The organism is Acidovorax sp. CCYZU-2555 (assembly GCF_018413525.1).
Taxonomy (GTDB): Bacteria; Pseudomonadota; Gammaproteobacteria; order Burkholderiales; family Burkholderiaceae_C; genus Comamonas.
This window is the reverse complement of record NZ_JAHCDD010000019.1, coordinates 1-56,861: the sequence shown is the minus strand read 5'-3', so window position 1 is coordinate 56,861 and position 56,861 is coordinate 1. Positions and strand designations below refer to the sequence as shown.

At 65.3% G+C, this 56,861-nt stretch carries 53 protein-coding genes and 1 riboswitch (1 of these 54 running past the window's edge); of the genes, 29 read left to right on the top strand and 24 right to left on the bottom strand.

Annotation, left to right across the window (positions count from 1 at the left end; all coding sequences use genetic code 11):
* From KHY18_RS09105 to cobA, 4 genes are all read left to right on the top strand, one after another.
* Positions 1-2,816, top strand: the final stretch of a protein-coding gene (locus KHY18_RS09105; protein ID WP_213298321.1) for a two-partner secretion domain-containing protein. The gene continues 5,362 nt to the left of window position 1, outside the view; only the last 2,816 of its 8,178 coding nucleotides appear in the window; its start codon lies beyond the left edge, outside the window; its stop codon occupies positions 2,814-2,816.
* A 9-nt stretch (positions 2,817-2,825) separates the two neighbouring features.
* Positions 2,826-3,029, top strand: coding sequence for a hypothetical protein (locus KHY18_RS09100; protein WP_213298318.1), 204 nt, complete (start codon positions 2,826-2,828; stop codon positions 3,027-3,029).
* Between the two features lie 320 nt (positions 3,030-3,349).
* On the top strand, positions 3,350-4,315 hold the full coding sequence (gene ybiB / locus KHY18_RS09095; RefSeq protein WP_213298315.1) for a DNA-binding protein YbiB: 966 nt from the start codon (positions 3,350-3,352) through the stop codon (positions 4,313-4,315).
* Positions 4,316-4,327: 12 nt separating this feature from the next.
* Complete coding sequence (cobA, locus tag KHY18_RS09090; RefSeq protein WP_213298312.1) at positions 4,328-5,119, top strand: uroporphyrinogen-III C-methyltransferase; 792 nt, start codon at positions 4,328-4,330, stop codon at positions 5,117-5,119.
* 7 nt (positions 5,120-5,126) lie between these two features.
* Here cobA and KHY18_RS09085 read toward each other — a convergent pair whose 3' ends face one another.
* Complete coding sequence (locus KHY18_RS09085; RefSeq protein ID WP_213298309.1) at positions 5,127-5,624, bottom strand: acyl-CoA thioesterase; 498 nt, start codon at positions 5,622-5,624, stop codon at positions 5,127-5,129.
* A 134-nt stretch (positions 5,625-5,758) separates the two neighbouring features.
* Between KHY18_RS09085 and KHY18_RS09080 the strand changes: the two genes are divergently transcribed.
* The 3 genes from KHY18_RS09080 to KHY18_RS09070 all read left to right on the top strand — a co-directional run bounded on the left by KHY18_RS09080 (position 5,759) and on the right by KHY18_RS09070 (position 7,880).
* Entirely contained in the window at positions 5,759-6,991 is a 1,233-nt protein-coding gene (locus KHY18_RS09080; RefSeq protein WP_213298306.1) for a BaiN/RdsA family NAD(P)/FAD-dependent oxidoreductase, read from the top strand.
* Positions 6,992-7,122: 131 nt separating this feature from the next.
* On the top strand, positions 7,123-7,335 hold the full coding sequence (rpsU, locus tag KHY18_RS09075) for a 30S ribosomal protein S21 (RefSeq protein WP_159917519.1): 213 nt from the start codon (positions 7,123-7,125) through the stop codon (positions 7,333-7,335).
* Between the two features lie 98 nt (positions 7,336-7,433).
* Positions 7,434-7,880, top strand: coding sequence for a GatB/YqeY domain-containing protein (locus KHY18_RS09070; RefSeq protein WP_213298304.1), 447 nt, complete (start codon positions 7,434-7,436; stop codon positions 7,878-7,880).
* Between the two features lie 112 nt (positions 7,881-7,992).
* Here the strand turns inward: KHY18_RS09070 and copM are convergent, their stop codons facing one another.
* Together copM and pmbA are read right to left on the bottom strand one after the other, a co-directional pair.
* Positions 7,993-8,373, bottom strand: a complete 381-nt coding sequence (gene copM / locus KHY18_RS09065) for a CopM family metallochaperone (protein WP_213298301.1) — start codon at positions 8,371-8,373, stop codon at positions 7,993-7,995.
* Positions 8,374-8,501: 128 nt separating this feature from the next.
* Entirely contained in the window at positions 8,502-9,911 is a 1,410-nt protein-coding gene (pmbA, locus tag KHY18_RS09060; RefSeq protein ID WP_213298298.1) for a metalloprotease PmbA, read from the bottom strand.
* A 63-nt stretch (positions 9,912-9,974) separates the two neighbouring features.
* Here pmbA and yjgA point away from each other — a divergent pair, with 63 nt between their 5' ends.
* From yjgA to KHY18_RS09040, 4 genes are all read left to right on the top strand, one after another.
* Positions 9,975-10,670, top strand: a complete 696-nt coding sequence (yjgA, locus tag KHY18_RS09055; RefSeq protein ID WP_213298295.1) for a ribosome biogenesis factor YjgA — start codon at positions 9,975-9,977, stop codon at positions 10,668-10,670.
* Entirely contained in the window at positions 10,663-11,271 is a 609-nt protein-coding gene (gene mog / locus KHY18_RS09050) for a molybdopterin adenylyltransferase (RefSeq protein WP_213298292.1), read from the top strand. Before yjgA ends, mog begins: the two co-directional genes overlap by 8 nt.
* Positions 11,272-11,375: 104 nt before the next feature.
* On the top strand, positions 11,376-12,554 hold the full coding sequence (locus tag KHY18_RS09045) for a multidrug effflux MFS transporter (protein WP_213298289.1): 1,179 nt from the start codon (positions 11,376-11,378) through the stop codon (positions 12,552-12,554).
* A 133-nt stretch (positions 12,555-12,687) separates the two neighbouring features.
* The gene (locus tag KHY18_RS09040) at positions 12,688-14,319 is read left to right on the top strand and encodes a methyl-accepting chemotaxis protein (protein WP_213298286.1); all 1,632 of its coding nucleotides are present in this window, start codon (positions 12,688-12,690) and stop codon (positions 14,317-14,319) included.
* An 11-nt stretch (positions 14,320-14,330) separates the two neighbouring features.
* On the opposite strand, the gene thiC is transcribed toward KHY18_RS09040, so the two are convergent.
* On the bottom strand, positions 14,331-16,229 hold the full coding sequence (thiC, locus tag KHY18_RS09035; RefSeq protein WP_213298282.1) for a phosphomethylpyrimidine synthase ThiC: 1,899 nt from the start codon (positions 16,227-16,229) through the stop codon (positions 14,331-14,333).
* 235 nt (positions 16,230-16,464) lie between these two features.
* Positions 16,465-16,587: riboswitch (TPP riboswitch) on the bottom strand.
* 151 nt (positions 16,588-16,738) lie between these two features.
* On the opposite strand from thiC, the gene KHY18_RS09030 reads away from it, so the two are divergent.
* Entirely contained in the window at positions 16,739-17,281 is a 543-nt protein-coding gene (locus KHY18_RS09030) for a DUF2799 domain-containing protein (protein WP_213298279.1), read from the top strand.
* 21 nt (positions 17,282-17,302) lie between these two features.
* On the opposite strand, the gene KHY18_RS09025 is transcribed toward KHY18_RS09030, so the two are convergent.
* From KHY18_RS09025 to KHY18_RS09010, 4 genes are all read right to left on the bottom strand, one after another.
* Positions 17,303-17,962 (bottom strand): nitroreductase, encoded by a 660-nt coding sequence (locus tag KHY18_RS09025; RefSeq protein ID WP_213298276.1) that lies wholly within the window; start codon positions 17,960-17,962, stop codon positions 17,303-17,305.
* Between the two features lie 270 nt (positions 17,963-18,232).
* Complete coding sequence (locus KHY18_RS09020; RefSeq protein ID WP_213298273.1) at positions 18,233-18,985, bottom strand: YoaK family protein; 753 nt, start codon at positions 18,983-18,985, stop codon at positions 18,233-18,235.
* 127 nt (positions 18,986-19,112) lie between these two features.
* Positions 19,113-19,904 carry a serine O-acetyltransferase gene (gene cysE / locus KHY18_RS09015; protein ID WP_213298270.1) on the bottom strand — a complete coding sequence of 264 codons (792 nt, stop codon included), beginning with the start codon at positions 19,902-19,904 and terminating at the stop codon, positions 19,113-19,115.
* A gap of 32 nt (positions 19,905-19,936) precedes the next feature.
* Positions 19,937-20,710, bottom strand: coding sequence for an RNA methyltransferase (locus KHY18_RS09010; protein WP_213298267.1), 774 nt, complete (start codon positions 20,708-20,710; stop codon positions 19,937-19,939).
* Positions 20,711-20,899: 189 nt separating this feature from the next.
* Between KHY18_RS09010 and KHY18_RS09005 the strand changes: the two genes are divergently transcribed.
* Complete coding sequence (locus KHY18_RS09005; protein WP_213298264.1) at positions 20,900-21,799, top strand: inositol monophosphatase family protein; 900 nt, start codon at positions 20,900-20,902, stop codon at positions 21,797-21,799.
* A gap of 64 nt (positions 21,800-21,863) precedes the next feature.
* On the opposite strand, the gene KHY18_RS09000 is transcribed toward KHY18_RS09005, so the two are convergent.
* Complete coding sequence (locus KHY18_RS09000; RefSeq protein ID WP_213298261.1) at positions 21,864-23,300, bottom strand: PAS domain-containing protein; 1,437 nt, start codon at positions 23,298-23,300, stop codon at positions 21,864-21,866.
* Between the two features lie 259 nt (positions 23,301-23,559).
* The gene (locus KHY18_RS08995; protein WP_213298258.1) at positions 23,560-24,117 is read right to left on the bottom strand and encodes a DUF2325 domain-containing protein; all 558 of its coding nucleotides are present in this window, start codon (positions 24,115-24,117) and stop codon (positions 23,560-23,562) included.
* Between the two features lie 547 nt (positions 24,118-24,664).
* On the opposite strand from KHY18_RS08995, the gene mutS reads away from it, so the two are divergent.
* From mutS to KHY18_RS08980, 3 genes are read left to right on the top strand one after another with little or no spacing between them, the layout of a single operon-like run.
* Complete coding sequence (gene mutS, locus KHY18_RS08990) at positions 24,665-27,256, top strand: DNA mismatch repair protein MutS (protein ID WP_213298361.1); 2,592 nt, start codon at positions 24,665-24,667, stop codon at positions 27,254-27,256.
* Positions 27,253-28,269, top strand: a complete 1,017-nt coding sequence (locus KHY18_RS08985; RefSeq protein ID WP_249729005.1) for a proteasome-type protease — start codon at positions 27,253-27,255, stop codon at positions 28,267-28,269. Before mutS ends, KHY18_RS08985 begins: the two co-directional genes overlap by 4 nt.
* 13 nt (positions 28,270-28,282) lie before the next feature.
* Positions 28,283-29,098 (top strand): alpha/beta fold hydrolase, encoded by an 816-nt coding sequence (locus tag KHY18_RS08980; RefSeq protein WP_213298255.1) that lies wholly within the window; start codon positions 28,283-28,285, stop codon positions 29,096-29,098.
* Here the strand turns inward: KHY18_RS08980 and KHY18_RS08975 are convergent.
* Positions 29,095-29,799, bottom strand: coding sequence for an SDR family oxidoreductase (locus KHY18_RS08975; RefSeq protein WP_213298252.1), 705 nt, complete (start codon positions 29,797-29,799; stop codon positions 29,095-29,097). The genes KHY18_RS08980 and KHY18_RS08975 overlap by 4 nt on opposite strands.
* Positions 29,800-29,870: 71 nt before the next feature.
* Positions 29,871-31,052, bottom strand: a complete 1,182-nt coding sequence (locus tag KHY18_RS08970) for an MFS transporter (protein ID WP_213298249.1) — start codon at positions 31,050-31,052, stop codon at positions 29,871-29,873.
* An 84-nt stretch (positions 31,053-31,136) separates the two neighbouring features.
* Between KHY18_RS08970 and KHY18_RS08965 the strand changes: the two genes are divergently transcribed.
* Entirely contained in the window at positions 31,137-31,931 is a 795-nt protein-coding gene (locus KHY18_RS08965) for an AraC family transcriptional regulator (RefSeq protein ID WP_213298246.1), read from the top strand.
* On the opposite strand, the gene KHY18_RS08960 is transcribed toward KHY18_RS08965, so the two are convergent.
* Positions 31,910-32,215, bottom strand: a complete 306-nt coding sequence (locus KHY18_RS08960; RefSeq protein WP_213298243.1) for a hypothetical protein — start codon at positions 32,213-32,215, stop codon at positions 31,910-31,912. The two genes, KHY18_RS08965 and KHY18_RS08960, sit on opposite strands and share 22 nt — an antisense overlap.
* On the bottom strand, positions 32,212-33,039 hold the full coding sequence (locus KHY18_RS08955; protein ID WP_213298240.1) for an undecaprenyl-diphosphate phosphatase: 828 nt from the start codon (positions 33,037-33,039) through the stop codon (positions 32,212-32,214). The genes KHY18_RS08960 and KHY18_RS08955 overlap by 4 nt, the downstream gene beginning before the upstream one ends.
* Before the next feature lie 252 nt (positions 33,040-33,291).
* Here KHY18_RS08955 and KHY18_RS08950 point away from each other — a divergent pair, with 252 nt between their 5' ends.
* From KHY18_RS08950 to KHY18_RS08925, 6 genes are all read left to right on the top strand, one after another.
* The gene (locus KHY18_RS08950) at positions 33,292-33,570 is read left to right on the top strand and encodes a 2TM domain-containing protein (RefSeq protein WP_249729004.1); all 279 of its coding nucleotides are present in this window, start codon (positions 33,292-33,294) and stop codon (positions 33,568-33,570) included.
* A gap of 35 nt (positions 33,571-33,605) precedes the next feature.
* Positions 33,606-34,685, top strand: coding sequence for a sensor histidine kinase (locus KHY18_RS08945; protein WP_249729003.1), 1,080 nt, complete (start codon positions 33,606-33,608; stop codon positions 34,683-34,685).
* Positions 34,682-35,509 (top strand): LytR/AlgR family response regulator transcription factor, encoded by an 828-nt coding sequence (locus KHY18_RS08940; protein WP_213298231.1) that lies wholly within the window; start codon positions 34,682-34,684, stop codon positions 35,507-35,509. The genes KHY18_RS08945 and KHY18_RS08940 overlap by 4 nt, the downstream gene beginning before the upstream one ends.
* Before the next feature lie 36 nt (positions 35,510-35,545).
* Positions 35,546-35,905: a hypothetical protein gene (locus KHY18_RS08935; protein ID WP_213298228.1), complete on the top strand. Its 360-nt coding sequence runs from the start codon at positions 35,546-35,548 to the stop codon at positions 35,903-35,905.
* Positions 35,906-36,135: 230 nt separating this feature from the next.
* A complete protein-coding gene (locus tag KHY18_RS08930; protein ID WP_213298225.1) occupies positions 36,136-36,750 on the top strand; it encodes a TRAP transporter small permease subunit in 615 nt (204 codons plus the stop codon).
* Between the two features lie 18 nt (positions 36,751-36,768).
* Entirely contained in the window at positions 36,769-38,577 is a 1,809-nt protein-coding gene (locus tag KHY18_RS08925; RefSeq protein ID WP_213298222.1) for a TRAP transporter large permease, read from the top strand.
* A gap of 68 nt (positions 38,578-38,645) precedes the next feature.
* Here KHY18_RS08925 and KHY18_RS08920 read toward each other — a convergent pair whose 3' ends face one another.
* From KHY18_RS08920 to xseB, 9 genes are all read right to left on the bottom strand, one after another.
* On the bottom strand, positions 38,646-39,251 hold the full coding sequence (locus KHY18_RS08920) for a GntR family transcriptional regulator (protein WP_249729008.1): 606 nt from the start codon (positions 39,249-39,251) through the stop codon (positions 38,646-38,648).
* Positions 39,252-39,417: 166 nt separating this feature from the next.
* Entirely contained in the window at positions 39,418-40,224 is an 807-nt protein-coding gene (locus KHY18_RS08915; protein WP_213298218.1) for an alpha/beta fold hydrolase, read from the bottom strand.
* Complete coding sequence (locus KHY18_RS08910; protein ID WP_213298216.1) at positions 40,211-40,813, bottom strand: amino acid synthesis family protein; 603 nt, start codon at positions 40,811-40,813, stop codon at positions 40,211-40,213. Before KHY18_RS08910 ends, KHY18_RS08915 begins: the two co-directional genes overlap by 14 nt.
* Before the next feature lie 26 nt (positions 40,814-40,839).
* Positions 40,840-41,844: a Bug family tripartite tricarboxylate transporter substrate binding protein gene (locus tag KHY18_RS08905; RefSeq protein ID WP_213298212.1), complete on the bottom strand. Its 1,005-nt coding sequence runs from the start codon at positions 41,842-41,844 to the stop codon at positions 40,840-40,842.
* Positions 41,845-42,003: 159 nt separating this feature from the next.
* Positions 42,004-43,083 carry a TRAP transporter substrate-binding protein gene (locus KHY18_RS08900; protein WP_213298209.1) on the bottom strand — a complete coding sequence of 360 codons (1,080 nt, stop codon included), beginning with the start codon at positions 43,081-43,083 and terminating at the stop codon, positions 42,004-42,006.
* Between the two features lie 142 nt (positions 43,084-43,225).
* A complete protein-coding gene (locus tag KHY18_RS08895; RefSeq protein WP_213298206.1) occupies positions 43,226-44,308 on the bottom strand; it encodes a TRAP transporter substrate-binding protein in 1,083 nt (360 codons plus the stop codon).
* 243 nt (positions 44,309-44,551) lie between these two features.
* The gene (gene dxs / locus KHY18_RS08890) at positions 44,552-46,435 is read right to left on the bottom strand and encodes a 1-deoxy-D-xylulose-5-phosphate synthase (RefSeq protein ID WP_213298203.1); all 1,884 of its coding nucleotides are present in this window, start codon (positions 46,433-46,435) and stop codon (positions 44,552-44,554) included.
* A 116-nt stretch (positions 46,436-46,551) separates the two neighbouring features.
* Positions 46,552-47,481: a polyprenyl synthetase family protein gene (locus KHY18_RS08885; protein WP_213298200.1), complete on the bottom strand. Its 930-nt coding sequence runs from the start codon at positions 47,479-47,481 to the stop codon at positions 46,552-46,554.
* Positions 47,478-47,720 (bottom strand): exodeoxyribonuclease VII small subunit, encoded by a 243-nt coding sequence (gene xseB, locus KHY18_RS08880; protein WP_159918107.1) that lies wholly within the window; start codon positions 47,718-47,720, stop codon positions 47,478-47,480. The genes KHY18_RS08885 and xseB overlap by 4 nt, the downstream gene beginning before the upstream one ends.
* A 331-nt stretch (positions 47,721-48,051) precedes the next feature.
* Here xseB and KHY18_RS08875 point away from each other — a divergent pair, with 331 nt between their 5' ends.
* The 6 genes from KHY18_RS08875 to KHY18_RS08850 all read left to right on the top strand — a co-directional run bounded on the left by KHY18_RS08875 (position 48,052) and on the right by KHY18_RS08850 (position 55,089).
* A complete protein-coding gene (locus KHY18_RS08875; protein ID WP_213298197.1) occupies positions 48,052-49,191 on the top strand; it encodes an aromatic ring-hydroxylating oxygenase subunit alpha in 1,140 nt (379 codons plus the stop codon).
* 87 nt (positions 49,192-49,278) lie between these two features.
* Positions 49,279-50,163, top strand: a complete 885-nt coding sequence (locus tag KHY18_RS08870; protein WP_213298194.1) for a DMT family transporter — start codon at positions 49,279-49,281, stop codon at positions 50,161-50,163.
* A gap of 112 nt (positions 50,164-50,275) precedes the next feature.
* Positions 50,276-51,184 (top strand): sulfurtransferase, encoded by a 909-nt coding sequence (locus tag KHY18_RS08865; RefSeq protein ID WP_213298192.1) that lies wholly within the window; start codon positions 50,276-50,278, stop codon positions 51,182-51,184.
* A 324-nt stretch (positions 51,185-51,508) separates the two neighbouring features.
* Entirely contained in the window at positions 51,509-51,835 is a 327-nt protein-coding gene (gene flhD, locus KHY18_RS08860) for a flagellar transcriptional regulator FlhD (RefSeq protein WP_159918110.1), read from the top strand.
* A 42-nt stretch (positions 51,836-51,877) separates the two neighbouring features.
* Complete coding sequence (flhC, locus tag KHY18_RS08855) at positions 51,878-52,420, top strand: flagellar transcriptional regulator FlhC (protein WP_213298190.1); 543 nt, start codon at positions 51,878-51,880, stop codon at positions 52,418-52,420.
* A gap of 605 nt (positions 52,421-53,025) precedes the next feature.
* Positions 53,026-55,089, top strand: coding sequence for a TonB-dependent receptor domain-containing protein (locus tag KHY18_RS08850; RefSeq protein WP_249729002.1), 2,064 nt, complete (start codon positions 53,026-53,028; stop codon positions 55,087-55,089).
* Positions 55,090-55,135: 46 nt separating this feature from the next.
* On the opposite strand, the gene yccS is transcribed toward KHY18_RS08850, so the two are convergent.
* Positions 55,136-56,861 (bottom strand): YccS family putative transporter (yccS, locus tag KHY18_RS08845; RefSeq protein WP_213298188.1); only part of this gene is annotated, 1,726 nt, incomplete at its 5' end.

Sequence of the window (56,861 nt, the reverse complement as noted above, 5' to 3'; positions counted from 1 at the left end):
CCAGTCAGCAAAGCCATCACCTGAGCACGCGCAGCGGCGTTTTCGGCAGCGGCGGCATGGGCGTCATGATAGGCAGCCAGCGCCAGAGCACGGATCAGCGCCTGACACGCACGGCCAGCGCCGCCTCCGCCGTTGGCAGCCGCGAGGGCAATGTAGACATCACCGCTGGCAATGCCTATCGCCAGGTCGGCAGCGACCTCTTCGCGCCTGCAGGTGATGTCAACGTGCAGGCCAAGAACATCAAGATCACCGGCAGCCCCGAGACCGAAAAAGGCAGCTCGCGCAGCCAATTCAAGCAAAGCGGCCTGAGCCTCTCGCTGTCATCGCCCGTGATAGGCATTGCGCAAACCGCGTCCAGCCTCGCCGATGCGGCCAGCAAGACCAGCGACGGCCGCATGCAGGCGCTGGCCGCGGCCACGGCCGCGCTCAACATCTATACCCAGCAGGACGTGCTCAAAGGGCTGGCCAACGGCAAGGGTCCTGGCCTGAGCCTCAACCTCACGCTGGGCAGCAGCAAAAGCCAGAGCGAACGCTCGTGGACCAGCAGCTCTTCGCGCCAGAGCCAGGTACTCGCCGGCGGCAATGTCAATCTGAAGGCCACCGGCGCGGGCAAGGAAAGCAATCTACTGATCCAGGACAGCCAGGTCCATGCCGGCAAAAAAGCCACGCTGATTTCCGACAACCGCATCGATTTGCTGACCACGCCCGACACCCGCCGCGAATCGAGCAGCAACAGCAGCCGCAGCGCGGGCTTAGGACTGTCGTTGAGCGCCACCGGCCCCGTCGTGAGCGCCAGCGGCAGCAAGGGCAAGGGCCAGACACTGAGCGAAGAACAGATCCACCGAAAAACCCGGATCTCCGGAGGCGAAGGCGTGGACTTTCATGCCGGCGGCGACATGCTGATGCGCGAGGCCGTCATCAGCGGCCCCAAAGTGCTGGGCCGCGTGGGCGGCAATCTGACCATCGAAAGCCTGCAGGACACCAGCCGTTTCGAAGGCAGACAAAGCAATGCCAGCGGCTCGGTGGCGCTGGGCATGGGCTATGCCGCAGGCAGCGCCGGCTACAGCGCCAGCCGCGCCCGGGGCGATTTCGCCAGCACGGGCACGCCTGCCGGCATTCAAGCCGGAGACGACGGTTTTGACATTGAGGTCAAGGGCAAGACCCACCTCATAGGCGGAGTGATCGCCAGCAACCAGAATGCGATCGACAACCAACGCAACCGCCTGGTCACCGCCACGCTGATTCACAGCGACATAGAGAACCGCAGCGACTTCGAGGCCAGCGGCATCAATTTCTCCGCCGGCATCACAAGGGGCGGCCAGAAACCGGGCCAGTCCACCGGCAGCGACACAGTCACAGACCCCGCCAAATGGTCAGTGAACAACCAGGGCCGGCCAGGCAGCGCCGCCGCCGGCATCAGCCGCGACCGCGGCAGCGAGCGCAGCACCACGCGCAGCGGCGTCAGCCCCGGCCTGCTCGTCATCACCGACGAAGCGGCCCAACTCGCCCAAACAGGCCAGACCGCCGCCGAAGCCGTGGCCAGCATCAACCGCGATGTGCGTACCGAAGATGCCAACCCAGGACTTACCAAGAACTGGGATGGTCACAAGCTGATGACGGAGCAGGAGGCCAATGCAAAAATTGCGGCGGCGTTTGGGCAGCAGGCGGGCAAAGCCGCAAGTATCCATGCCGACCGACAGGCCCTGGCCGCAAGGCAGTCTGCCGACGAGGAAACTGCCGAGAAATGGGAAGAAGGCGGCGAATATAGAAGGGCCTTGCACAGCGCAATTGGGGTACTCTCTGGCGGACTTCAAGGCGCAGCGGGCGCGGCAATCAGCTCTACCTTTCTTCCGGTCATAGGCGAGAAAATTGCCGAACTGAACTTGCCTTCAGGTGTTCGAGACGTATTGAACATTGCGGTCGCCACCGCGCTTGGCTCGGCCGGTCAAGCGAAAGGGGCAGCTGCGGCTTTCACTCAGGCCGCAAACAACTATGTGAGTCATAGTCCGTTCCCAGGTGTCAGACGAACGCTGGCCCAGGAAAATGCGCGTTTGCTCAATGAATGCGGAACGAATTGCTCGCAGGAAGACTTCAGGCGTATCGATCAGCAAGTCGCAAAGCTGGAAATCGCCGTTAATTTGGCAGCAATTAGCGAGAGTAATACGCTGACGCAGCAGCAGGCGGAGCGACTGTCGCAAGCGATGCTTGAGCTTGTGCCGATCTATGGAAGTCTTGAGTCCGTTGCACAGTTGATCACCGGGAAGAGCAGTCTTACCGGGGAGGAAATTAACAGGCTTTGGGCTGCGATTGGAATTATCCCAGCAGGTGGAATAATTAAAAAATCAAAAGAGTCCACAGAGAATTTCGCCAAAAAAATCATTGAAGAAGCAGCAAGCAAAACAAAATCAGATATAAAAAATGAAAAAACTTCGCTGATTTTCATTGAAAAGAATAGCAATTGGGAGAAGTTCAAAAATAACAACAGAGAAATAGAAATTGGAGAAAAAAGCCTTCAGAGAGTCGATGCAATAATTAATGAAACATTGTCTGGAAAGAGAAATTTCACCAGCTCCATAGTTCTAACGAGTGACGAAGCACTATCAGCGGGTCAAAAATACCTAGGCGCCAATTATCGAGAAATAGGCCAGCCCGGTTCTGGTGTATTCCGTAGTGCAGATGGCACAAGAGAGTTTCGCATTGATTTGGGATCACTGCAAGGCACTCACCAACCAGGGATTCCTCATGTACACTTCGCAATCAAAGACCCCGCAAGCGGAAAATACATATCCAACAACCATGTCCCTTACATTGACTAGGATAATCCCATGCCTGTAACCCAAGAAGGATTAATTATTTCCGGAGATTATTGTGGTTGGCAACTCATCATCTACGATGATCGAGAAGGAAGCACTGGCGGATATTATATTTATATAAAAAACAACAACCAAATTTTTGATTATTGGTTTGAAAATAAAGTATACCTTGAAAATCAGCTAAGCGAATTCAACGTAAAGTGGTCAACCCTTTAATTATCAAATCAGATAAAGAATTCATCACTCAGACATCTTTCTAAAGATTCCCCAAAAATTACATCATGTAATTCGGTCGCCGACGAAGCGGACATCAAGCCCGCCAGTAGGCGCCTAAAGTCAAAGCAAGCCGTTGTCGCAGATCGGTAGCGTGCGCCTTTACCCATCTTCCTAGCAACAAACGCACGACCTATCCAGTTGCCCGGTTCATGCGTCAACGAGATTTCTTCCGCTAGGCGATGCAGCGCGCAGCTACATATAACAAAAAGTTCTAAAAAATGCCCGAAAATACCGCTACCAACCAATCCAGGTAGCGATTCATGGGCATCAGCCACTACATCAAAGACATAGGCCGCGGCGCGCGGGGCGCGCGTGCGGTCACGCGCGTGCAGGCGCAGGATCTGCTGGGGCAGGTGCTCGACGGCCAGGTCACCGATCTGGAGATCGGCGCGTTCTGCATTGCCATGCGCATCAAGGGCGAGTCGGCCGACGAGATGGGCGGCTTTCTCGATGCGCTGCATGCGCGCAGCCGCAAGTTCGCCGCGAGCAGCCGCCCTACCGTGGTGCTGCCCAGCTACAACGGCGCGCGCCGGCTGCCCGTGCTCACGCCGCTGCTGGCCTTGCTGCTGGCGCGCGAAGGTCTGCCGGTGCTGCTGCACGGCATGCGCACCGAAGCGCGCCGGGTGCTGGCCAGCGATGTGCTCGAAGCGCTGGGCATTGCCGCCACGCATGCGCCCGAGGATCTGACGGCTGAACTGCCGGCCATTGCGCCTGGCACAGTCGCCCACATTGCCACGGGCGAACTGCAGCCCGGCCTGGCGCGGTTGCTGGCGGTGCGCGAAGTGATAGGCCTGCGCAATCCGGGCCACAGCGCGGCCAAGCTGTATATCCCTTGCGCCGGCCCCAGTGTGCTGATCACCAGCTATACCCATCCCGAATACGCGAGCATGCTGCAGGAATGCCTGCAGGGCCAGGGCGCGAGCGCGCTGCTGTCGCGCGGGCTCGAAGGTGAAGTGGTGGCCGACCCGCGCCGCTCACCGCGCTACGACGGCTTTGTGCACGGCGCGCACCGCGTGCTGCAGGAGCAGCAGCCGGGAACGGCCAGCGAAGTGGCGGGCCTGCCCGAAGCCATCGATGTCGCGACCACGGCCGATTACACTCGCCGCGTACTTGCGGGCGAACTGCCCGTGCCCGAAGCGATCGCTCAACAGGTCGCGTTTATTTTGCAAATCGTGCAGGCGCTGGAAGCCGCGCCCGCACAGACCCCACCGGCGCCCCACGCCTGACGGAGTTCCGCCATGAACCACTCCACTTCTTCCCGGCCCGCAGGCCGTTGCACCCTGGTGGGCGCCGGCCCCGGCGACCCGGAGCTGCTGACCATCAAGGCCTTGAAGGCCATACAGACCGCGAGCGTGCTGCTGGTCGACGACCTTGTCAGCGATGCCATCGTCGCCCATGCCTCGCCCACGGCGCGCATCGTCTATGTGGGCAAGCGCGGCGGCTGCAAGAGCACGCCCCAGGCGTTCATCGAAAAGCTGATGCTGCAGGCCGTGCTGGACGGCGATGACGTGGTGCGACTCAAGGGCGGCGACCCGTTCATTTTTGGCCGTGGCGGCGAAGAGGTCGAGCACCTGCGCGCAGCGGGCATCGAAGTGGAGATCGTCAACGGCATCACCGCCGGTCTGGCCGGCCTGACATCGCTGGGCGCGCCGCTGACCCACCGCGCACATGCGCGCGGCGTGGTCTTCATCACGGGCCATGCCCAGCCCGGCGCCGACGATACTGACTGGGTGCAGCTCGCCGCCACGGCGCGCGACCTGCGCCTGACGCTGGTGATCTACATGGGCATGCGCGGCGCCGCGCATATCCAGCAGGGCCTGCTGCAAGGCCTGCCGCCGCAGACGCCCGTGGCCGTGATCCAGCACGCGACGCTTCCCGGCCAACGCCATGCGGTGACCACGCTGGCGACCCTGCAGGCAACCATAGACGCAGAAAAGCTTGCCAGCCCCAGCGTGATCGTCGTGGGCGATGTGGTGCAAGGCGTTGCCGCCTGGGCAGCCGCGCCTTCGCAGGCAAAGCACGCGGCCTGAATTCAGGTCAGATGGTTTCCGCTGCCGCGGCTTGCCGCACCTGCTCGTAACGTTCGGCCTGCTCCTTGCGGATCTGCTTGCGCAGCACGGCCGCGCCCCAGCGGCGGCGTTCGTCGTAGTTGGCGGGCTTGAGCGGCGGAACGGGCACGGTCTTGCGATCGTCGTCCACGGCCACCATGGTGAAGAAGCAGCTGTTGACATGGCGCACGCTCTGGTTGCGAATGTCTTCGGCCACCACCTTGATGCCGACTTCCATCGACGAGGTACCGGTGTGGTTGACGCTGGCCAGGAAGGTCACCAGCTCGCCCACATGGATGGGCTGCAGGAACATCACCTGGTCCACGCTCAGCGTGACCACATAACGGCCCGCATAGCGGCTGGCGCAGGCGTAGGCGACCTGGTCGAGTTGCTTGAGAATCGCGCCGCCGTGCACGTTCCCGGAGAAGTTGGCCATGTCGGGCGACATCAGCACGGTCATGCTGAGTTGGTGTGCAGGTTGGTTCATGGCGGCGATTGTAAAAAGATGCCGAACCAGCGGCCGTTCGCGGGCTATTCGCGTGCGCTCCGGGGCCGGCGCGCGCGGCTCGGGGACAATGCGCCCACCCGCGCCTTCGGCGCCCCGACCTGCCCTGCCTGCCTGTGACCACCCCTCTTTCCTACGACGCCATCATTCTCGGCGCCGGCGCTGCCGGCCTTTTCTGCGCGGCCCAGGCGGGCCAGCGCGGCCTCAAGGTGCTGCTCATCGACCATGCCGAAAAAGTCGCCGAGAAGATCCGCATTTCGGGCGGCGGGCGCTGCAATTTCACCAACCGCGAACTCGATGTGCGCCAGCCGCACAAGCATTTCGTCGGCCGCAATCCGCAGTTCTGCCGCTCGGCGCTGTCGCGTTTCACGCCCGCGGATTTCATCGCGCTGATGGACCGCCACGGCATTGCCCACCATGAAAAGCACAAGGGCCAGCTGTTTGCCGACCGCTCGGCCGAAGACATCATCGCCATGCTGCTCGCCGAGTGCGCGGCCGGCGGCGTCGAGCGCTGGCAGCCGTGCAAGGTGGGCAATGTCTCGCACGGCGAAGACGGCTACCTGCTGGCCACCGACCGCGGCCCGGTGCGCGCGCCCAACCTGGTGATCGCGACCGGCGGCCTGTCGATTCCAAAGATCGGCGCGACCGACTTCGGCTATCGCCTGGCCCAGCAGTTCGACCTGCCGCTGATCGAGCGCACGCCCGGCCTGGTGCCGCTGACCTTCGACGGCGCGGCCTGGGAGCCCTATGCGCAGTTGTCGGGCCTGGCGCTGCCCGTGGAAATCAGCACCGGCAGCAAGAAGGAACGCATGGCCTTCCATGAAGACCTGCTGTTCACCCATCGCGGCCTGTCGGGCCCGGCCGTGCTGCAGATCTCGAGCTACTGGCAGCCGGGCACGCCGTTGTCGATCAACCTCGCTCCCAATGTGGATTTATCCGCGGCGCTGGCCCAGGCCAAGCTGCGCTCGCGCAAGCTGATCGCCAACGAACTCACGACCTGGCTGCCCAGCCGCCTGGCCGATGCCTGGGTGGCCCAGGACGCCGAACTGCAGCGTCCCATTGCCGAAGCATCCGACAAGGCATTGAACCGCCTCGCCGAGCGCCTGAGCCGCTGGGAAATCACGCCCAACGGCTCCGAAGGCTACAAGAAAGCCGAAGTCACGCTGGGCGGTGTCGATACCCGCGTGCTGTCGCAGCAGACCATGGAATGCAAGACCCAGCCCGGGCTCTTCTGCATTGGCGAAGTGGTCGATATCACGGGCTGGCTGGGCGGCTACAACTTCCAGTGGGCCTGGGCGAGCGCACATGCCTGCGCGAATTCGCTGCAGCCGGCCATAACTGGTCTATAATCCTTGGCTTTGCTGGCAATGCCCCGTCGGCCAATACTAGTTATAGACGGGGAACAACCGCCGCACATGGCGCACAGGCTCGATCTCCCGTGCTCCCGCTGTCGGCAACAAATATTTGGAAACATTAGCTAATGACCACCATCCGCGTAAAAGAAAACGAACCCTATGACGTCGCTCTGCGTCGCTTCAAGCGCACGATCGAAAAGCTCGGCCTGCTGACCGACCTGCGCGCTCGCGAGTTCTACGAGAAGCCCACTTCCGAGCGCAAGCGCAAGAAGGCAGCCGCCGTGAAGCGTCACTACAAGCGCGTTCGCAGCATGCAGCTGCCCAAGAAGCTGTACTAAGCTCAAGCCGGCCTTCAAAAGCCGCAAACCCGCGCTCGGGACGCCAGGCGCGGGTTTTTTGTTTTCCGATTTCCGTTTTCCACTTTCAGGAGCTTGCCATGAGCCTCAAAGACCAAATTACCGAAGACATGAAGACCGCCATGCGCGCCAAGGACAGCGAGCGCCTGGGCACCATTCGCATGCTGATGGCGGCCATGAAGCAAAAGGAAGTCGATGAACGCGTGGTGCTCGACGACGTGGCGATCATCGCCATCGTCGACAAGCTGATCAAGCAACGCAAGGACAGCATCGCCGCATTCGAGACCGCTGACCGCCAGGACCTGGTCGACAAGGAAAAGGCCGAGCTCGAAGTGCTCAAGGTCTACCTGCCCCAGCGCATGTCGGCCGAGGAAGTCACTGCCGCCGTGCAGGCCATCGTCGCCGAACTCGGCGCCAAGGGCCCGGGCGACATGGGCAAGGTGATGGGCGCCGTCAAGACCGCGCTCGCAGGCAAGGCCGACATGGGCCAGGTGTCTGCCGCCGTGAAGGCCGCGCTGGCCGGCTGATACGCCGCGACCACCGCAAGGGAGCGCCTGAGGGCGCTCTTTTTTTGCGCGGCCGGCGAGGCAGGCTCAGGACGAACGGGGATGGAGCCCCGCTTTTTCTATTCAAACCCCTTCAGCGCCGGCCCTTGAGCCAGTCCTGCATCAGCCGGATTTCCTTGTCCTGGGCTGCGATCACTTCCTCGGCAAGCTTGCGCATCGCCGGGTCCTTGCCGTATTGCAGCTGGATGCGCGCCATCGCGACCGCGCCTTCATGGTGGGCCAGCATGCCCTTGGCAAACGCCACATCGGCGTCGCTTTCCGCCGCGCTCTTTTCCATGTCGGCGTGCATTTTCCCCATGGATTGCGCATAGGCGCGCTGCATGGGCGAAGTCTGGGCCGGCGCGCCATGGCCGTGGTGCGCGCTCTGCGCCATGGCGGCGCCCAGCGGCAGCGCCAGCAGCAGGCCGGCTGCGGCCACGCGCAGGCAGGAAAGAGTGGGAGTCATCACGCGCATGAGAAATCCTTGGTGCAAAGAGGGTCTGACACGGCCCCATGGCGCGAGGTTCCCTTGCGCCGCCTGGAAGCACAAAAAAGGCCTGGGCCATCGCTGGCACAGGCCTTGATCGGCAGGAGCTGCGTCGCTTAGCTGCCCGCGACCTTCATGCGGTTGATCAGCACCGAACCGACGGTCTTGGCGCCATAGTTGTAGGTGTCGGCACCGATGGCCTGTATGCCCTTGAACATGGTCTTGAGGTTGCCGGCGATGGTGATTTCGTGCACGGGGAAAGCGATTTCGCCGTTCTCGACCCAGAAGCCGCTCGCGCCGCGCGAATAGTCGCCGGTCACATAGTTCACGCCCTGGCCCATGAGTTCGATCACGAACAGGCCCGTGCCCAGCTTCTTGAGCATCGCATCGAGGTCATCGCCTTCGCGCGTGAGGCGCGAGCTCATGACCAGGTTGTGCGAACCGCCGGAATTGCCCGTGGTCTTCATGCCCAGCTTGCGCGCCGAGTAGCTCGACAGGAAATAGCCTTCCACGCGGCCCGCATCGACGACCTTGCGCGGCTGCACGCGCACGCCTTCCTCGTCGAACGGCGAGCTGCCCTTGCCGCGCAGGATGAACGGATCTTCCAGCACATCGATGTGCTTGGGGAACACCGGCTTGCCCAGGGAGTCGAGCAGGAAGCTGGTCTTGCGGTAGAGCGCACCGCCGCTCACGGCGTGCACGAAGCCCCCCAGCAGGCCCGAGGCCAGCGTGGATTCGAACAGCACGGGGCATTCGGTGGTCGGAATCTTGCGGCTGCCCAGACGGCTGAGCGCGCGCTGCGCGGCGTAGCGGCCGACTTCGGCCGGCGATGCGAGCTCGGAAGCCGCGCGCATCGAGGTGTACCAGGCGTCGCGCTGCATTTCGGCGTTGCGCCCGGGCAGCGAAGCGATGGGCGCGACCGACAGGCTGTGGCGCGAGCTCGCATAGCCGCCGCGAAAGCCGTTCGAATGGGCGCTGAAGAAATGGCTTTGCTGGGCCGAAACGCCCGCGCCTTCGCTGTTGGTGATGCGCTTGTGCGTCTTGAGCGCCGCGGCTTCGCATTCCATGGCGATGGCAGCGGCTTCTTCGCTGGTGATCGCCCAGGGATGAAACAGATCGAGGTCGCGGTGCGTGCCGGGTTCGGCGATGTCGGCGGGATCGGGCAGACCGCCCGTGGGGTCTTCGGCGGTGAAGCGCGCAATGTCGTACGCGGCCTGCACGGTCTGGGCGATCGCGGCGTCCGAGAAGTCGGAGGTGCTGGCATTGCCGCGCCGGTTGCCCAGGTAGACGGTCACGCCCAGCGACTTGTCGCGGTTGCGTTCCACGGTCTCCAGGGCGCCCTTGCGCACGCTCACCGACAGGCCGCAGCCCTCGGAGGCTTCGGCGCCGGCGTCGGTGGCGCCGAGCTTCTTGGCATGCACCAAGGCACGGTCCACAAGGTCTTCAAAGAAGGGGCGGCTGTAGCTGAAGCCGGAATCGGCCTGCAATGCGGCGGTGCTTACGGAGCGGGGGCGGGGTTTTTTCATAGCGACAGCTATGATACTTGCCACTGCGATGCGCCCTGCATTGCCATCCTATTGCCCCCTACCATGTCACGCAAACCAAAAAAAGGCTACTTCGTAAAAGGCCAGTTCGTTGCCGAAGGCAGCGAACTCGACCTTGAACTCAAGGCCGAACTCAAAGGAACCTGGGACTCCAGCCGTACCGATATGAAGCGCGAAAGCGACGCGCTGCAAAAGCTCGGTGAAGACCTGCTGAACCTGCGCAGCGACCTGCTCGCGCGCCTGCAGCTGTCCGACAAGCTGCTCGACGCGCTCGCCGAGGCACGTCGCATCACCAACTTCGAAGGCAAGCGCCGCCAGATGCAATACATCGGCAAGATCATGCGCAAGCTCGAGGAGCCGCTGGTCGCCGCCATCCACGCGGCAATGGAAGAGCAGCGCAGCGGCTCGCCCACCGAAAAGCTCACGGTGCTGCAAGCCGAGCAATGGCGCGACCGCCTGATGGCCGATGACGGCGCCCTGGCCGAATGGCTCGACAGCTTCCCCGAAACCGATTCGCAGCAGATCCGTGCGCTGATCCGCCAGGCGCGCAAGGACGTGCCCGCCGCAGCGCCCGCGCCCGCCGAGCCCGCCGAAGACGGCGCGCCCAGCGCACCGCGCAAGGTCAGCCGCGCCTACCGCGATCTGTTTGCGCTGCTGCGCGAGCAGCTGTCGGGCAGCAACGGCTTTCGCGGCGCAGTGACTCCCGCGGCGCCCGCGGCCGCCGACGACAACGATGACTGAGAACGCCGCAGCCTGCGACGCCGTGCGCATAGGCATCGTGTCGGTCAGCGACCGCGCGAGCAGCGGTGTCTACGTCGACCAGGGCCTGCCCGCGCTGCAAGACTGGCTGGGCCGCGCGCTGCGCAACCCGGTCACCTTCGAGTCGCGGCTGATTCCCGACGAGCAGGACGTGATCAGCCAAGCGCTGGTCGAGCTGGTCGACGCCGGCTGCTGCCTGGTGCTGACCACGGGCGGCACGGGCCCGGCGCTGCGCGATGTGACGCCCGAAGCCACGCTGGCCATCGCCGACAAGGAAATGCCGGGCTTTGGCGAACAGATGCGCCAGATCAGCCTGCGCTTCGTGCCCACGGCCATTCTGTCGCGCCAGGTCGCGGTGATTCGCGGCCAGAGCCTGGTCATCAACCTGCCCGGCCAGCCCAAGGCCATTGCGCAGACGCTCGAAGGCCTCAAGGACGCCGACGGCAAGAGCATCGTGCCCGGCATCTTCGCGGCCGTGCCCTACTGCATCGATCTGCTGGGCGGCCCCTACCTCGAGACACGCAGTGAAGTCTGCGACGCCTTCCGGCCCAAGAACGCCCAGCGCGCGCCGGCCGCCGGCTGAGCTGCACGCACCGCACGCCTCCACGGAGGCGCTTTTTCTTTCTCCCGATTTCCCGCCGGCCCGCCGCCCCTGGCCGCTGCCGTTTCCGGCCTGTTATCCGCTCTATGTCCCAATTGAAACTCACCCTGCTGCTGGCCTTCTTCACGATGCTGGGCCCGCTGGGGATCGACACCTATCTGCCTTCGTTCCACGCCATCGCCCAGGAGTTCGCGGTCGATGCCACGGTGGTGCAGCAGACGCTGAGCGTCTATGTGCTGGGCCTGGCGGTGATGATGCTGGTCTACGGCACGCTGTCGGATGCGATAGGCCGGCGCCGCGTGATGCTGTTCACGGTGACCGGCTTCGGCCTGGTGTCGCTGCTGGCCGCGCTGTCGCCCAGCATAGAGACGCTGATCGCGCTGCGCGCCGCCCAGGGCGTGATGGCGGGCGCGGGCATGGTGGTGTCGCGCGCGATGGTGCAGGACCGCTACCACGGCGCCCAGGCCCAGCGCATGATGGCCATGATCATGGTGGTGTTCGGCCTCGCGCCTGCGCTTGCGCCCATTCTGGGCGGCTGGCTGCAGCTGCATGGCGGCTGGCGCGCCTCGTTCGGCTTCCTGGCGCTGTTCGCCCTGCTGCTGCTGGCCACGGCCTGGCGCGGCCTGCCCGAGACGCTGGCGCAGGAGCAGCGCACGCCGCTGGCCTGGCGGCCGATCGCGCGCAACTACCTCACCGCCATCCGCCACCGGCCGTTTCGCCGCATGCTGCTGGCCATAGGCCTGATGGGCTCGGGCATGGCGGTCTACATCGCTTCGGCCGCGGAGTTCGTCATCACGCTGCTGGGCCAGGACGAAACCGGCTTCGGCTGGCTGTTCATTCCGCTGGTCGGCGGCGGCATGCTTGGCTCGGTCATCAGCACCATCCTGGCGTCGCGGCTGTCGCCGGCGCGCCAGAAGCAGATCGGCTTCGCGCTGATGGGGCTGGCCTGCGTCGTCAACGTGAGCTACAACCTGTTCTTCACGGCCAGCCTGCCCTGGGCCGTGCTGCCGATCGCGCTGTACACGCTGTCCTGGTCGTTGATCAGCCCGCTGGTGGTGCTGCAGGCCGTGGGTTTCTTTCCGACGATGCGCGGCCTGGCGTCGTCGCTGCAGGGCTTTGTGCAGATGATGCTGTTCGCGCTGATCACGTCGGCGCTGGTGCCGCTGCTGTTCCACAGCGCACTGTGGCTGGCGCTGGGTCATGCGGCGCTGATCGTCAGCGGCATGACGCTTTGGGCCTTTTGCGCGCGCGAACATCACGCATAAGACAGCGGCGTCATAAAGCGATGCGAGGCTGTCATATAGCCTACACAGACTGTGAATAGCATGTGACCATCCGCCCGGACAGCAGCCCCCCAGAGGCGTGCCGGGCCTGCTCTCTTCTCAGCCTCGCGCGTTCATGTCTTCCTCTCTTGCCCTTCGACTGCCGGCCCAGGCCCTGCCCGCTCCCACCGAAACTCCCTCCCCTTCCCTGGCGCGCACGCGCATCGCCTGGCACCGCTCGCTGGGCGCGCGGCTGCAGATGATTTTCGCGCTGGCCCTGGCCCTGGGCTGGGGTTCGGCCGGCGTCGGTCTCTGGGCGCTGGACCGCAGCCAGGACGCATTGCACCGCGTGATGGCCGAACGCAGCGCGGCCGAGCGCCAGGTCGCCGACGCGTTCTGGCTGCAGTCGCGCAATATCGAACGCCTCAAGGCCATGGCCCTGAGCTCGGAGCCCGAAGTCGGCGACGTGCTCGGCGCCGAAGTGGCGACCGACGAAGCCGCATATGCCAAGCTGCGCCAGGCCGTGAGCCAGCGCACGCTGGCTGCGCCCGAGCAGACGCTGTGGCAGGGGCTGGACAAACGCCATGCCGATTTTCTCGCCGCGAGCGCGGCCCTGGTCACGGCGCGCGACAGCGGCCTCACGCAGCGCATACGCGAAACCGTGGACCAGCAGTTCCTGCCGTCGGCGCTGGCGCTCACGCAGCAGTTGCAGGCGCTGTCGAACTACCAGCGCCAGGCCATGGACGACGCCGCGCGCGAGGCCGGCGAGAGCGCGGCCACGGCGCGCAGCGTGCTGCTCGCGCTGTGCGCGGCTTCGGTGCTGCTGGGCCTGTGGCTGGGCTGGGCGCTGCGCCGCTGGATCGTTCAGCCGCTGGCCCTGGCGCACAGCGCGGCCCAGCGCGTGGCCGCGCTCGACCTGCGCACCGACCTCGAAAGCCGCGGCCGGGACGAAGCCGGCCAGATGCTGGGCGCGATGGCGCGCATGCAGACCAGCCTGCGCGATCTCGTCGGTCAACTCCAGGGCGCGACGCGCCATGTGGCCCACGCGTCGCAGGACATCGCGCGCGGCAACCACGACCTGTCACAGCGCACCGAACACGGCGCGCTGCAATTGCAGGCGGCGAGCGAGCATCTGGCCATGCTGTCCGAAACCACGACCTTGGCGACCCAGGCTGCCGACCGCGGCCAGCAGGTGGCACAGCAAGCCAGCGTCAGCGCCCAGGCCAGCGGCGCCTCCATCGAAGCGCTGGCCGGCACCATTCACCACATGGCGGCCAGCGCCCAGCGCATTGCAGACATCACGGGCGTGATCGACACGCTGTCCTTCCAGACCAATCTGCTGGCGCTCAACGCCGCTGTCGAAGCCGCGCGCGCCGGCGAGCACGGCCGCGGCTTCAGCGTGGTCGCGGCCGAAGTGCGCGCGCTCGCCAACCGCAGCGCGGCCGCGGCCAAGGAGATCAAGCAATTGGTCCAGGCCTCGGGCGAGCAGGTCGACGAAAGCAGCCGGCTGGCCGTCGAAGCACGCGCGCGCACCGCGCAGATGCTCAAGGCCATAGAGCAGGCCACGCTGAGCATGACCGACATCACCAGCCAGGCCCATGGCCAGCAACAGGACATCGCCGCGCTGCACGAAGCCGTGCATTCGCTCAACGACCACGCCCAGCACAATTCCGCGCTGGTGCAGCAATCGGCGGCCGCGGCGCTGAGCCTGCAGGAACAGGCCGGCGCCTTGTCGCGCATCGCCACGCGATTTGCGCTGCCGGCCTGAGCCGGCCCGCGTCAGTTCACGGGCACGATGGGTACGTAGATCTGCCCGCCCGTGTTCTGGAACTCCTGCGCCTTGGCCTGCATGCCCTGGGCCAGCGCCGCGTCCTCGGTCAGGCCCTTCTGCGCGGCGAACTCACGCACTTCCTGCGTGATCTTCATCGAGCAGAACTTGGGCCCGCACATGGAGCAGAAATGCGCGACCTTGGCCGCGTCCTTGGGCAGAGTCTCGTCGTGGTAGGCCTGGGCCGTGTCCGGGTCCAGCCCCAGATTGAACTGGTCCTGCCAGCGGAAATCGAAGCGCGCCTGCGACAGCGCGTCGTCGCGCGCGCGCGCTCCGGGGTGGCCCTTGGCGACATCGGCCGCATGCGCGGCGATCTTGTACGCCATGATGCCCTGCTTGACGTCGTCGCGGTCGGGCAGGCCCAGATGCTCCTTGGGCGTCACATAGCACAGCATGGCCGTTCCCATCCAGCCGATCATGGCCGCGCCTATGGCGCTGGCGATATGGTCGTAGCCCGGAGCGATGTCTATGGTCAGCGGACCCAGCGTGTAGAACGGCGCTTCATGGCAGTGCTTTAACTGCTCTTCCATGTTCGCCTGGATCAGGTGCATGGGCACATGGCCCGGGCCTTCGATCATGGTCTGCACGTCGTGCTTCCAGGCGATCTGCGTGAGCTCGCCCAGCGTCTGCAGTTCGGCGAACTGGGCTTCGTCGTTGGCATCGCTGGCGCAGCCGGGGCGCAGGCCGTCGCCCAGGCTGAAGCTCACGTCGTACTGCTTCATGATGTCGCAGATGTCCTCGAAATGCTCGTAGAGGAAGCTTTCGCGGTGGTGCGTCATGCACCACTTGGCCATGATCGAGCCGCCGCGCGAGACGATGCCCGTGCGCCGCGCTGCCGTGAGGTGGATGAAGGCCAGGCGCACGCCTGCGTGGATGGTGAAGTAGTCCACGCCCTGCTCCGCCTGCTCGACCAGCGTGTCGCGGAAGATTTCCCAGGTCAGGTCTTCGGCCACGCCACCGACTTTTTCCAGCGCCTGGTAGATGGGCACGGTGCCGATGGGCACGGGCGAGTTGCGCAGGATCCAGTCGCGCGTGGTGTGGATGTTCTTGCCCGTGGACAGGTCCATCACGTTGTCGGCGCCCCAGCGCGTGGCCCAGACCAGCTTCTCGACTTCCTCCTCGATGCTCGACGTGACGGCCGAGTTGCCGATGTTGGCGTTGATCTTGACCTTGAAGTTGCGACCGATGGCCATGGGCTCGATCTCGGGGTGGTTGATGTTGGCCGGAATGATCGCCCGGCCGCGCGCCACCTCGTCACGCACGAACTCGGGCGTGATGATCTTGGGAATGCTGGCGCCCAGCGCGTTGCCCGCAAGGCGCCGCTCGCGCGCCGAGTCCTGCTGGTAGGCGGCGATCCACTCGCGCCGGCCGTTCTCACGCAGCGCCACATACTCCATTTCGGGCGTGATGATGCCGCGGCGCGCGTAGTGCATCTGCGTCACGTTGGCACCGCTTTTGGCGCGTCGCGGCTGGCGCTGCAGGCCAGCGGCCTCGGCGCGCAATTGCTTGAGGCGCTGCGCTTCCTCGCTCTGGCTGCCGTCGTCGAGCGCCATGCGCATGCGGCCCACATACCACTCGGTGTCGCAGCGCGCATCCAGCCAGGGCGCGCGCAGACAGGGCAGGCCCTGGCGGATATCGATCTGCACCGTGGGGTCGGTATAGGGGCCCGATGTGTCGTAGACGCTGACCTGCTCGCCGTTGGTCAGCGCGATATCGCGCACCGGCACGCGCAGGTCGGCGTGCAGCTGGCCGGGCAGATAGCTCTTGCGTGACGCGGGAAACGGCTGGCGCGATTGCGCCAGCAGATCGGCAAAGGACGGGGTCGAAAATTCGGGTGGGCGGGCATTCATCGCGGTCTCCTCGGATGGTGGTTGGATCAACAACGCTCCGAGGAATGCCAGGCCGAGCCTGTCGCCCGCCCATGGCCGCAAGGGCTGTGGACGAACCACCGCCGGCCGGGGGACTTGCCCCGCACGCGCACCCAGGTGCACGAGCAGCCATGGGTGGCGCGGATGGAAAAAAGCGCTCAGCCTTGATCGGTCGCGGGCGTATTGCCCCACCGCTGACTGTTGCCTCCCCCACCCCGCTTCAGGGTCTCGCTCTTCTTCCGCCGGTATGAACCGGATCAAGTTCGTCGGGTTCGCCAGCCAGCCTGTTCACACAGACCGTCTGGCATCTCAGCGCATAAGCACACCCCGGAGCTGTGACGAGTATAGCGGTGCGGGGCGCAGTGCCGCGTTTTGTTGCGCCGAATGGTCAAACCCGGGCGCTGCGCTGCGCAGGGAACGCCGCCAGGTCTTTTGTGACCAAGAATGGCCTGAAGGCCATAACCCAATGAACCCGACAAAGGGGAACCGCAATGCAAGACAAGCTCACATCGATTTTCCCGCGCCTCGTTTTTCCGTTTCTGTTGCTGGGGCTGAGCGGATGCGCCGTGATGGACAAATCGGATTGCATCCAAGCCAATTGGCATGGCCTGGGAAGAATGGATGCCCTGAACGGAGAGTACAGGTTTTCCGCACGCGAAAAGGCCTGCAGCAAGCACGGCCTGGCGGCGGACGAGTCATCCTATGACCGCGGCGTGAAGGAAGGCCTGATCGGTTTTTGCACCGCCGCGTCAGGTCGCCACTACGGACAAAACGGCGGCGTGTACCGGCGGGGATTTTGCCCGGTGCATACCGAGAGTGAATTTCTGTCCGGATACACACCGGCCCAGCAGAAATACAAATTCCAGCAAAAAACCAGCGAGCTGCAATCGAAGATTGCCGCAACGAATGATTTGCTGCGCGAGGCATCCCGCAAGCCATCCAGGGACAGCAATGAAATTGAAAGGCTGACAGCGGAGCTCAAGCGACTCAACGAAGAACTGCGCATGCAAATGTACCTGCGGGTGCTGGACTGACAGCGGCCGCTGCCGGGCCTTTCAGAATCCCTGCAGATCCAGCCATTCTTCGGGATCGGCGCGCGTCGCGCGCAGCCGGTTGATGGGCGCGTCGACGTCTTCCCAGCCGAGCGCAATGCCGAAAGCAACTTCATAGCCTTGGGGCAGGGCCAGCTGCGCGGCCACGGTATCGCCAAAGCGCCGCCAGAAGCCCTGGGCGCAGGTTGCCAGGCCCTGCTCGACGGCCAGCAGCATCAGCGACTGCAGATAGATGCCCAGGTCGGCCCACTGGGCCAGACCCATGCGCGCGTCGACGCTGACAAAAATACCCACGGGCGCGCCGAAGAACTGCGCGTTGCGCGCCAGCTGGTTCAGACGCGCGGGCTTGTCGTCGCGGCTTATGTCCAGCGTGCGGTACAGGTCCTCGCCATTTTCAAAGCGGCGGCTGCGGTACGGCTCCCACAGGCTGGGCGGGTAGGAGGTGCCCGTGGGCCCGTCCTTGGGCTCGGCCTGGGCGACGACGTCCAGCAGTTGCGCCAGCGGCGCGCCGGTCAGCGCGGTCACGCGCCAGGGCTGCAGGTTGCCGCCCGAAGCAGCGCGCGCGGCCGAGTGCAGCATGGAGCGCACCACGGCCGCCTCGGGCACGCGGGGCAGGAAAGCGCGCACCGAGCGGCGCGCATGCAGGGCATCTTGAACGTTCATGAGGTGGGTGGTTTTCCAAGCGGCGGACTCGCCAGTCTAGCCGCTGCCCGGGCCCCATCGTGGAGCGTGACCGGCCTGAACATCGCCGACCGCCAGCCAGCTCGGCGCCTGCGCCCGCGACACCGCAGGTACTGAGAGCGGCTAACACAACCCTTGCTACGTCGTTGCGGCGCCTTGTCGTGCTACTCGCACTGCCTGCGGCTCCGCGCCTAGTAGCAACCGCAAATCTTCGATTTGCTGGGTCGTGTTAGCCGCTCTGAATGCGCGGGCCTAGCGGTGGAAGAATTTGCGAAAACACCTGGACCGCAGCGCATCCCGCAGCAACGGCGGCATGGCCAACACCAGCAGCATGATCGCCAGCGGCAGGATGTAGACGAAGCTCACGTATTCAAAGCCGACGGCGCCGACCATGCCGCCAAACACGAACATGGCAAACAGCCCCGCACAGATGCGCATGCGTTGCCAATCCGGCGGTGTCTGGCGCCGGGGCGTGGCCGGCAAAATGGCATTGCCCAGTTCCATGCCCAGGTCCGTGATGTTGCCGGTCATATGGGTGGTGCGAATACGGCCGCCAGAACTTTTGGAGCTGATGGCGTTTTGCCAGCCCATGATGAAAGAAAGCATCAACAGCGTCACTGGCAGCGCGTAATGCGTATTCCATTTCAGCGTCATGGAACCCACCAGCGCAAACAGCACCAGCAGCAGCGCTTCCTGCAGCAGTGGCAGCGCATAGACGCTTTGCAGGCGATGCTGATGGGCCCAGTTGACCAGAACGATGCAGGTCGCGGCTCCGCTGGTGAATGCCAGGATGGCACCCAGTGCATTGAGCAAAAGCTCGGTGTCGTCAAATGCCCAGCCATCAGCGATCTGCGAGGCAAAGCCGGTCATATGCGAGGTATACATATGCATCGCCAGGATGCCTCCGGCGTTGATGGCGCCAGCGTTGAAGGCCAGCACCATGCCCAGGGTGCTATTGCTGCCGGCCGTACGACGCCGGTTGGCAAGATGGCGAAGTATCCGCATGCAGTCAGTGTCTTTGACTGGTCTGCGGCCGGCTGTAAGCAGCCGTGCTCAGTCTCTATGGGAGAGCAGGTTCCCGCCAAGCCTGAATGGCGCCTCGTCAAGCCAGCCACGGGCCGTGGCCGGCGCTCTACTTGCCCATCAGCTGATCGATCTTGTCCTTTTCGAACTTCTGCGGACGCTCGGACTCGCAGGGCACGCAGTCGTCGGTCTTGGTCTGGGCCGAGAGCTTTTCAATCGCCTGCCACAGCAGCGCGATCTGCTGCTCATGGCCGGCAGCGCCTTCGCTCAGACCGCGCATGGCCTGCGAGATGGGGTCGTCTTCCTGGGTCACGCCATAGGCCGTGAACGCGCGCGGCGCGGCCGCGGGCGCGTCGTGGTCTATGACATCGGCGCTCTGGCCGGCCTTGGACGGCAGGATGCGCGCGGGAATGCCCACGGCGGTGGCGCCGGCCGGCACGGGCTTGATGACCACGGCGTTGCTGCCTATCTTCGCGCCGTCCCCCACCTCGAAGCCGCCCAGCACCTTGGCCCCGGCGCTCACGACGACGTCGCGGCCCAGCGTGGGGTGGCGCTTGACGCCCTTGTAGAGCGAAGTGCCGCCCAGCGTCACGCCGTGGTAGATGGTGCAGCCGTCGCCCACGACAGCGGTTTCGCCTATCACCACGCCCATGCCGTGGTCGATGAACACGCGCTCGCCAATCACCGCGCCGGGATGGATTTCAATGCCCGTGAGCCAACGGCCCATGTGCGAAATGAAACGGCCCAGCCATTGCAGTTCATGCGTCCAGCACCAGTGCGCGGGCCGCTGCAGCCAGATGGCATGCAGACCGGGGTAACAGGTCACCACTTCCCAGGTGCTGCGTGCCGCAGGATCACGGTCGAGAATGCACTGGATATCGGAGCGCAGGCGTGCAAGCATCACGAGGGAAATAGAGTGGGGAGTCGAGCAGTCTAGCGGTTTGGCGGCGTGCTTTGCAGCATGGCTTTGGCGACACCGCGCAGGATGTGGATTTCTTCAGGGCTCAGTTGCGCGCGATTGAACAATTGGTTCAGACGCGGCATGAGCTTCTTGGGCGCTGCAGGATCGAGGAAGCCGATATGCGTGAGCGCCTGCTCCCAATGCGTGAGCATGCCTCCCACCTGGGCGGCATCGGCACGGTCGGGCAGTTGCGCGGGCGCGGCGTTCTCGAGCGCGAAACCGCCCAGCGCCTGGCGCCATTCATAGGCGATCAACTGGATCGCGGCGCCGAGATTGAGCGAGCCGAACTGCGGGTTCGACGGAATCGACAGCGCGACATCGCAGCGGTACACGTCCTCGTTGGCCATGCCGAAGCGCTCGCAGCCGAACAGAAAGGCGACGCCGGTTTCGGGCGCGGCCGGCGTTGCGGGCTCGGCGGACTGCGGCTGCAACTTGCCCTGGACCAGCATTTCGAGATGCTGGCGCGGCGCGCGCGTGGGCGGGCCGAAGTCGCGCTGCGTCATGGCGGTGGCGCACAGGTGGCTCATGCCGTCGAGGGCTTCGTCCAGCGTCTCGACGATGCGTGCCTGGGCCAGCACGTCGAGGGCGCCGCTGGCGCGCTGTATGGTTTCCTCGCGCCGCAGCACGTTCGCCCAGCGCGGCGCGACCAGCACCAGGTCGTCGAAGCCCATGGTCTTCATGGCGCGGGCGGCAGCACCCACATTGCCGGCATGGCTGGTCTGGATCAGGACGAATCGGGTCTTCATGGCATTCACAAAAGCGTTGGCAAAAGGCGGCAGATGCCAAAGGTTGCAGCACAAAGCGCAGCAGAAATCGGGCAGGCCGGGTAAAATCGCCAGCCATTGTCGCCGCCCGCATCGCCGAGGCCGGTCTTTCCTGTTCTTACCCGCGTGTTGCGCTGCCTTTTTGCAGCGCGGCGCCAACGCTCACAATCTATGTCGTCTACCCTGCATCCCATGCTCAACGTGGCTATCAAAGCCGCACGCGCCGCCGGCGCCCTTATCAACCGCGCGGCTCTTGACGTGGAATCCGTGCGCATCGCACAAAAGCAGGTCAACGACTTTGTGACCGAAACCGACCAGGCGGCCGAAAAAGCCATCATCGAAACGTTGCTGACCGCCTACCCCGGCCACGGCATCCTCGCCGAAGAGAGCGGCCAGGAATTCGGCGCCAAGGATTCCGACTTCGTCTGGATCATCGACCCGCTCGACGGCACGACCAACTTCATCCACGGCATGCCCGTGTACTGCGTGAGCATCGCGCTGGCCGTCAAGGGCAAGATCGAGCACGCCGTGGTCTATGACCCTTCGCGCAACAACCTGTTCACCGCCACGCGCGGCCGCGGTGCGTTCCTCAACGACCGCCGCATCCGCGTGAGCAAGCGCGCGCAAATGCGCGACTGCCTGATCGGCACGGGCTTCCCGTTCCGCCAGGGCGACAACTTCAAGGCCTACATGGCCATGGTGACCGATGTCATGCCGCGCGTTGCCGGCGTGCGCCAGTCGGGCTCCGCCGCCCTGGACCTGGCCTACGTGGCCGCCGGTTTCAGCGATGGTTTCTTCCACAACGGCCTGAGCATCTGGGACGTCGCCGCGGGTTCGCTGCTGATCACCGAAGCCGGTGGCCTGGTGGGCAACTACACCGGTGAAGCCGACTTCCTCGAGCAGCGCGAATGCATGGCCGGCAACCCCCGCGTCTATGGCAATCTGGTCACGCTGCTGGGCAAGTACAGCAAGTTTGCCGGCGCAGGCGAGAAGGCCGGCGTGCGCCAGGCCCTGGCCGAAGACGGCGAGCCCGCCGCTGAAGAAGCGGCGCCCGCCGACGACCAGGCCTGATCGCATCAGCGCTCGATGAAGACACCGCCTCTTGAGGCGGTGTTTTTTTGTGTGCCGTACCGGCTTACGGTGCGGACAAGGCGGGCGGCGCTGTCGCAACACTGCCCAGCCGCTGGTGCCAGCCGACGATGGCGATGCGCCGGCCGCAGCGGTCGAACACCGGCATGATCTGCACCAGCTCCTCGTGCAGCCGGCCCGCGCTGTCGCGGTTGACCAGCCGGCCTTCCCAGCGCTGGCCTGCCATCAGCGTGGACCAGAGGTCGCGATAGGTCGCCTGCGGCGTTTGCCCGCTGGCCACGATCGACGGCTTGTTGCCGCGCAGCGCGGCCAGCGCGTGGCCGCTTTCCTGCTCGTAGCGCGAATTGGCCCAGATGATGCGGCCATCGGCGTCGGTCAATACCGCGGCCATGGGACTCACGCGCAGCGCTTCGCGCAGCACCTCGTGGCGCTGCTGCACGGCGCGCAGACATTGGCCCAACGTGCGCAGGCGCAGCACCATCGCGCCGCCCAGCATCAGCAGCGCGAACGATACCGAGGCCACCCACCAGCGATCGCGCCAGGTCATCAGGACGCTCACGTTGTCCAGCGCCACCAGCTCCCAGGCACCTTCGGGATCGTTCCAGTTGAGCGCGCGCCGGTCGACCACATGCCGCGCGCCATCGACGCGCACTTCGACGCTGTCTTCGGCAAACGGCAGCGCCGACGCCACGCCATTGTCGAAATAGCCGCCGAACAGCCCGCTCTGGCGCACGGCATCGATGCGCTGCTGCGTCAGCGGCGCGGTCATCGCATAGCGCCAGTCGGGCCGCGTGGAAGAAAACGCCACGCCGTGCGGGTCCAGCAGCAAGGTGGTCATGTCATTGCGATTGAGCACGGCGTCGAGCGCGGCGGCATCGGTCTTGAGCACCACCACGCCCAGCACCGGCGAGTCGACGCTCTCGCCGGAACGCACGGGCGCGACATAGAACAGGTTGCGCGTGTGCGTGCCCATTTCGAGCGCCGCGAACACACTGGCCCGGCCTTGCATGGCCTGGCGGAAATAGGGCAGGAAAGCCTGCAGCCGCCCCGGCGAGACACGCTCGCTGTCGTCCTGGGCCATGCTGCGGCCGTCGCGGTCCATCACATGCACGCTCAGCACCGGCAGGCGCATGCGCAACTGCGCAAAGTGCAATTGCACCACTTCGGGCGGCACATCGAGGCCGCGTGCGAGATCCTTGATCGCCGGATCGGCCAGGCCGACGGCGACCGCACCCGATAGCGTGGCGCTTTGCAGCGTCTGCGCGAGCAGCGCCTGCCGGGTCTCGTCGAGAATGCGCTCACGCTGCTGCGCGCGGTCGTCCAGCCGCCACAGCGTCACCGCCTGCACCGCGAGCAGCGCGCCCACGCCGGCAGCGAGCGTAAGGCCCAACAGGTCGCGCAGGCGCGAGCCCTCGCGCCGCGGCGCAGGCCCTCCCGGCAGCCACCCTGCCATGGCGTTGAGGCCCTGGCGCCAAGCCGCCATTGCCTTTGTTCGTTCGCTCTGATCCTGCATGCCTGCCCTCTTGCCTCTGTGCACCGTGACAGGCTCATGGCCGCCACGATCCAGCATTTCGTTGTTATATGCCGATCGGCAGACGGGCTTGTAGCGCCCGTTTTCTGCCTGGTTCACGCGCTGGTGTGGTGACACCAGCCCGCAGTTCCGCTGGCAGATACTAACAACCCTGGCAAGGGTTACCCCTGAAAGACAAAGGAGCGGGCTCGGTGTTTACGTGCCGCGGGGCTCAGGATGCGGGCGCGGCCAGCCATTCGATCGCGCTTTCGGACTGCGACGGCGGCTCGAAGCCCGCAATGTGCGCGGCCGCGGATTGCTCGACCAGCACACAGGTCTTGCCCGTGCGCCGGCAGTGGTCCTGCACGCGCCAGTACGCGCCGTGGCTCAGGCAGCCGGTCTGGCAGATCACCAGGTCGGCGGCGGCGAAGCTGCCTTCGAGGTCGGCGAGATCGTCGACCGGCACATCTACGCTCAGGACTTGCTGCGCGCCCTCGCCGGTCTCGTCGGGTACGCGGTGATCGCGCAACTGCCACTGCAGGCGCTCCAGCGCCACGTTCTGCATGAGAGTGCGCACGGCCTCCATGCGCTGCGAGCGCTCCCAGGACAGCGCGGTGTCGCGCACGATCACGGCCGCGCGCAGGCGCATGGCCTCGCCTTGCAGGCGCTCGATCTCTATGGCCTGGGCGCGCACCAGCGCGTCGCAGCGGATCTGCGCCTTGCCGAAGTGGCGCATCAACGCGTGGTATTCGCTGATGAGTTGCGGAATTTCGTGCGCGGCAAGGTGCATGGTCGGCCTCGGCAGGGTGCGGTCGCGGCACGCAGGCCGCAGGAAAAGGAATGCCGGAGAAAGCCCGGAACGCCGGGCCTTCATGCGGCTGGCGAGCCCAGGTTTCGCCCCATTCGGGAGGCGCCGCCCAAGCTCCGCCGCAGTGTATATCAATTGAGACGTATTCTCATCTAATCACCTACCAACGCACGGCGCAATGCCGCAGGTGTTGACGATGGGGCGCGTTAAGTCCACGCGCCGGGTGTGGCACTGGCGGGCAGACACAGCATGGGCGCCTGATCGACAATAATGTCTTCCTTTGACCCGCGCGCCCTCGCCTGTCGCGCCGGGCAAGCCACCGGCACGCACTGCGCCTTGCCGGTTTTCCCCATAGGATTTTTTGCGACTGCGCGTAGATTGCAGAAAATCTGCGCCACCCGCCCCCGAAAATTGTCGGGCTGCACGCCGTTTTCGCAGCCAACCTAAGTAAATTGATTCAAAAGTGATTATCGAGAATACCGAAGCCGACCAGGGGCTGGCCAGCACGCCGCTTTCCGCGCACACGCCCATGATGCAGCAATATCTAGGCCTCAAGGCCGGGTACCCGGACACGCTGGTGTTCTACCGCATGGGCGACTTCTACGAGCTGTTCTACACCGATGCCGAGAAGGCCACGCGGCTGCTCGACATCACGCTGACGCAGCGCGGCCAGTCGGGCGGCCAGCCGATTCCGATGTGCGGCGTGCCTTTCCATGCGCTGGAGAACTACCTCGCGCGGCTCATCAAGATGGGCGAGTCGGTGGCCATTTGCGAGCAGGTTGGCGAAGTCGGAGCGAACAAGGGGCCGGTCGAGCGCAAGGTGGTGCGCGTCGTCACGCCGGGCACGCTGACCGATGCGGCGCTGCTGTCCGACAAGAGCGAAGCCATGCTGCTGGCCGTGCATGCGGGCGCGCGCAACCGCTGCGGCCTGGCCTGGCTCAGCGTGACCCAGGGCCGGGTCCACCTGGCCGAATGCACGCCCGACGAACTCGGCGACTGGCTGGTGCGCATCGCGCCCAGCGAGGTGATCTACAGCGCCGGCGTCACCGAGCGCTTCGAGAAGCAACTCCACGGCCTGCGCCAGAACGGCAGCCTCGCCTGCCCGCTGAGCCCGCGGCCCGACTGGCAGTTCGACCAGGGGCTGGGCGAGCGCAAGCTGCTCGAGCAGCTGGGCGCGGCCAGCCTGCTGGCCTGGAACGCCGAAGGCCTGGGCCTGGCGCATGCGGCCTCGGCCGCGCTGCTGTCCTATGCCGAGCACACCCAGGGCCGCACGCTGACCCACTTGCACAGCGTGCAGGTGCAGCGCGACGACGAGCTGATCGACCTGCCGCCGGCCACGCGCCGCAACCTCGAACTGCTCAAGACGCTGCGCGGCGAAGACAGCCCCACGCTGTTCTCGCTGCTCGACACCTGCCAGACCGGAATGGGCAGCCGCCTGCTCAAGAGCTGGATGCTCGAACCCAAGCGCGACCGCAGCGCCGCGCGCGAACGCCTCGCGGCCACCGAAGTGCTGCGCGGCCAACAGGCCTCGGGCGCCGCGCCGTGGCAGATGCTGCGCGCCGAACTCAAGGGCGTGAGCGATGTCGAGCGCATCACGGCGCGCATCGCGCTGCGCCAGGTGCGCCCGCGTGAACTGGTGGCACTCGCCAAGACGCTGGCCAAGGCCCAGCTGCTGTCGACGACCGGCGCTTCGCCGTCTAGCTATCTGAACCAGGTCTTTGCCGACACCCTGCCGCCCGCGGGCTGCGAAGCGCTGCTGCTGGCCGCGCTGCTGGAGGAACCGGCCGCGCTGGTGCGCGACGGCGGCGTGATCGCCGGCGGCTTCGACGCCGAACTCGACGAGCTGCGCGCCATCCAGACCAACTGCGACAGCTTCCTGCTCGACCTGGAAACGCGTGAGAAAGCGCGCAGCGGCATTCCCAATCTGCGCGTGCAGTTCAACAAGGTGCATGGCTTCTATATCGAAGTCACGACCAGCTACCTCGACCGCGTGCCCGACGACTACCGTCGCCGCCAGACGCTCAAGAACGCCGAGCGCTACATCACGCCCGAGCTCAAGAACTTCGAAGACAAGGCGCTGTCGGCCAACGAGCGCGCGCTGGCGCGCGAGAAGTGGCTTTACGAACAGATTCTCGACCAGCTGCAGCCGCATGTGCCCGGCCTGACCCGCGTGGCCGGCGCGCTGGCCACGCTGGACCTGCTGTGTACGCTGGCCGAACGCTCGCTCACGCTGCAGTGGTGCGCGCCCGAATTCGTGAGCCAGCCCTGCATAGAGATCGAAGGCGGCCGCCACCCCGTGGTCGAAGCGCGCCTGGCCGAAACCTCGAGCGGCGCGTTCATCGCCAACCACACGCGCATGAACGCCAATGCGCGCATGCAGATCATCACCGGCCCCAACATGGGCGGTAAGTCGACCTATATGCGCCAGGTGGCGCTGATCGTGCTGCTGGCCAGCATGGGCAGCCATGTGCCGGCCACGTCGTGCCGCCTCGGGCCCATCGATGCGATCCACACGCGCATTGGCGCGGCCGATGACCTGGCCAACGCGCAGTCGACCTTCATGCTGGAAATGACCGAAGCCGCGCAGATCCTGCATGCGGCGACGCCGCACAGCCTGGTGCTGATGGACGAAATCGGCCGCGGCACCAGCACCTTCGACGGCCTGGCGCTGGCCAGCGGCATCGCCAGCCATCTGCACGACAAGACGCGCGCGTTCACGCTGTTCGCCACGCATTACTTCGAGCTCACCGACCTGCCCGCGAAAGCGCGCCAGGCAGTGAATGTCCATGTAGGCGCAACTGAATCAGGAAGTGACATTGTGTTTCTACATGAAATACAACCAGGGCCTGCCAGTAGAAGCTACGGTATCCAGGTGGCTAAACTCGCGGGAATGCCCACCGCAGTGCTCTACCATGCAAGACATACGCTGGCAGCGCTTGAAGAGCGCGCCGGCGAAGACCGGCGCCAGGTGGACCTGTTCGCCGCGCCGCAAGCGCCCGAACCCCGCGCCGAAGTCAGCCTGCTGCAGCAACGCCTGCTGGCTCTGGAACTCGATACGCTGAGCCCGCGCGAGGCCCTCGATCATTTGTACGCTCTTCAAGGACTCGCTCAAAAGCCATGACCTACTGTGTAGCCATCAAACTAGACGCGGGGTTGGTGTTTCTGGCCGACTCGCGTACCAATGCCGGTCTCGACCACATCAGCTCCTTTCGCAAGATGATGGTCTATGAGGCCCCGGGCGACCGCTTCATGGTGTTGCTGTCGGCCGGAAATCTGTCCATCTCGCAGTCGGTGCGCGAAATCCTGCAGCTGCAGCAGCTGCGCGACGAACACACCGGCGAGATGCTGACCATCTGGAACGCGCGCAGCATGTTCGATGCCGCGCGCATTCTGGGCGCGGCCGTGCGCCATGTCTATGACCGCGACGGCGTGGCGCTCAAGCGCGCCGGCCTCGACTTCAATGTCTCGCTGGTGCTCGGCGGGCAGATTCGCGGCGAAGGCATGCGCCTGTTCCAGGTCTACTCGGCGGGCAACTTCATCGAAGCCACGCACGAGACGCCCTATTTCCAGGTCGGCGAATCGAAGTACGGCAAGCCCGTGCTCGACCGCGTGATCACGCCGCAGACGCCGCTGGACGAAGCCGCCAAGTGCGCGCTGGTCTCGATGGACAGCACCATCAAGTCGAATCTGTCGGTGGGCCTGCCGCTGGACCTGATCGTCTACGAAGCCGACCAGTTCTCCAGCGACAAGATCGTCTGCATCGACGAAACCAACCCCTACTACCGGCTGCTGCACGACAACTGGGGCGAACGCTTGCGCCATGTGTTCGACAGCATCGAAGACCCGGCCTGGGACGGCGGCGCGACCAACGCGCCGATTCGCGTCTCGAGCCGGCGCTGCCACCCGCTGCACAAGATCACGCCAGCCATCGTCGCCGCCCAGCCCGCGCCGGCCGCGCCCGCGGGCCTGCGCCAGGCAGGCGTCTACTCGGCCGCATCGTCGCTGCGCGCGCCCGCGCACCTGCCGATCGCGCCGGTGCATCCCGACCATCTGATGGCCGGCGAAGCCGACCCGGCAAGCCAGCCGCCCAAGGCGCCCGACGCCCAGGACGACGAAGACAAGTCAGCATCCTGAGCGCAGCCCGCCCATGCTGCCCATCGTCTTCTCCCACGCCAACAGCTTTCCCGCCGCCACCTACCGCCTGTTGTTTTCGCTGCTGCGCAAGCGCGGCTGCGAGACGCGGGCCGTAGACAGCTTCGGCCACGACCCGCGCTATCCGGTCAGCAACAACTGGCCGCATCTGGTGCAGCAGCTCGCCGACTTCGCGCGCGCCGAAGTCGAGCGGCGCGGCGAGCCAGTGTTTTTCGTCGGCCATTCGCTGGGCGGCTTCCTGAGCGTGATGGCCGCGGCGCTGCACCCCGAACTCGCGCGCGGCGTGCTGCTGATCGACTCGCCGCTGATCAGCGGCTGGCGCGCCAACGCGCTGGGCATGGCCAAGCGCACGCAGCTGGTGGGCTCGGTCTCGCCGGGCAAGGTCAGCCAGCGCCGGCGCAACCACTGGGCCAACGACGACGAAGCGCTCGCGTACTTCCGCACCAAGAAAGCCTTTGCGCATTGGCACCCCGAGGTGCTGCAGGACTATGTGACGCATTGCCTCAAGGACCAGGACGACAAGCGCATGCTGGCTTTCGAGCGCGAAGTCGAGACCGCGATCTACAACACGCTGCCGCACAACCTCGACGCGCTGCTGCGCCGCCACCCGCTGCGCTGCCCCGCAGCCTTCATCGGCGGGCGCGGCTCGCAGGAAATGAAGCAGGTCGGCATGGACATGACGCTGCGCATCACCCAGGGCCGCAGCATGATTCTCGACGGCAGCCATCTGTTCCCGATGGAGCGCCCCGACGCCACGGCCGCAGCGATCGAGGCCTCGCTGCTCAATCTGGTGTCGCTGGGCAGCGCTTAAACGGAGCGCGACAAGCCGCCGTCGACGCGGATGTTCTGCCCCGTGATGTAGCCCGCGCCGTCCGACAGCAGAAACGCCACGGTCGCGGCGATTTCCTCGGCCTTGCCGTAGCGCCCCATGGGCACGGTCTCGCGCCGCGCGTCGGTCTGCGGCAGGCTGTCGATCCAGCCGGGCAGCACGTTGTTCATGCGGATGTTCTTGGCGCCGTAGCGGTCGGTGAAGATCTTGGTGAAGCTCGCCAGCCCCGCGCGGAACACCGCCGACGTGGGGAAGGTGTCTACGGGCTCGAACGCCCAGGCCGTGGAGATGTTGACGATGGCGCCGCCGCCCTGCTTCTCCATGATGGGCACGACCAGCCGCGCGGGCCGCACGGCGTTGAGGAAATAGACCTCCATGCCCTTGTGCCAGTCTTCATCGGTGATGTCGAGAATGGGCGCGCGCGGGCCGTGGCCCGCGGAATTCACCAGCGCATCGATGCGGCCCCAGCGCTGCATCGCCAGATCGACCAGGCGCTGCAGGTCTTCCGTGGACTGGTTCGAACCGGTGACGCCCACACCGCCCAGCTCCTGGGCCAGGGCTTCGCCCTTGCCCGACGACGACAGGATGGCGACGCGGTAACCGTCCTGCGCCAGCTTCTTCGCGGTGGCCGCGCCCATGCCGGAGCCACCAGCGGTGATGAGGGCCACTTTTTCTACTGTCATGAATTCTCCTTGAGTGAAATGGAAGCCCGCTGCGGGCATGGACCGCCATCATAGGGACGCTGCAGGCAGCTTTAGGCACCTATGCGCCGATTGCGCCCGGCCAGCGCGCCCATGGCCACGGCCGCGGCCGCGAGCGCCGCACAGACCAGCAGCGGCACCTGCCAGCCGCCCAGCCGGTCATGCAGCGCGCCCATGGCCATCGGTGCGACCGCCGCCAGCAGATAGCCCACGCTCTGCGACATGCCCGACAGCGCGGTCGACTGCGCCACATCGCGCGTGCGCAGCGCCACGAACGTCAGGCCGAGAATGAAGGTCGCGCCCGTGCCCATGCCGAACAGCACGGACCACAGCCAGGAAAGCGCGGGCAGCAGCCAGAAACCCAGCAGCGCGATGGTCGACATGGCCGCAGCCAGCGCCGCGGCCAGGCGCTGATCGGACATGCGCCGCACGATGGGCCCTAGCACCAGGCCGGGAATCGCCGAAGCCAGCTGCAGCACGCCGTGCAGCGTTCCCGCTTGCTGCGCCGATACGCCCGACTCGGCCAGGATGGACGGCAGCCAGCCTATGGCGACGTAGTAAATGGTCGAGTTCAGGCCCAGATAGAACGTGATCTGCCAGGCGAGCGCGGAGCGCCAGATGGGCGCAGACGGCTGCGCGCGCGCATCGACAGGCGCTGGCGCACTGCCGCTGCCCCACTGCGTCGCCCAGACCGCCATCGCCGCCAGCGGCACGAGCACGAAGCCCGCGAGCGCCGCCTGCCAGCCATGGGCATCGGCCAGCGGCACGGCCGCGGCCGAGCCGAGCGCGGCAACGACGCCCATGGCCAGCACATAGGCGCCGGTCACGGCGGCCGCGTTGTCGGGAAAATCGCGCTTGACCAGACTGGGCAGCAGCACATTGCCCACGGCGATGCCCATGCCGATGATCCAGGTTCCCAGAAAGAGCGCCCATTCCCAGCCGCTGGAGCGCACGCCTATGCCCAGCGCAATCGTCGCCATGGCGCAAAACAGCGTGCGCTCCAGGCCCAGGCGGCGCGCGATCGCCGCGGCGAACGGCGACAGCAGCGCGAACGCCAGCAGCGGCAGCGTCGTCAACGCGCCTGCGGCCGTGGTGCTCAGGCCGAAGTGGGCGGTGATCTGCGCCAGCAACGGCGGCAGCCCGGTCGCGGGCACGCGCAGGTTCGCGGCCACGAGCAAGGTGCCGGCGAGAAGAAGGGCGTTGCGCGCGGAGCGCGCGGAAGTGGAAGGCGTCATGGGCAAGGCTCAAAGAACTGAACCTCACTGTACGAAGCCTGTGCGTGGTTGAATATAGAAGAAAAGACAGATGATCGCTAAAAAATGACAGATCAGCCTTCCCCGCATTCCCTTTCGCGCCTGCTGTGCACCTATGACGCCGATGTCGACACCCGGCCCGCCGTGGCGCTGCATGTAGAGATCGCGCAGAACGACGCCGAGCAGCCCGTGCACCGCCATCGCAAGGGCCAGCTGGTGCTGGCCTTGCACGGCAGCGTGACTTGCGAAGTGCCCCAGGGCATGTGGATCGTTCCGCCCCAGCACGGCGTCTGGATTCCCGGCGGCATGCCGCACAGCAACCGCGCCACCGACAACGCGCGCATCTGCTTTCTGTTCATCGAGCCCGAAGCCGCGCGCATGCCCGCGCAATGCTGCACGCTGGCCATCAGCCCGCTGGCACGCGAACTGATCCTGCACCTCGCGGCCGCGCCCGCCGGTGAAGCCAGCACGGCGCAGGTGGTGGCCCTGCTGCTTGAACTGCTGGTCACGGCGCCTGTGGAACAGCTGCACCTGCCGGTGTCGGACCACCCCAAGATACGGCGCATGGCGCAGGCGCTGACCAAGGACCCGTCGGACCGCACTTCACTGGCGCAGTGGGCCGAGCGCCTGGCGATGAGCGAGCGATCGCTGGCGCGGCTGGTCGCGCAGGAAACCGGGCTCACGTTCGGCCGCTGGCGCCAGCAATTGCACATTCTCATCGCGCTACGCCAGCTGTCCGAAGGCGCGACGGTGCAGCAAGTGGGCGGAAACCTGGGCTACGACTCCGTGACGGCGTTCATCACGATGTTCAAGAAAGCGCTGGGCCAGCCGCCCGGGCGCTACTTCGCGGGATTGAAATGATGCGCAACCACGGCCTGCAGCGCCGCGACCGCCTGGGCCGCGTCATGCTGGAAGTCTGCGCGCCAGGGTCCATCCCAGGCCGCGGGCCGGCCTTCGGCGTCCCAGCGCTCCAGCGCCAGCGCATTGGTGATTTCGGCGTCGAACCAGGCCGCCTGGTATTGCGCCAGTGCATCGGAATCGGCCGCGCCGTCGAAAAGAAACTCCGTTTGCGCCACGAAGCGGGCGAACGCCACGACATCGGCCGTGGCGTTCAGCGCCAGGCGATCGAAATCGCCCGCGCTCATTCGCCGTGCCAGGCGATCACTCCGGTCCAGGCCGTGACCAGCACGATGATGCCGAACACGATGCGGTACCAGGCGAACGGCACGAAGCTGTTGCTGGAGATGTAGCGCAGCAGCCAGCGCACGCAGAACCAGGCGCTGATGAACGAGAACAGCAGGCCGACGGCAAACATCGGAATGTCGGCGGTGGTCAGCAGATGGCGCTGCTTGTAGAGGCTGTAGACGCCCGCGCCTATCAGCGTGGGCATGGCCAGGAAGAACGAGAAGTCGGTCGCCGCCTTGCGCGACAGCCCCAGCAGCATGCCGCCGATGATGGTCGCGCCGCTGCGGCTTGTGCCCGGCACCATCGCCAGGCATTGCGCCAGGCCGACCTTGAGGGCGTCCATGGGCGTCATGTCGTCGACGGAATGCACGCGCACCACTGCGTTCGGGCGGCGTTCGGCCCACAGAATCACGAAGCCGCCCAGGATGAACGTGGTCGCGACCACCATGGGCGTGAACAGATGGGCCTGGATCAGCTTGCCGAAGGCCAGCGCCAGCACCACGGCCGGCAGAAAGCCGATGAACACATTGAGCGCGAAGCGCCGGGCATGGGCGCTGGTCGGCAGCTCGACCACGGTGCTGCGAATTTTCTGCCAATAGACCAGGATCACCGCGAAGATCGCGCCGGTCTGGATGGCAATGTCGAATACCTTGGCTTTTTCGCCTTCGAAGCCGAGCAAGGCGCCCGCCAGAATCAGGTGACCGGTCGATGAAATGGGCAAGAACTCGGTCAGGCCTTCGACCACGCCCATGATGGCGGCCTTGACCAGCAATACGATATCCACGGAAATGTCCTGTTTGGCGGTTGAGAGCCAGAGATTATGTACGCCCGCGTCAATTTGTCCGCGCTGCGTCCGCGTAACAAAAGATTTCAACTATCAACATTCAATTTCGATTGACACCCATTCAAGCGCATTTCGCGCCACGCAGCGGCAGTTCGTCGCATGGCGCTGGCCCTGGCGCGCGTCGGCGCGCACAGTCAGCCCATCGCTTTCAACCAACGGAGCCCGGCCATGACTTTCCCCACTTCCCCCGCCATGAGCGAAGACACCCTGGACCGACTCGCGCGCCGCCGCGCGGGCATGAAGATGGGCTGGGCCGTGCACGCCACCGTCTATGTGCTGGTCAACCTGCTGCTGGCCGGGCTGTCGGCGCAGCAGGACCGGCACTGGGCCATCTACCCCGCGATGGGCTGGGGCCTGGGCCTGCTGATCCATGGCGCGGTCGTCTGGCTGAACCTGCCCGGCGGCAGCCTGCATGACCGCCTGCTGGCGCGCGAGCGCCGGCTGCTGCAGCGCCAGCAGGACCGCGGCTGAGCCGGGCGCGGCGATGCGCGACAATGCCCACGACCATGTCCCACACCCCGTTGCTGGCGCATTTCAATGCGCGGTCTTTCGCCCTGCACGGCCTGTGCACGGCCGTGCTGTGCTGCCTGACCGCGCTCATGCTGCAGGCCGTCGCAAAGGGCGCCTGGGACGCACAACTGGTCTACTCCCTGTCGGTGGGCCTGGTCAGCTGGCTGGTGATCGATCTGGGCCGGATGCTGCTCACGCGCCACCAGGCCATTCCCTGGCCCGCAGGCTGGCGCGGGCCGGCGCTGGTCGTCACCGGCATCGCTGCCGGCGCGCTGCTGGGCGGCGCCATAGGGCGCCGGTACCGCGGCGATGACCAGCCGTTCTCGCTGGCCCAGGCGCTGACCAGCGCCAGCGGCATGACCACGCTGGCGCTCACGGCGGCGATCAGCATCGCCATGTGCCTGGTGCTGTTTCACCGCGGCAAGGCCCAGGAACTCGAGCGCGCCATCGTGCAGAGCCAGCGTGACACCGCCGAAGCCCGGCTCAAGCTGCTCGAAGCCCAGCTCGAGCCGCACATGGTGTTCAACACGCTGGCCAACCTGCGCGTGCTGATCGGCAGCGACGCGCCGCGCGCCGAAGCCATGCTGGACCACTTCATCGCCTACCTGCGCGCCACGCTCGATGGCGCGCGCACGCCGCGACACACGCTCAGCGCAGAATTCGCGCGCCTGCATGACTATCTTGAACTGATGGCGGTGCGCATGGGCGAACGCCTGCACCACCGACTGGAACTGCCCGCCGAACTCGCATCGGCCTGTGTGCCTGCACTGTTGCTGCAGCCGCTGGTAGAGAACGCGATACGCCACGGCCTCGAGCCGCAGATCGCGGGCGGCGAGATCGTGGTGCGCGCGCAGGCCACGCAAGACGGCCAACTGCTGCTCGAGGTGCTGGACGACGGCGCGGGCCTGGCCGAGATCGCGGCCGCGCCGGCGCAGCGCCACTTCGGGCTCGCCCAGGTACGTGAGCGCCTACTGACACTCCATGGCAGCCAGGCCGGGCTCACGCTCGAGGCGCGCAAAGGCGGCGGCACGCGCTGCAGCGTGCGCCTGCCGCTGCACTTTGAAAGCACGCCATGAATATCCCGGCCCGCGCGCTGATCGCCGAAGACGAACCGTTGCTGCGCCAGGCGCTGGAGCAGGCGCTGGCGCGCGCCTGGCCCGAGCTCGAAATCGTCGCCAGCGTGGGCGACGGCCTGAGCGCCGTGCACCAGGCGCTGGCGCTGCGGCCCGATGTGCTGTTCTTCGATATCCGCATGCCCGGCCAAAGCGGGCTGCAGGCCGCGGCGGAGCTGGCCGATGCCTGGCCCGACCCCGACGCGGGCGGCCCGCCCTTTCCCGCGCTGGTGCTGGTCACGGCCTATGACCAGTACGCGGTCCAGGCGTTCGAAGCCCAGGCGATCGACTATGTGCTCAAGCCGGTGCAGGCCCAGCGCCTGCAGATGACTGTCGACCGCTTGCAGCGCCTGCTCGCGCAGCGCGCCGCGAACCGCCATGCGGCCGCGCCCCAGGACCTGGAACGCACCATGGCGCAACTGCGCGCGCTGCTGCCGGCCGCGCCCGCGGCGCCGGCTGCCGCGCGGCTCACGGTGATACAGGCCGGCACCGGCGCGCATATCGCACTGGTTCCCGTCGACGAAGTGCTGTACTTCGAAGCCGCAGACAAGTACGTGCGCGTGCTCACAGCAGAGCGCGAGTACCTGATACGCACGCCGCTCAAGGAACTCGGCGCCCAGCTCGACCCTGAGGTGTTCTGGCAGATTCACCGCGGCACGCTGGTGCGCGCCAGCGCCATTCGCGCCGCGCTGCGCGACGAGGCCGGACGGCTGCAGCTGCAGCTGCGCGGCCGCGCGGAACAGCTGCCCGTAAGCCGGCTCTACGCCCACCGCTTCAAGGCCATGTAGCCGGGGCCACAATGGCGGCTTTTTCGCGGAGCGCACATGGCATTGGACTATCTGGATTTTGACTACAGCGAAGACGACGAAGGCACGGCCAGCTGGGACGCGCTCGCCAGCGTCACGCCCGAGCGCCTGCCCGCCCTGACGGCCGAGGTCGAGCAGGTGCTGCGCTGGGCCAGCCGCACGTTCGCGGGCCGGCGCGGACCCATGGAAGAAGGCGGCGACTGGGATTTCGACCTGCATGCGCAGCAGGACGACGGCACGCCGTTGAGCGCGGCCTACGACGAGGCCACGGGCCGCCTGCAGCTCGCGGCCACCGACCAGCGCACCACGCTGGGCCTGACGCTCAGCGCCAGCGCGGCGTTCAGCGAAGCGCTGCGCAGCCACTTCGGCATCGAATGACGAATGCCGCAAAACCAACAAAAAAACGACAATTAATCCACCCCAAGGTAAACACCTATTGCTACAAAATCAATAGCTATATAGTCGCTAAAAATATAGTGAAAGTCCTATATTCTTAGCTGAATTTTTCGGGCATCCACTCCTTAAAATCGGACGTTGCAAAAAATTACCGGAAGCCTCCTACCCGTGGCCGGCCCGGCAAGACAAACGGCCTTTTGATTGGAGACACCATGCAGGCTTTACTCAAATTCTCGAGAGGGGTCGACTGGCTTAACACCCAGGTCGGCAAATACGTCATCTGGCTCATCCTTGCCTCCACCGTCATCAGCGGCGTGAACGCGGTGGTGCGCAAGGTATTCAATACCAGTTCCAACGCCTTTCTCGAAGTGCAGTGGTATCTGTTCGCTGCATCCTTTCTGCTCGCCGCGGGCTATACGCTGCTGCAGGGCGAGCATGTGAAGGTCGACGTGATCGCCAGCCGCCTGTCCAAACGCAAGCAGATCTGGATCGACATATTCGGCTTTGCCTGCTTTCTCACGCCCATGAGCGCGGCCGTTCTGTGGATGGGCATTCCGTTTTTCTGGCAAGCGTTCCAGACCGGTGAAATGTCGAGCAATGCGGGCGGCCTGATCCGCTGGCCCGTCTATCTGATGATGCCGCTGGGCTTTGGTCTGCTGCTGCTGCAGGGCTGGTCCGAACTGATCAAGCGCATCGCCTTCCTGCAAGGCCTGATCGACGATCCGACTGCCAAGAAAGTGGAAAAGACCGCTGAAGAAGATTTGGCGGAAGCCATCCGCAACCTGGCCCAAGCCTCCAAAGGCCCAAGCAAAAAGAACAACGCTTGAGCGCAGGAGACATACACAATGGAATTCCTGACACACAACCTGGCCCCGATCATGTTCGCGGGCCTGATCTGTTTTCTGCTGCTGGGCTTTCCGGTGGCATTCAGCCTCGGCGCCTGCGGCATGTTCTTTGCCTTCATCGGCGTCGAGCTGGGCGTGCTGCCCGAAGCGCTGCTGCAGGCCTTGCCGCTGCGCATCTACGGCATCATGCAGAACGACACGCTGCTCGCCATCCCGTTCTTCACCCTCATGGGGCTGATACTTGAACGCAGCGGCATGGCCGAAGACCTGCTCGACACCGTGGGTCAGCTGTTCGGACCGGTGCGCGGCGGCGTGGCCCTGGCGGTGATCTTCGTCGGCGCGCTGCTTGCAGCGACCACGGGTGTGGTCGCGGCTTCGGTGATCTCCATGGGCCTGATCTCGCTGCCCATCATGATGCGCTACGGCTACGACAGACGCGTTGCCTCGGGCGTGATCGCGGCCTCGGGCACGCTGGCGCAGATCATTCCTCCATCGCTGGTGCTGATCATCCTGGCCGACCAGCTGGGCCGCAGCGTCGGCGACATGTACAAGGGTGCGTTCATTCCCGGCCTGATGCTGACCGGCTTCTATGCACTGTTCATCATCGGCCTGGCGATCTTCAAGCCGCACATGGTGCCGGCCCTGCCGCCCGAAGCGCGCACGCTGCGCGACGCCAACGGCAAGTCTGGCATGCCTTCGCTGCTGGTGCTCACGGTGCTGTGCGTGGGCGCATCGATCTTTGTCGGCCAGCACATGGCCGAGCTGCACACCTGGTGGACCGGCGAAGCCGTGGAAAAGGTCGCACTCGACGAAACCATCGTCGTCGCGATGTGCTTCGGCGTGGCGTTGGCTTTCGTCGCCGCTTCGCTCAACCGCATCACGCGCCTGGGCCTGCTGTCCAAGGTCGCCGAACGCGTGACCTTTGTGCTGATTCCGCCGCTGCTGCTGATCTTCCTGGTGCTGGGCACCATCTTCCTGGGCGTGGCGACACCAACCGAAGGCGGCGCGATGGGCGCGTTGGGTGCGATGGTGATGGCCATGCTGCGTGGCCGCCTCGACATGGCGCTGCTGCGCCAGGCGCTGATGTCGACCACCAAGCTGTCGTGCTTCGTGCTGTTCATCCTGATCGGCGCAACCATGTTCGGTCTGACTTTCCAGGGCGTGGACGGACCGCTGTGGGTCGAGCATCTGCTGGCCGGCCTGCCGGGCGGCCAGCTGGGCTTCCTGATCGTCGTCAACGTGATGGTCTTCTTCCTGGCCTTCTTCCTGGACTTCTTCGAGCTGTCGTTCATCATCGTGCCGCTGCTGGCGCCCGTGGCCGACAAGCTGGGCATCGATCTGGTCTGGTTCGGCGTGCTGCTCGCGGTCAACATGCAGACCTCGTTCATGCACCCTCCGTTCGGCTTTGCGCTGTTTTTCCTGCGCAGCGTCGCGCCGACCAAGGCCTATGTGGACAAGGTCACCAAGAAGATGGTCGAGCCCGTGACCACCATGCAGATCTACGCGGGCGCGATTCCATTCCTGATCATCCAGTTGGTGATGGTCGCGCTGATCATCATCTTCCCGGGAATTGTCTCGAGCGGCCTCGATGAAAAGGTCGTATACGACCTCGACAAGGTGCGTCTGGAAATGGAAGCCAGCATGCCGCCGGCAATGGAATTCGACGACCCTAGCCTGAGCATGCCGGGCGGCGCTGCGCCCGCCGATGCACCGGCGGCCGATGCCCCCGCGGCGGACGCAGCCGGCAGCGACAACGACGCCCTCAAGGCGATGCAGGAAGCGCTGGAGCGCGAAGGCAAGAAGGAATAAAGCAGAACCGGGCCCTGACCCCAAGCCCCTGCCGGTTCGCCCGCAGGGGTTTTTTTACGTCTGCTGGCTCAGCTTCTGGAAAGCTTGCCGATGGCGATTTCCGCAGCTTTGTGAATATGATCGCGCGAGGCTTTTTCGGCGGCGTCGGCATCGCGGCGCAGCAGCGCGTCGACCAGTGTGGCCATTTCCTGCGAGGTCGCCGACTTGCGCTCGGACGAGCTGATGGTCATCGCGCGCAGGCGGTTGATGCGCGCGTTCAGCGACTGCACCATTTCCCAGGCCACATCGAGGCCGCTGCCCAGGAACATGCGCTGGTAGAACGCCGTGGTGCGCTCCATCACCAAAGTGAATTCATCGCGCGCAAACGCCTGCTGGATATGCTCGTTCAGCCTAGCCAGTTCCTGCAGCGTCTCGTCCGAGGCTTTTTCGGCGCAGACGCGCGCGGCCTGGCCTTCGAGCAGCGCGCGCAGATCGTAGATCTGCCGCGCCCGGTCGACATCGACCGTGGCGACCACGGGCCCCTGGTGTGCAATGGTTTCGACCAGCCCTTCGGACTCGAGCTGGCGCAGCACTTCGCGGATGACGGAGCGGCTCACGCCCAGCAGTTCGCAGAGCTTGCGCTCCACGAGCCTGTCGCCCGGCGGGAAATAGCCGCCGAAGATCGCTTCATGCATCTTCTCCAGCGTCAGCTCGCGCAACGTCTTGGCTGACCGGTCTACTTTGAGTGAGGGCGTGGAGAAGTCGAGCACAGAGATTCCTGTTTCAGAGCGCCATGGCGAAGGGATTGGATGCTGTCGGTCAAGCTGCATTCTAGTACTTGTAACAAACGCCAACAACGCATCATGTGGCTGCGTCGATGAACCGCAGCAGCCGTGCATTGACCGCTTCGGCATCGGTCAGATTCATCATATGGCGCGCGCCGGGAACAATTTCGGCCCGGCCTTGGGGCGCGAGCGCGGCCATGGCCTGCGACATCGCGGGGCTGGAGTTCGGGTCGCCTTCGCCGGTGATGAACAGCGCGGGCATCGCCAGCCGCGGCAAATGGTCGGCATGCACTTCGTCGGAGGTGGCGAACAGCGCGTAGGCGCGCGCATAGCCCGTCGCGTTCACGTCGGCCAGGATGTCGGTGGTCAGCGCCGCGGTCGCGCGCAAAGGCGCGGGCACGGGCGCGCCGAACCAGCGCTCGATGGTCGAATCGACCGTGGCCGCGACGCCTGCGCTTTGCAAGGTGCGCGCGCGCTCGAGCACGGCCGCGCGCTGCGCGGGCGAACGCTGGAACACCGCGTTCAAGGCCAGCAGGCGCGTGCAGCGTTCGGGGTGGCGCAGCGCGAACTCCATGGCCACCAGTGCGCCCATCGAATGGCCCACGACATGGGCCCGGGCAATCTGCAGATGGTCGAGAAGCCGCAGCAGCTGCTCGGCGAAATCGGCGAGCTGCACACCTTCGGGCGGCAGCCGGCTTTCGCCATGGCCCAGCATGTCATAGGTCAGCACGCGGTGACTTTGCGACAGCGCCTCGATCTGCGGCTGCCAGCTGCGCTGGTCCATGCCCACGCCATGGATGAGCACAATGGTCTCGCCCGCGCCATGGACGCGGTAGGCCGTGCCGTCGACGCTGCAGCTTTGCGAGGGCTTAGACAGTTTCATTGGAGCCCAGCGCCGCGAGATCCTGGTAACGATCGCCGATGCGGTGGTGCGGGCGCCCGCCGATCGAGGCGCCCAGCGCCACGACGATTTCGTTCGGGCCCGGTGCGTCATTGATCGCGAACTGCAGCGTCAGATAGTGCGAGCGCTTGCCTTCGTCGTCCTTGTGCATCATGGGAATCGCCAGTGAGCAGTTGGGGCCGCCGCGCACATTGGTGAAGCTCAGGTAGCTCTTGGCGCCCACGGCCTTGCGGTAGAAATTGCCGAAATGCAGCGTGTGGATCAGCGCCGACGCATGCTCGACTTCGCCGTCGATGCCGACCACGGCGGCCTTGCCATAGGCTTCGATGGCCGCGGCCGAGCCCGCGAGCGCGACGATGCGATCGGTCAGCGCCTTGCCCAGCACGGGCGCGATGCGCATGATTTCGGGCGTCAGGTTCTCTTCGAACGCCCGGCCCGCCCAGGGGTTGCGCAGCACGGCGGCGACGCCGAACAGTTGCAGCGGCGTGGCCGTGGCCTTGCCGCCTTCGATCAAGGTTTCCTCGCTGTAGGCCACGATTTTGCGCACGCCGATGTTCTGCAGATCCGTCATGATTTTCTTTCGAAGGTTGATTCCAGTTATTGGGGTTTGATATCGGCGGCCTTGATGACCGCGCGATATTTGTCGACTTCCTGGGCCATGAAGCTGTTGAGCTTGCCGGCCGACTCGCCCGAGGCGATCACGCCTTGCTCGGCGAGCTTCTTGACGATTTCGGGGTTGGCCATCACCGCGCGCGCCGCGGCTTCGAGCTTGGTCGTCACATCGCCTGGCGTCTTGGTCGGCACAAACAGTCCGAACCACACGCCCAGATCGACGGCTTCGAGGCCTGGCACCTGGCCTATCGCGGGAATGTCCGGCGCCAGCGTCGATTTCTCGCGGCCGAGCACGCCATAGGCCTTGATCTTTCCGGCCTTGATGAACGACTGGGCCGCGGTCAGTGTGGAAATACCCAGCTCGATCTGGCCGCCCATCACATCGACCAGCGCGGGCGAAGCGCCGCGGTAAGGGATGTGGGAAATCTTGGTGCCGGCCTTGAGATTGAACAGCTCGCCGGCGACATGCATGGGCGTGCCATTGCCGGCCGATGCGAAGTTCAGCACGTTCTTTTCATCCTTGGCATAGGTGATGAGTTCGGCCACGGTGTTCGGCGCCAGCGCCTTCTTGCCGACCAGCACCATGGGGCCGGTGCCGACGAAGACCACGGGCTTCAGGTCGCGCAGGCCGTCGAATTGCAGCTCGGGATTGATCAGCTTGTTGATCAGCACTTCCGAGCCCGAACCCAGCAGCAGGCTGTAGCCGTCGGCCGGGGCGCGCACGGCGCGCGTCATGCCCAGCACGCCGCCCGCGCCCGCGGTGTTCTCGACCACGATCGACTGGCCCAGCTTGGCCGACAGCTCGGGCGCAATGGTGCGCGCAATGATGTCCGAACTGCCGCCGGGCGCAAACGGCACGATCAGGATGATGGGCCGGTCGGGATACGCGGCCAGAGCGCTGCCCGCGGCACCCAGCGCCGCCCCGATGACGATGGTCCGGCGCGTCAACGCCAGACAGCGATTCTTCCAACCAGCAGCCAGTCCATTCACGATTGTCTCCTTTGGTATGTTTTGTCAGATGGTATACCAACAGACATATCCAATGGAAGCGCAGATTGCTCGGTGTTTTCCCGATGTCGAAATGGTTGCCCCAGCGCCATGAAAAAAGCCAGGCAGGGCCTGGCTTTCGCGTGGGGGCAGGCGCCGCTGTCAGAGTTTTTGCGTCGCCATGTAGTTGTCGAAGCGCGATTCGGCGAAGCGGAACCAGAGGATCTGGTCGCGCTGGAAATTGCGGTAGTCGGCGTAGATCTTCTTCCACTCGGGGTTGCTCTTTTCGAGCTCGCCGTAGAGCTCCATCGTCGCCTTGAACGATGCATCCATCACGGTCTGCGGGAATGGCAGCACCTTGGCCTTGGAGGCAACGAGCTGCTTGAGCGCGCCGGGATTGCGCGCGTCGTAGCGCCCCTGCGTGACCACATGGGCTTCGTGCGACGCCGCCTGGACGATGGCGCGGTACTCGGGCGTCAGCGCGGCCAGCGCCTTCTGGTTGATGTAGAACTCGAGGTTCAGACTGCCCTCCCACCAGCCGGGGTAGTAGTAGAACGGCGCGACCTTGTTGAGGCCCAGCTTGAGATCGTCGTAAGGACCGATCCACTCGGCCGCATCGATCGTGCCCTTCTCCAGCGACTGGTAGATTTCACCGGCCGGAATGTTCTGCGGCACGCCGCCCAGGCGCTCGATCACCCGGCCCGCGAAGCCGCCGACGCGGAACTTCAGGCCCTTGATGTCGGCCGGCGACTTCACTTCCTTGCGGAACCAGCCGCCCATTTGCGCGCCGGTGTTCCCGCCGAGATAGTTGACGATGTTGTACTTGGCGTAGAACTCGCGCATCAACTTCTGGCCGTTGCCGTCGACCATCCAGGCCGTGAGCTGGCGCGAATTCATGCCGAACGGAATCGCGCCGCCGATCGCGAACGCTTCGTTCTTGCCGAAGAAGTAGTACGGAGCGGTGTGCGCGGCTTCGACCGTGCCGTTCTGCACGCCGTCGACCACGCCGAAGGCCGGCATTAGCTCACCGGCCGCGTGCACCGTGACCTCGAACTTGCCGCCCGACATTTCCTTGACCGCGCGCGCAAACACTTCGGCCGAACCGTAGATGGTGTCCAGCGACTTGGGAAAGCTCGAGGCGATGCGCCAGCGCACCACGGGTTGGGCATGCACGGCGGGGGCGGCACCCGCCGCCAGAACACCGGCGATACCGGCATTTTTCAAGATGGAACGACGATCCAATTTGTCTCTCCTGTGTGATACCGAGCCTGCCCGCCGCATTGCGGCGACAGGGCGAAAAAAAACCGGTCGAGGCCTATGGGCCCCGATACCGGTTTCGTGCCATGGGCTGGAGCGCGTATGCGTTGCCAGCCATGTACTTTGCTTACAGCTTGACCGAAGTCATGTAGCTGTTGTAGCGGAACTCCGAGAAGCGTTCCCACAGCAGTTGGTCGCGCTGGAAGGCGCGCATGTCCTGGTGGATCTTCTTGAACTCGGCCGACTTGGCTTCGTGCTCGGCGAAGACTTCCATCGATGCCTTGAAGCCGGCGTCCATCACGTCCTTGGGGAAAGGCTTGAGCTGGGTCTTGTCGGCCACGAGCTTCTTCAGCGCGATGGGGTTGAAGGCGTCGTATTTGGACGTCATGTCGCGCGCCGCGATCTTGGTCGCGGCATCGACGATGGCCTTGTTCTCGGTCGACAGCGCGGCATAGGCCTTGGTGTTGACGAAGAATTCCAGCTCGGCGCCGCCTTCCCACCAGCCGGGGTAGTAGTAGTAAGGTGCGACCTTGTTGAAGCCCAGCTTCTGGTCGTCGTAGGGGCCGACGAACTCGGTGGCGTCCAGCGTGCCTTTTTCCAGCGCCTGGTAGACATCGCCCGCGGGCATGTTCTGCGCGACCACGCCCAGCTTGGCCATGGCTTCGCCGAACAGGCCGCCGCCCATGCGCATTTTCAGGCCCTTCAGATCAGCCGCGGACTTGATTTCCTTGCGGTACCAGCCGCCCATCTGCGTGCCGGTGTTGCCTGCGCTGTAGCTCTTGAAGTTGTAGTTGGCGAAGAACGCATCCATCAGCTTGCGGCCGTTGCCATGGTCCATCCAGGCGTCCATCTGGCGCGCGGTCAGGCCGAAAGGCACGGCGCAGGCAAACGCGAAGATCGCGTCCTTGCCGGTGAAGTAGTAGGGCGCGGTCTGCGCCACTTCGATGGTGCCGTTCTGCAGCGCATCGACCACGCCGAATGCCGGCATCAGTTCGCCCGCGGCATGCAGCGAAATTTCGAACTTGCCACCCGACAGCGCCTTGACGGTGCGCGCGAACATTTCGGCGCTGCCGAAAATGGTGTCGAGCGACTTGGGGAAGCTCGATGCGAGGCGCCAACGCACGGCGGCTTGCGCATGCACGGCAGGCGCCACACCCGCGGCCAGAACGCCAGCGATACCCGCCTGCTTGATCAATGAACGACGATCCATGTAAACACTCCGGTAATAGGCCTGGCTGAACGACGGTCAGCTCCCCCGTGGAGATGGGCAACCCATCCAGGCTGGTTGTCAGCGATTGTAAAAACGCCCTGCCTGAAGACCGTCCTGGGTAAACCCGGCTTTACCCGCATTCGATGCACATTTTTTGCATACAACGCGCGCATGCGCGCTCAAGCGCGCATTTGCAGGCGAAAAAAAGCCGCCTTGCGGCGGCTGGGGTCAAGCGTATGCGCTCTACTTGTTCAGGAAGCGCGCGCGCACCGATTGCGTGATGCCGGCCACATCGAGGCCTTGCAGCGCCAGCAGCTTGGCCGGATCGCCGTGTTCGATGAACTGGTCGGGCAGGCCCAGTTGCAGCACCGGGCGCTGCACGCCCGCGGCCTGCAGGGCCTCGAGCACGGCACTGCCCGCGCCGCCCATGATCGCGCCCTCTTCGAGCGTCACCAGCGCGTCGTGGCGCGCCGCGATGTCGAGCAGCAGTTCCACGTCGAGCGGCTTGGCCCAGCGCATGTTGACCACGGTGGCATCGAGCGCCTCGGCGGCCTGGAGCGCGGGGTACAGCAGGCTGCCGAACGCCAGAATGGCGATGCGCGGGCCGGCTTCGGCACCGGCCGTCGATTCGCGGCGAATCTCGCCCTTGCCGAAAGGCAGGCCTTCGAGGCTGGCCAGCGGCTCGACACCCGCGCCGGCGCCGCGCGGATAGCGCACCGCGACCGGGCCGTTCTGCGCGAACGCCGTGCTCAGCAGCTGGCGGCATTCGCGTTCGTCGGCCGGACAGGCCATGGCCATGTTGGGAATGCAGCGCACGAACGGGATGTCGTAGTTGCCCGCATGCGTCGCGCCATCGGCGCCGACCAGGCCCGCGCGGTCCAGCGCGAACACCACGGGCAGGTTCTGCAGCGCCACGTCGTGGATCAGCTGGTCATAGCCGCGCTGCAGGAAGGTCGAATAGATGGCGACCACGGGCTTGACGCCTTCGCAGGCCATGCCGGCCGCGAACGTGACCGCATGCTGCTCGGCGATGCCCACGTCGTAGTAGCGCAGCGGAAAACGCTGCTCGAACTCGACCATGCCCGAGCCTTCGCGCATCGCCGGCGTGATGCCGACCAGACGCTCGTCCTGGGCCGCCATGTCGCACAGCCAGCGGCCGAACACCTGGGTGAATGTGGTCTTGGGCGGCGTCGTGGGCTTGACGATGCCGATCTCGGGATCGAACTTGCCCGGGCCGTGGTAAGTCACGGGATCGGCCTCGGCGAGCTTGTAGCCCTGGCCTTTCTTGGTCACCACGTGCAGGAACTGCGGGCCTTCGAGGCCCTTGATGTTTTCCAGCGTAGGGATCAGCGAGTCGAGGTCATGGCCGTCGATGGGGCCTATGTAGTTGAAGCCGAAGTTCTCGAACAGCGTCGCCGGCACGACCATGCCCTTGGCAGACTGCTCCAGGCGCTTGGCGAGTTCCAGCAACGGCGGCACCTGCTTGAGCACGCTCTTGCCCATGTCGCGCGCCTTGGCGTAGAACTGCCCGCTCATCAGCTGCGCCAGGTAGCGGTTGAGCGCGCCCACGGGCGGGCTGATGCTCATGTCGTTGTCGTTGAGGATCACCAGCAGATTGGAGTCCGACACGCCCGCGTTGTTGAGCGCCTCGAACGCCATGCCGGCCGTCATCGCGCCGTCGCCGATGATCGCCACGGCACGGCGCTTCTCGCCCTTGCGCTTGGCGGCCAGGGCCATGCCCAGCGCGGCCGAGATGCTGGTCGACGAATGCGCGGTGCCGAACGTGTCGTACTCGCTTTCGCTGCGCAGCGGAAAGCCCGACAGGCCGCCGAGCTGGCGCAGGCTGGGCATGCGGTCGCGCCGGCCGGTCAGGATCTTGTGCGGATAAGTCTGGTGGCCCACGTCCCATACCAGGCGGTCATAGGGCGTGTTGAACACGGCGTGCAGCGCAACGGTCAGCTCCACCGTGCCCAGGTTGGAACTCAGGTGGCCGCCCGTGCGCGACACGCTGTCGAGCACATAGCTGCGCAGCTCCGCGGACAGCGTCTTGAGCTGGGCACGCGTGAAACGACGCATGTCAGCGGGACTGTCGACCGTCTGCAGCAAGGGATAGGAATTCGTGGACATTTGCTATTTTTCTAGTAGCAGCCAATGCAGGCAATGGGCCAATTTACTTTAGTTCTCACATTCGGCGCACCGGGCGGGCGACAAGACCCGCGCAGGCGCAGGCCGGTCGCGCCGCTTCAATGCGAGCGGCGAATCACCTGGTCGGCCAATGCCGACAGCGCGCGCGTATCGGCCAGGCCGGTACGTGCCAGCGCCGCATGCGCCTGGGCCGCGAGCAGGTCGGCGTAGGCGCGCGCGCCTTCGAGTCCCATCAGCGAAACATAGGTCGGTTTGTCGTTGGCGGCATCCTTGCCCGCCGTCTTGCCCAGCGTGGCCGAATCGGCGACCACGTCGAGGATGTCGTCGACCACCTGGAACGCCAGGCCCAGCGCCGCGCCGTATTCGGCCAGTGCGGCGCGCGTTGCGGCGCCGATGTCGCCACAGGCCGCGCCCATGAGCACGCTGCCCTGGAGCAGCGCGCCGGTCTTGAGGCGGTGCATCTGGCGCAGCTGGTCTTCCGACAGCTGCAGCCCCACGCTCGCCAGGTCTATGGCCTGGCCGCCGGCCATGCCGCGTGCGCCGGCGGCGCGCGCCAGCAGGCTGCACAGCTGCGCCTGCATGGCCGCGGGAAGCTCGGCCTGCGCGTCGTCGGCGGGCGCGATCAGTTCAAAGGCCAGGGCCTGCAGCGCATCGCCCGCAAGCAAGGCGCCGGCTTCGCCGAACTGCACATGCACCGTGGGCTTGCCGCGGCGCAGCACGTCGTTGTCCATGCAGGGCATGTCGTCGTGGACCAGCGAATAAGCGTGTATCAGTTCGACCGCGCAGGCCGCGCGCAGCGCCGCCGCATGCAGGCCGCCTACGGCCTCGCAGGCCGCGAGCACCAGCAGCGGGCGCAGGCGCTTGCCGCCATCGAGCACCGCATAGCGCATGGCTTCACCGAGCTGCGCGGGCGCGTCCACGCCCACCCAGCGCGACAGCGCCTGCTCGACATCGGTCAGATGCCGCAGCATCCAGCGGCTCAGATCGAAGTCCGCATGGACCGCAGTGGGAAGCGTCACGGCGTTCATTCCTGGCTCCAGACCTGCAGAGCGCCGTCGTCGAGCAGTTGAATCTGGTTCTGGACCGCATCGAGCTGCTGGCGGCAATAGGCCAGCAGGGTTGCCGCGCGCTGGTAGCCGCTGAGCATCTGGTCCAGCGGCAGCTGGCCCGACTCGATGCGGGCGATCAGCTGCTCCAGCTCCTCCAGCGCAGCTTCATAACTGGATGGCTCTGACGGGGGGGTGTTGGCAGCGGAAGCCTTGGGCATGGGTGCGAGCAGAAGAAGATAAAGCGATTGATTTTAGGCGCTGTGCCTGAAGCCCTGCACAAAGCCGGCTGCATGCCGCAAATGAACCGCCTGCGCCCCCTGCCATCAATACACGTACCTGCAAGGCGGAAATAACCCTGCCGGCTATAATCCCATTCCCGTCGAACCGGCCTGACGCATGGCCATCTGTCTCGGGTTTTGCAGCTTTTGCCAGCGCTTTGCGCCGGTGGCAGCAAGGCCTTTGAAGTGCCCGCGTCCGTGGCCGGTTTTGTTTTTTCTTCGTGTGCGCACGCGCACCCTCCCTGTGGGGAGTCTTTAGGTCAGGTCACCCATGTCTGATTTAAGTCTTCAACTGCAGCAGGCCGCAAGCCAACTACCAGTTTCGAGCTATTTCGACGAAGCGCTGTTCAAGCGCGAGTTGGATACTATCTTTGCGTCCGGCCCGCGTTATGTCGGGCATCAGTTGAGCGTTCCAAATCCCGGCGACTACTACGCCCTGCCCCAGGAGGGAGAGGGCCGCGCACTGGTGCGCAATGCCCAGGGAGGCATCGAGTTGATCTCGAACGTCTGCCGCCACCGCCAGGCCGTCATGCTCAAGGGCCGCGGCTCGCTGCAAGGCCATGGCAAGGGCTATGCGGGCGGCAACATCGTCTGCCCGCTGCACCGCTGGACCTACAGCGCCAGCGGCGAGCTGCTGGGCGCGCCGCATTTCAGCCAGGACCCGTGCCTGAACCTCAACAACTACGGTCTGCGCGAGTGGAACGGTCTGCTGTTCGAGGACAACGGCCGCGACATCGTCGCAGACCTGGCCGACATGGGCCCGCGCTCCCAGCTGAGCTTCGACGGCTATGTGCTCGACCATGTAGAAATGCACGAGTGCAACTACAACTGGAAGACCTTCATCGAGGTCTACCTGGAGGACTACCACGTCGGTCCGTTCCACCCGGGACTGGGCAACTTCGTGACCTGCGACGACCTCGAGTGGGAATTCCGCAAGGAGTACTCGGTGCAGACCGTGGGCGTGGCGCCGTCGTTCGGCAAGCCGGGCTCGGAGGTGTACAAGATCTGGCACGACGTGCTGCTCAACTACCGCAATGGCGAGCTGCCGGAGCGCGGCGCGATCTGGCTGACCTACTACCCGCACATCATGGTCGAGTGGTATCCGCATGTGCTGACCGTCTCGACGCTGCACCCGGTGAGCCCGACCAAGACCATGAACATGGTGGAGTTCTACTACCCCGAGGAAATCGCCGCCTTCGAGCGCGAATTCGTCGACGCGCAGAAGGCCGCCTATATGGAAACCTGCATCGAGGACGATGAGATCGGCGAGCGCATGGACGCGGGCCGGCGCGCGCTGCTGGCGCGCGGCGACAACGAAGTCGGCCCCTATCAAAGCCCGATGGAAGACGGCATGCAGCACTTTCACGAGTGGTACCGCAATGCCCTCGGCGCCGACCAGCCCGAACCCTGAACTTTCTGCCTTTGACGACACCCCAGCTGCAACCGCTTGACCCCGCAGGCGTTTGCAGCTTTTTTTTGGATTGCGCTAGTTTTCTGTATGCAAGTTCTCTGGATGGTGCTCGCGGCCTTCTTCTTCGCCACGATGGGCGTGAGCATCAAGTTCGCCGCCGAATATTTCAACACCGCTGAAATCATCTTCTACCGCGGCCTGATCAGCATGGCGCTGCTCTGGTTCCTGGCGAGAAGACAGGGCGTGACGCTGCGCACCAGTCTGCCGGGAATGCATGCCTGGCGCTCGCTGGTCGGCGTGACGTCGATGGCCGCGTGGTTCTACGCCATCGCCAAGCTGCCGCTGGCCACGGCCATGACGCTCAACTATATGAGCAGCCTGTGGATCGCGGCCTTCATGGTGGGCGGCGCGCTCATGGCCTGGCGCCCCTCGCCGCAAACGCCCCGGCCCGCGCTGCACATGCCGGTGATCGTGAGCCTGCTCGTGGGCTTCGTCGGCGTGGTGCTGATGATGCGTCCCAGCCTCAGCGCCGAGCAGGGCCTCGCGGGCATGGTCGGGCTGATGTCGGGAATGATTTCGGCCGTCGCCTATATGCAAGTGGTCGCGCTGTCGCGGCTGGGCGAGCCCGAGCAGCGCGTGGTGTTCTATTTCTCCGTGGGCTCGGCAGTGGCGGGCGGCGCGGCGATGCTGTTCACCGGAGTCTCCGACTTCCCCGGATGGCCCGCGCTGTGGCTCATACCCGTGGGTATCTTCGCGGCCGGCGGCCAGCTGTGCATGACGCGCGCCTATGCCAATGCGACCACGCGCCGCGCCACGCTGGTCGTCGCCAACCTGCAGTACTCGGGCATTGCCTTCGGTGGCGCCTACAGCGTGCTGGTGTTCGGCGATCTGATTCCGCCCATGGGCTGGCTGGGAATGGCCCTGATCGTGGGCAGTGGCATTGCCGCGACCGTGCTGCGCGCCAGGAACTGAACGACTGGCAGCCGCAGGCTGCCATTGCGGCACGCGCCGTCGGATAATGGACTGATCGAACACGCCCCCGCGCAGCGGGGTCGCCATTGCAGCCATTGCCGAGGAAGCGCCGATGTCCAAGACCACCTACACCACCCTCATTTCCACCGATCAGCTCGACGCGCTGCAGATCAGCGGTCAGCCTTGCATGGTGTTCGACTGCAGCTTCGATCTGGGCAAGCCCAGCGCCGGCTACCAGCAGTATGAGCAGGCCCATATTCCCGGCGCGGTCTTTGCCGACCTGGACCACGACCTGAGCGCCAAGCATGGCGTGCCCGGCAGCGACGGCTCGGTCGCGGTCTCCCAGGCCGACCAGCCCGCATCGGGCGGCCGCCACCCGCTGCCCAGCCGCGAACGCTTCTCGGTCTGGCTGTCGAGCGTCGGTTTCTCCAATGACATGCAGGCCGTGGTCTATGACCGCAATGGCGCCAACTTCTGCGGCCGGCTCTGGTGGATGCTCAAATGGGCCGGCCACGACGCCGTGGCCGTGCTCGACGGCGGCCTGCAGGCCTGGGAAGCCGCAGGCCTGCCCGTGAATCAGGGCAGCGAGCCCAGCCACTTCCAGTCCAGCTTCTCGCTGCAGCCGCCGCTGCGCCGCCTGGTCAGCGCCAACGAAGTGCTTGCCGGCCTGGACTCGCCGTCGCAGACGCTGATCGATGCGCGCGCCGGCGCACGCTATCGCGGCGAAGTCGAACCGCTGGACCCCGTCGCCGGCCACATTCCCGGCGCGCTCAACCGCCCGTTCAGCGAGAACCTGGCTGCCGACGGACGCTTCAAGCCGCGCGAACTGCTGCGCGCCGAATTCGAGCAACTGCTGGGCGAGCGCCCGGCCGACGGCGTGGTGCACCAGTGCGGCAGCGGCGTCAGCGCCCTGCCCAACCTGCTGGCGATGGAAATCGCGGGCCTGGGCCAGGCCGCGCTGTTCGCGGGCAGCTGGAGCGAATGGTGCGCCGACGCGAGCCGCCCCGTGGCGCGCGGCTAATGTGAAAAGTTCGCGCAGAGTTCGAAAAAACCACACCTGCGCGAAATAATTGCTTACAAATTTTGCAGTATCGGCCCAGGTAACAACCCTAGGACCTGGCGTTGGCAGCAGGAGATTCAAGGAGCGCAACGCCAATTTTCCAACAGTGCATGTAGGAATTTGCCTTACAAGCCCCCCGGCCGAACGAGACACGACGCACCTCCCTCACCCGACTTAATTATTGTTTGGCCCTGTTTAACAATCCAATTCAACAGATCGCGACACCACACACCTCCGGTTTTTGTGCTCTGTTGCCGCTCTGACGCTTTTGAAAAGGATTGATCCATGACTAACGAACAACTGCTTGCCGAAATCCGCGAAGCCAACCTCACGTACCTGATGCTGGCCCAAACCATGATTCGCCAGGACAAGGCCGAAGCCGTGTTCCGTCTGGGTCTGAACGAAGAGGCCGCAGACATCCTGACCGCGCTGTCGTCGGCCCAGGTACTGAAGCTCGCTTCGCGCAACACCCTGCTGTGCAGCTTCCGCGTGGACGACGAACTGGTCTGGAGCTTGCTGACCAACCACTCGTCCAACAAGATCGGCAACGATGCGACGAACACGCTGCACGCCAACATCCTGATGGCCAGCCGCGTCTCCGAAGTGCTCTGAGCACCACGTTCCCGCCTCATCCCTTCGCGAAAGACCTGCCCCATGTCAGCCCCTACCAAAAGCGTCCTCAACGAATCCAAGCAGATCGAACGCGCTGCAATGCTCATCCAGATGGGCGCGCGCATGCAAGTGCTGGAGTCGGAAACCACGCTGTCCTATGAGCGCCTGATCCGCCTGTACAAGGAAATCGCGGGCAAGTCGCCGTCCAAGGGCCAGCTGCCGTTCTCGACCGACTGGTTCCTGACATGGCAGGAAAACATCCACAGCTCGCTGTTTCTCAACATCTACGAGTACCTGTCCAAGGCCGTGGAGCTCGATACCGCCGAGCAGCTGACCAAGGCCTACCGCCTCTACACCGAGCAGATCGAAACCGCGGGCCTGGAAGCGCTGCTGTCGTTCACACGCGCCTGGCGCCTGGTGAAGTTCGTCGACGCCAACATGCTCACACGCACGCCCTGCTCCACCTGCAAGGGCCAGTTCGTGACCGAACCCTACGAGAACGCACGCCACTACCAGTGCGGTCTGTGCAACCCACCCGCACGTGCGGGCAAGAGCAAGAACGCCGGCGCACTGATGCTGCACTGATCGGTTCCCACCATTTCCTTCAACGCCCCGATGGCCTGGCCTCGGGGCGTTGTGCGTTTGGGGGGCCTCGCAGAGCGGGTTTTGATGACCGGCAGTTCATGGTTCGACGCGGCTGGCGAGGGGGCTGAGCGCGAACGGCTTCAACAAGCAGCGGGCCTCATCCCCCGTTCGTCCTGAGCGAGGCAAGCGAGCCGAGCTCTCGCAAGGCGCTAAAAAGAAACAGCGGGCCTCAAAATCCCCGTTCGCCCTGAGCCTGCCTCGCCGGCCGCGTCGAAGGGTGAACGGCCTGCGCTCAAGTCATGAGGACGGGCCGTTCATGGTGCGACGCGGCCGGCTAGGCAAGCTCACCACGAACGGGTCACTGTTTTGGCGCCGTTTGCCAAAATCGACCACCTCTAAGTCATTGATTTATTTGACAAAAAAAGCTGTTCCTTGAGAACTCGTCGAAGGATGAACGGCCTGCCCTCCAAAAGAACCCGCAACTGCAAACCCGTCGCCCATAACGCCACAAAATTTTACGAACCATACAGATTTCTTTACCTCCACTCGTTAATCTAAATACAAATTGTTATCATTACCAATTACTTTTAGAGAGGGGATTCCAGATGGTTCGAGTTTCAACGCGTGGGTCGCTGTCGCTGGCGGTATCGCTGGCCTGTGCCGCCATGGCTACGGTGACCGCGCAGGCGCAGACTGCGGATACGCCGGCAGTACTGTCCAATGTGGTGGTCACGGCATCGGGCACGGCCGTGGATATCCGTGAGGCACCCGCGAGCATCAGCGTCATCACGCGCGAGGACATCGAACGCAAGCCCGTGACCAGCATCGCTGAACTGCTGTCCACAGTGCCGGGCGTGACCGGAGGCCTGTCCGGCACCGGCGCGCAATCGAAGATCCGGCTGCGCGGCCTGCCCGAGAAATACACGCTGATCCTGGTGGACGGCAAGCGCCAGGGCAGCTCCGCCGCGGTCAACTATCGCGACGACCTGGGCCAGCAGGACCTGGACTGGATCTCGCCCGAAATGATCGAACGCATCGAAGTCGTGCGCGGCCCCATGTCCTCGCTGTACGGCTCGGACGCCATGGGCGGCGTGATCAACATCATCACGCGCAAGATCGCCAAGAACTGGTCCGGCTCGAGCACGATCAACTACAGCAAGCCATCGGACAGCGAACGCGGCGACACGCGCCAGCTGGGTTTCAACATCAGCGGCCCGCTGTCCGACAAGTTCGGGCTGCGCCTGGGCGGCAACTACACGGAACGCGCATCGGACGAAGGCAACGGCGGCTTCCCGGGAAGCTACCAGTCGACGGCGGGCCAGCGCAAGCAGAACTTCAACGCCTTGCTGAACTGGCAGCTCACGCCCGATCAGGTCATAGGCTTCGAAGCCGGCCAGGGCACGCAGCGCGCCACGGGCTCGGACCGGCGCCTGGCCAACGGCAATCAGGCCATCGGGCAGTGGGGCCTGAGCAAGCTGGACCACAGCAACTTCGGCGTGAGCCACGAAGGCCGCTGGGGCGATGTGCGCTCCAAGCTGAACCTGGTGCACAACAAATACGAAGACAAGAACGACACCGTAGGCAACAACTCCAGCGAGACCGCACTGGACGGCCGCGTCGACATGCCGTTCAAGCTCTTTGGCCTGGACCAGGCGCTCACGCTGGGCGGCCAATGGCGCCGCGAACAGCTCGACAACCGCGACACCATCGGCCTGGCGCCCATCGACTACGCGGGCAACCCGGTCACCAGCTCGGCACTCAGCGCCAACACTTGGGCGCTGTTCGGCGAAGACCAGATCTTCCTGCGCGAAGACCTGGCACTGACGCTGGGACTGCGCATGGACCACCATGCGAAGTACGGCAACAACTGGAGCCCGCGCGCCTATCTGGTCTACCACCCGCAGGCCGAATGGACGCTGCGTGGCGGCGTCTCGCGCGGCTTCCGCGCGCCGGGCCTGAAAGAAAACTCGCCCAGCGCCGCGACCCAGTCGGGCGGCAACGGCTGCCGCAGCCTGGCCGGCATGGGCTGGACCAGCAGCAGCATCAACGGCGACGGCACGCGCGGCTGCTACATGGTGGGCAACCCCGACCTGCAGCCCGAGACCAGCACCAACTTCGAGCTGGGCACGAGCTGGGACCGCAATGGCTGGTCGCTGGGCACCACCTACTTCCACACCAACTTCAAGAACAAGATCGACTACCAGGCGCTGGGCCTTTACAACGGCTACTGGTGGACGCGCATGGCCAACGTCCAGAGCGCGCGCACGCGCGGCCTGGAAGGCAGCTTCAAAGTGCCGCTGGCCAAGAATCTGGAGTGGAACACCAACATCACCAAGATGCTGGAGTCGAAGAACCTGACCACGGGCGCTTCGCTGCTCGCCGTGCCCAAGCTCACGGTGTATTCGTCGCTGCAATGGCGCCTGCAGGCCGCGTGGTCAGCAACCCTGAGCCTGCGCCACACCGGCAAGGAACTCGTGACCACCGGCACGGCCACCAGCTTCGCCAAGGCCTACACCACGTTCGACGTCTCGACCAACTACCACGTCAACGACACGCTGACGCTGCGCGCGGGCGTGGTGAACGTGAGCGACAAGCAGACGCGTGACCTGGGCAGCAACTACGACAACGGCGGCCGCACCTACTTCGTCGGACTGACCGCGCGCTTCTAAACCCGCCAGCACTCCCGGCCCGGCCCGGGAGGCTTGTGCCATACCGCTACTGCGGCTCGGCCTGCAGCTGCGCGCAGGCCGCGCGCAGCGGATCGAGCTGCTGGCACACCAGCACCAGCGGACTGAACGGATCGGCCAGCGTGTCGCTTTGCTGGTCTAGCTGCAGCGCCAGCGCGGCCGCGCTGCCGTCGTCGGCGGGCAGGGGCTGGCGCGTCTTGAGCGCCTGCGCCATCTGCTCCAGGCTGTCGGCCGCATGGCGCGCGGCCTCGACGGCCAGCGGGTGGCTGTCGCTCTCGGCCAGCTTGTCGCGGTGGGCGCCCAGCGCCGAAAGGTAGTTGAGCAGCGTGTGCGACAGCAGCAGCAGCTGCATGCCCACGCGCGCATGGCGGCGCACGGCGCGCGGCTCGAGCAGCAGTTGCGACAGCGCGGTCGACAGCGCCGCGTCGGCATTGTGCGCATTGCGCCGCGCAAGGCGGTAGTCGAGGTCGTCGTCCTTGCCGCTCGCGTACTGCGACATGATTTCGCGCAGATAGGCCGCATGGGCGGCAATCGCCTGGGCGACCAGCAGATGCAGGCGCCGGCCCTGCCAGTCAGGCAGCACCAGCAGCATCGCCGCCGTGGCGATGGCCGCGCCGATCAGCGTATCGAGCAGGCGCGGCCAGATCAGCGCATAGGCATTGCCCGTGGTCTGGTGAAAGCACAGCAGCACCAGCAGCGTGATCGCCGCCGTCGCCGTGACATAGCGCTGGGTGCGCGTGACGAAGAACAGCACGCCCGTGGCCACGGTGATCAAGGCCTGGGCGAGCAGGCTGGGAAACAGCTGCATCAGCGCCCAGCCCGCGACCAGGCCTATGACCGTGCCCAGAATCCGCTGGGCAACGCGCGCCAGCGTCGCGCCATAGGTCGGCAGGCAGACAAAAAGCGTGGTCAGCAAAATCCAGTAGCCATGTTCGGGATCGGTGAACTGCATCGCGACAAAGCCCGCGCCCAGCGCCAGCGACAGCCGCAGCGCATGGCGCAGCAGCGGCGCGCTGGGGTGCAACTGGGCGCGGATGCGCGCCCAGGCTTCGGCCAGCGTGCGCGGGCGGCGGTTGAACAGGCTGGGGTCGGCGAGCGCCGCGCCGGCCGTGGGGTGGGCGGCCGCGGCGATCTGCGCGTCCAGCGTGCTCAGGTTGCGCACCAGCGCGCGCAGCGAACGCAAGGCGTGCTGCCACGCGGGCTGCTGCTGCGCCGCGAGGTAGTCGATCGCGGCGCGCAGATCTTCCATCGCACGCGCGCCTTCGGCGTCGGGCTGGAACGGCGCGCGCAGCCGCAAGGCTTCGGCGAGCTTGTTGCAGGCCGCGCCCTGCAGGCTCAGAACGCGCTGGCAGCGGTAGAGCACGTCGCTGTGGAACAGCAGCTGCGCCCATTCGTTGTAGCGGTAGTGCGACGAGCTCGCGCGCTCATGGATGTCCTGAGCAATGAAGTACAGGTTCATGTGACGCAGCATCTCGCCGTCGATCTGCGGGCCGGGCTTGGGGCCCAGCCGATTGAACAGGCTTTCCTTGACGATGTTGAGCTGGGCCACGACGCGGCCGTTGGTCTGGGCCAGCGCCATGCGCCGGCGCTCGAGGTCGACCGCGCGCACCGGCTCGAACAGGCTGGCCTTCAGGCGCAGATAGGCGCCGAGCTGCTCGAACAGCGCCGCCAGGTTCTGCCGCACGGGCGCATGCGGAAACAGCGCGCACCAGCCCACCGACAGCAGCCCGTACCAGGCCGCGCCCGCGAGCAGC

Coding starts and splice junctions, on each gene's coding strand:
- KHY18_RS09100 (WP_213298318.1), top strand. CDS start 2,826: ATGCCTGTAACCCAAGAAGGATTAATTATTTCCGGAGATTATTGTGGT.
- ybiB (WP_213298315.1), top strand. CDS start 3,350: ATGGGCATCAGCCACTACATCAAAGACATAGGCCGCGGCGCGCGGGGC.
- cobA (WP_213298312.1), top strand. CDS start 4,328: ATGAACCACTCCACTTCTTCCCGGCCCGCAGGCCGTTGCACCCTGGTG.
- KHY18_RS09085 (WP_213298309.1), bottom strand. CDS start 5,624: ATGAACCAACCTGCACACCAACTCAGCATGACCGTGCTGATGTCGCCC.
- rpsU (WP_159917519.1), top strand. CDS start 7,123: ATGACCACCATCCGCGTAAAAGAAAACGAACCCTATGACGTCGCTCTG.
- KHY18_RS09070 (WP_213298304.1), top strand. CDS start 7,434: ATGAGCCTCAAAGACCAAATTACCGAAGACATGAAGACCGCCATGCGC.
- copM (WP_213298301.1), bottom strand. CDS start 8,373: ATGCGCGTGATGACTCCCACTCTTTCCTGCCTGCGCGTGGCCGCAGCC.
- pmbA (WP_213298298.1), bottom strand. CDS start 9,911: ATGAAAAAACCCCGCCCCCGCTCCGTAAGCACCGCCGCATTGCAGGCC.
- yjgA (WP_213298295.1), top strand. CDS start 9,975: ATGTCACGCAAACCAAAAAAAGGCTACTTCGTAAAAGGCCAGTTCGTT.
- mog (WP_213298292.1), top strand. CDS start 10,663: ATGACTGAGAACGCCGCAGCCTGCGACGCCGTGCGCATAGGCATCGTG.
- KHY18_RS09045 (WP_213298289.1), top strand. CDS start 11,376: ATGTCCCAATTGAAACTCACCCTGCTGCTGGCCTTCTTCACGATGCTG.
- KHY18_RS09040 (WP_213298286.1), top strand. CDS start 12,688: ATGTCTTCCTCTCTTGCCCTTCGACTGCCGGCCCAGGCCCTGCCCGCT.
- thiC (WP_213298282.1), bottom strand. CDS start 16,229: ATGAATGCCCGCCCACCCGAATTTTCGACCCCGTCCTTTGCCGATCTG.
- KHY18_RS09030 (WP_213298279.1), top strand. CDS start 16,739: ATGCAAGACAAGCTCACATCGATTTTCCCGCGCCTCGTTTTTCCGTTT.
- KHY18_RS09025 (WP_213298276.1), bottom strand. CDS start 17,962: ATGAACGTTCAAGATGCCCTGCATGCGCGCCGCTCGGTGCGCGCTTTC.
- KHY18_RS09020 (WP_213298273.1), bottom strand. CDS start 18,985: ATGCGGATACTTCGCCATCTTGCCAACCGGCGTCGTACGGCCGGCAGC.
- cysE (WP_213298270.1), bottom strand. CDS start 19,904: ATGCTTGCACGCCTGCGCTCCGATATCCAGTGCATTCTCGACCGTGAT.
- KHY18_RS09010 (WP_213298267.1), bottom strand. CDS start 20,710: ATGAAGACCCGATTCGTCCTGATCCAGACCAGCCATGCCGGCAATGTG.
- KHY18_RS09005 (WP_213298264.1), top strand. CDS start 20,900: ATGTCGTCTACCCTGCATCCCATGCTCAACGTGGCTATCAAAGCCGCA.
- KHY18_RS09000 (WP_213298261.1), bottom strand. CDS start 23,300: ATGGCGGCTTGGCGCCAGGGCCTCAACGCCATGGCAGGGTGGCTGCCG.
- KHY18_RS08995 (WP_213298258.1), bottom strand. CDS start 24,117: ATGCACCTTGCCGCGCACGAAATTCCGCAACTCATCAGCGAATACCAC.
- mutS (WP_213298361.1), top strand. CDS start 24,665: ATGATGCAGCAATATCTAGGCCTCAAGGCCGGGTACCCGGACACGCTG.
- KHY18_RS08985 (WP_249729005.1), top strand. CDS start 27,253: ATGACCTACTGTGTAGCCATCAAACTAGACGCGGGGTTGGTGTTTCTG.
- KHY18_RS08980 (WP_213298255.1), top strand. CDS start 28,283: ATGCTGCCCATCGTCTTCTCCCACGCCAACAGCTTTCCCGCCGCCACC.
- KHY18_RS08975 (WP_213298252.1), bottom strand. CDS start 29,799: ATGACAGTAGAAAAAGTGGCCCTCATCACCGCTGGTGGCTCCGGCATG.
- KHY18_RS08970 (WP_213298249.1), bottom strand. CDS start 31,052: ATGACGCCTTCCACTTCCGCGCGCTCCGCGCGCAACGCCCTTCTTCTC.
- KHY18_RS08965 (WP_213298246.1), top strand. CDS start 31,137: ATGACAGATCAGCCTTCCCCGCATTCCCTTTCGCGCCTGCTGTGCACC.
- KHY18_RS08960 (WP_213298243.1), bottom strand. CDS start 32,215: ATGAGCGCGGGCGATTTCGATCGCCTGGCGCTGAACGCCACGGCCGAT.
- KHY18_RS08950 (WP_249729004.1), top strand. CDS start 33,292: ATGAGCGAAGACACCCTGGACCGACTCGCGCGCCGCCGCGCGGGCATG.
- KHY18_RS08945 (WP_249729003.1), top strand. CDS start 33,606: ATGTCCCACACCCCGTTGCTGGCGCATTTCAATGCGCGGTCTTTCGCC.
- KHY18_RS08940 (WP_213298231.1), top strand. CDS start 34,682: ATGAATATCCCGGCCCGCGCGCTGATCGCCGAAGACGAACCGTTGCTG.
- KHY18_RS08935 (WP_213298228.1), top strand. CDS start 35,546: ATGGCATTGGACTATCTGGATTTTGACTACAGCGAAGACGACGAAGGC.
- KHY18_RS08930 (WP_213298225.1), top strand. CDS start 36,136: ATGCAGGCTTTACTCAAATTCTCGAGAGGGGTCGACTGGCTTAACACC.
- KHY18_RS08925 (WP_213298222.1), top strand. CDS start 36,769: ATGGAATTCCTGACACACAACCTGGCCCCGATCATGTTCGCGGGCCTG.
- KHY18_RS08920 (WP_249729008.1), bottom strand. CDS start 39,251: ATGCATGAAGCGATCTTCGGCGGCTATTTCCCGCCGGGCGACAGGCTC.
- KHY18_RS08915 (WP_213298218.1), bottom strand. CDS start 40,224: ATGAAACTGTCTAAGCCCTCGCAAAGCTGCAGCGTCGACGGCACGGCC.
- KHY18_RS08910 (WP_213298216.1), bottom strand. CDS start 40,813: ATGACGGATCTGCAGAACATCGGCGTGCGCAAAATCGTGGCCTACAGC.
- KHY18_RS08895 (WP_213298206.1), bottom strand. CDS start 44,308: ATGGATCGTCGTTCATTGATCAAGCAGGCGGGTATCGCTGGCGTTCTG.
- dxs (WP_213298203.1), bottom strand. CDS start 46,435: ATGTCCACGAATTCCTATCCCTTGCTGCAGACGGTCGACAGTCCCGCT.
- KHY18_RS08885 (WP_213298200.1), bottom strand. CDS start 47,481: ATGAACGCCGTGACGCTTCCCACTGCGGTCCATGCGGACTTCGATCTG.
- xseB (WP_159918107.1), bottom strand. CDS start 47,720: ATGCCCAAGGCTTCCGCTGCCAACACCCCCCCGTCAGAGCCATCCAGT.
- KHY18_RS08875 (WP_213298197.1), top strand. CDS start 48,052: ATGTCTGATTTAAGTCTTCAACTGCAGCAGGCCGCAAGCCAACTACCA.
- KHY18_RS08870 (WP_213298194.1), top strand. CDS start 49,279: ATGCAAGTTCTCTGGATGGTGCTCGCGGCCTTCTTCTTCGCCACGATG.
- KHY18_RS08865 (WP_213298192.1), top strand. CDS start 50,276: ATGTCCAAGACCACCTACACCACCCTCATTTCCACCGATCAGCTCGAC.
- flhD (WP_159918110.1), top strand. CDS start 51,509: ATGACTAACGAACAACTGCTTGCCGAAATCCGCGAAGCCAACCTCACG.
- flhC (WP_213298190.1), top strand. CDS start 51,878: ATGTCAGCCCCTACCAAAAGCGTCCTCAACGAATCCAAGCAGATCGAA.
- KHY18_RS08850 (WP_249729002.1), top strand. CDS start 53,026: ATGGTTCGAGTTTCAACGCGTGGGTCGCTGTCGCTGGCGGTATCGCTG.